The sequence below is a fragment of the Actinomadura sp. 21ATH genome, assembly GCF_041951345.1.
In the GTDB taxonomy this organism is placed as follows: Bacteria; Actinomycetota; Actinomycetes; order Streptosporangiales; family Streptosporangiaceae; genus Spirillospora.
In genome coordinates, this window is the sequence record NZ_JBGNUR010000022.1 from 1 (window position 1) to 57,671 (window position 57,671).

The following is a 57,671-nucleotide window of genomic DNA, read 5'->3' on the forward strand; positions in this document are numbered from 1 at the left end:
TCCCGGCCACGTACTCGGCGGCGACCCGTTCCCCCGGCCCCGAGTGGTCGCCCGGGTTGCTGGTGTCGATCCTGATCAGTTCCTGGCAGAGCTGGACGACCTCGTCCACGATGATCACCTTCGCGCCGACGCTGCGTACCAGACCATCGTGCCCCTCCGGCGACGTCGCCGCGACTCCGGACCTTTGGTAAGGTGAAGCCCGCCGCAGCAGAACTGCGGCATGTCCGGGTGGCGGAATAGGCAGACGCGCTAGCTTGAGGTGCTAGTGCCCTTTACGGGGCATGGGGGTTCAAGTCCCCCCTCGGACACCAGCCAGTGGTACACGTGGAGGCCAGGCACCAGCCGGGCCTCCACTAGTCGTTTCTGGGGGCAGTAGGTCATACGCAGGCCCCGCTGCTTGTAGGCCCCGGCCTTGTCGGCGACGCCAGCGGACAAGGTCGCCTCCGGCGTCGAGTGCGGGCGGGTACTGGGCTATTCGCCGGTCGCAGTCGGCCGGTTGTTCGCGCAGGGACGCAACGGCCCCGCTGGCAAGTCGATGATCTGATCGCTCATCGGCAGAACCTTGACGCCGCATCGTTACCCACCGCTGTCTCCGACACAGCGTTTGCATCGCAGGTCCTTAGCCCCTTGCGCCTCGTTACACTCGCCACAGTGCGGGCAGTATGCGACCGCACTCCTGATCCAGCATCGGGCGCTGAGGGCCTCACTACCGAACCGGTGGTCTAGAACGTCCCCGTCGAACTCCGCATGGTCCCCGCCATCAGCGTCCTGACTCTTCCCGTTGAGAACCGGGAAACGGCGAGCGCACGAACCACAGCGCCTCAATTCCCAACTTGCCTTGCATACGTCGCATCTGCTGCGGAACGTACCGTTGCCTCGTGGCTGGAAGGTCCGGGACGGAGCGCCGGAAGCCGTCCGGCACAGGGGGCACCTTGCGAGCGCCTCCAGGCTTTGTTCCGCGGCCGTCAGTTCGTCCCGCAACCGGTTGATCAGGTCGGCGTTGTCACCGCGCTGCATGAAGTTGGCGGCTCGATGACCGAGTGTTCCAACCCGGCGTTGCACTGCGACCATCTCATGGGGTGCAGGCGGTCTCACCATGGAGAGACCGCCCTCGTTCGCGACGATCCAGTTCGTCCCGTCGGCGATGGCGTCCGCATAACCACTGGGGCACTCGATACGAGCCGGGTAACTCGCGAACAGGTGCTCGGCGAGGGCCCAGCGAAGACTCCGCGCCAAGCGCGTCACGCTGTCGATTTCCATGGGCGACACAGGGAGGAGCGGCAGTGCTCGGCTACCGGAGGGGGCAGGTGCCTCACATCCCTGAAACGCCATAAGGCGGATACGCAGTGGTAGCTTCTCACGCTCTTCGCGTTGCCCGGGGTAGACAAGCAGTGTGCGGGCGGTCGTCGTACTTGCGGAGGCGAGTGCCTCGATCTCCTGCGAGGTCCGCTTCGGCTGCTCAGATGCGGTGAGCGCGTGCGCTATAGGAACAACACGCAGGACGGTGTTGCCGCCACAGTGGAGCACGAAGACGCCCGTCCTCTCCCACTGAAGACCGATGGTCTCGGGATACCAGCCGACACAGCGGGCTTCTCCACCCGGCTCGAAGGAACCCTCGAGGACCAGGCCCAGCTGGGCCAGCGCGTGTATGAGGAGCAGGCCGGTGTAGCTCGTGAACGATTCACACCACTCGTGGGTCCTGTCGTTGGCCGGCCTCCTTCCGCCCTTGGCCGAAGCCCATGCCCGCCATAGTCCGGCGGCTCGCCGGTACCTATCGTCGTTCGTGAACACGTTGGTACTGCGCAGAACGGCACCGACGTCGGCGCGACGGTGGACTCCTGGAAGAATCGTCGGCCCGCGGAGCTCGACCAGGACGTTGCGCAGTCCCTCCAGGTCCTCCCGCAGTTGCCTGGCTCTGATCCGTCGACCGCCGTGCTCGACCAGCCCCTCGATGAGGAAGAACATGTACCGGCTCACTCGCCAAGGGCGTCCGCTCGCGTCCTGGGCGTAGGTGCTCACATCATCGAGCATGGCCTCGATCCGTCCGACCTCGGCCAGCCGTCCCTGCACATGGTCCCAAAGATGATCGACCAGCCTGGCGAGCACCCGGTTCTCGTAGAAATCCAGATCGGTCTCGCGCGCGGGGTCGAGGAGGCGTCCCGGGCGGATGCCGTTGGGACGCAGCGCCGCCCAGTCTTCGCTACGGGCGGTGAGCCGGGTTATGGCGGCCGGAGTGATGCGCCGTGCCTGCGACGCCGGTACCAGCCGGTTGACCGCCCGCAATCTGGTCACGGGAAGATGGCATGCCGCACGCAGGTGCGGGAGGCAGCGTTCAATCGTCTCGTCGATGTGGCGGGCGCGGAGCCGTGCGTCCATGTCGGCCCCGCCCATCAGCGGAGTCTCCGACAGCCACTCCTTCGCGGGGGCGCCCTGCGCGACAAGCGAGTCAAGCCTTCTGCCGATGGCCGTGACGATGTAGGACGTGATGTCGTCGGGCATGGCGTAATGCCCGAAGTCGCCCTCGTAGCGATGGTGGCGGGCCTCGTCCCACAGCGTCCACGAACCGTCCGCGGCAAGGTACCAGCCCGGGTGCACGACCGTCCCGTTCAAGGAGAGAGGGCGGTCTCCAGGCGCGAAGAACAACCTGCCGAGGGACATGTGCCCGTCCGGCGGCCGCTCCACCTCGCGCCCCGCGAGCCGGTCCCAAAGCCGCACCGGCATGTCAGACGCCTCTCCGCAGATGAATCTCCTCGTCAAGCCGCTCCAGTGATTTCTCCGGCTCGGTGCCGAACGGCTTCCAGAGCCGAGGGAGGTCATCTCTGAGCCCCTGAATGAGATCGAACGGAATCTCGAACCGGCCGCGCAGCTTGCGCAGGACGCGGGTCGCGAAAGCATGGTCCGCGGCCATTCCCTCGCTCCCTCCCGCCGCGCACACGACCGGAACGAAAGCCTCCAGGTAATTCACGGTCCGAGATCCGGACGAAAGCCGGAAGTCGCGATCGAGGCGGTCTCGCAACTCACCGTCCAGGAAGGCGAACACGTTCTGCCCGGCCTGCGCATACTCGTCGCGGGCGTGTCGAAAGGCCCTTTCGAGGGCGCTGAGCGACATCGGGGTCGGGAGCGGTGCGGCCGTTGCGGGCTCGAACCTCTCGGGGCGGGCAGGGAGTTCCAGCACGTGCGAACGATCGTAGGTCTTGTCGGCGAACGCCATCGTCGTCTCATCGTGATTGGCGGTGCCGACGAACCACACGTTCGGCGGGATCACGAGCTTGCGGCCGTCCACGAGCCGCCGAGGGGCCGGCTGGACTTCGGTCGTCATGAGCTCCAGAGCGGGCAGGTCGCCGTTCGGTCGCTCCGTCTGCCCGATCTGGTACAGGACCTCGCTGAAGTACTGCTCCGGATGCGACAGGTTCATTTCGTCCAGGACGATGAAGAAGGGACGGTCGGCATAAGCGGGGCAGCCGGCCTGGTAGAGCGCTTGGGTGAAAGGCGTCTCGTAGAACCTGCGTTCGAAGGCGTTGAAGTACCCGACGAGGTCCTGAGGGGTACGCCAGTCGGCGCTCACCGGAACGAGTGCGGCCTCCGCCTGGAGGGCCTTGGCGAAGACGACCGGCAGCTGGGTCTTACCGATGCCGCTGATCCCCTGGAGGAGGTGCAGCCGCGACGCGGCCAGCCCGCCGAGGAACAGGGCGAGATCCTGCTCGGCGTAGAACATGCCGTATTGCTGAGCGACATAGTCTCGAAGCCAACGAACGAAGTCGTGCAGCGACCGAACGGGCCCGAAGAGGTCGTCCCGCTTCTCGTTGTAACGCGTGTCCATCGCTTGGCATTCAGGAAAGGGTGACTCTCCTTCCTTGCGTGCCGTCAGGTCCTGGATGTCCTGGTGCAGTTCCTGGACCCGTACGCGGTAGGCCTCGACCGAGGCCTCCATTGCCTCTTTGGTGACTTTGAGCCGTTCGAGTTCGAGGGCGGTGATGTGATGGCCGGAGAGCTGGCGCTGCAGCTGCTCGTTGTTCGCGATGAGGACCGCGCGCTCCTCCCGCCAGCCGTCCGCCGCTTCCTGCAGCGTGGCAAGCCGCTCGGTCACGTCCTCGGGCACCTGCCGTTGGAGCCGGAGCCGCGCGTTCTGCTCGCGTAGCTCTTCGAGTTCCTTCAGTACCTCGTCGGGCGACCTGTGCCCGAAGGCCCGGTCGATGCGGTTCCGCTCGGCGCGCTCGTGCTCCATGTCAGCGGCGTGGTCCTGCAGGGCCCTGCAGCGCTGTTCCAACTCCTTGCAACGAAGCTCTGCCCGCTCCACGGCTGCGGCGACGGCGTGCTCTATACGCTCGTTCAGCAGCGCACGCGCATCGGCCAGGTCCTCGTCCCGGGCGTCCAGTTCGACCCGGAGTGCCCGCAGGCGTGCCCGTTCCTCGGTCAGACCCGCTGACCGGTCGTCCAGCTCCCGGCGTTGCGCCTCAAGGTCGGCGCTCAACGTGGCCCGGGTGCGCGCATGCTCTTCCGCCAGCTCGCGCTGCCGGGTCTCAACGTCGCGCCGCGCACTCTCCAGCGCACTTCTGGCATCGGCGAGCGCGGTCTCCTTCGCCCGTTCCCTGGCAACGGCGAGCTTGCGCTCCTCATCGAGAAGCCGTTCTTCCCGCTCGTCGAGTTCGCCGCTCCGCTGCTGGACGAGGTCCCGCTGAGCGGCCAACTCCCGGGTGTCCTTCTCGATCTCCAGGAGCCGCTCGGCGGCCTCCTTGGTCTTGCGATCCAGCATGTGCTGCTTTTCCGCCACACGCTCGGCGGCCTGCCGGAACAAGGCCACGGCCTCAGCGGCTTCCTGCCATTGGGCGGTGACCGCCTTCGCATCCGCACCGTCCGCCGGCGGTTCCGCGGGCGCGGGCAGAGCCTCCTCGCCTCCGATCGCTGCCACCGCCTCGGCTCGTCGCGCCGCGGCCTCCTCCGCGGCCGCCTTCTGGTTCACCGGCTTGGCGGTGGGGGGCTTGGTCTGGCGCTGTGGCGTCTGTCTACGCGCCTGGCCGGCGCGCTTCTTCGGCATGGTGAAGTTCTCGCCCTTCCTCGAAGCGGAATGGATCTCGTCAGTGCGGGGTGATGAGTTCCGGCACGGCCAGGGCTGCGATGTCGCGGCACCATTTCGCGTCCTCGGCGGCGGAGGGGTCCCGGCCTCCATGCGAAGCGCGGTTGCGCAGTGTTCCGAGCTCGGCGAGCGCACTCAGCAGATCGGGACGCTCTGCCGCCAGCCGGTACAGGGGATGCTCCGCGTTCCTGTGCGCCGCCACCAGGGCCAGGGCTCCAGCCTCCTGCAAGTACAGTTCCCTTTTCGCCGCTCGGAACTTCAGGGCGGCCTTGTGGAGATTCTGGTCGAAGAGCCGAGGGACCTTCTGGAAACCGACGCCGTGTGCAGCCGTTTCGATGGCGGACCTATTGAGCTGATCGGTCGACGCGGCCGTCTCGACCGAGTCGGCCGACACGGGAAAGCTTCGCGCCATGCGGCGGAAGAGTTCCTCGTGCAGCCGATGCGTCGCGTGCACGACGCGTTCCAGTGCCCCGGGCTGGTCGCCCAGCATGACGGCGAGGTCCACCTCGGTCATCAGGTCGAGAGCGTCCTCGTCACCGCGGATGTCCGTGCCGAACTCGGCGACGAGCAACGCCTCTACATGTGCGCGCGCGTCCGTGTCCGCCTGACGGTAGGCGCGCTCAGCGTTCTCCGCCTTCTCATGGGTCGCGCTGCGGACTCGTGCCGCGAGGGCCTCGTCGCCGCGCACCCACCGGCCCAGAAGCTCGCCGAACATCGCGCTGCTCCCCACACCGAAGGGGTCGTGCGCGACCAGCTCTCCAGCGTCGCCGACCTCGGTGAAACCGACGAGCAGGACGGGCTCGGGGTCATCGATGAAAGCGATCCGTTTCAGATTCGGTGGCACTTCCCCGTCCGGCCCCGGTCGGGCCCCCGCCGTCTCACCCGGCTGCGCCACAGGCGTCAGGCCCTGGCTGCGCTCGAACCGGCGCACCCGCTCGGCCTCCCTCGCGTCGCGGTCCAGCCGGGCGACCTCGATGATCTGTTCGGGGCCGGGCCGACCGGGCACGGCGGCTCCCGGCTCCGCGTCGGCCATGTCGACGATCACGGCCTCGATGTGGTCCGGACGGCCTGTGGTGCCGAGTTGGAGCCCGGCCCTGCCGGGAGCCCGCCAGGTCACGTGCGCGTCGATGAGACGTTCGGCGGTGCGCGGCCACAGGTCCCCGCCGACCTCGGGTGACTGGAAGACGTAGCGCACCGACCAGGTGGTCTCTTCGGCGACGCTGCCCGTGCGAAGGGCCCGCCGGCCCTCCTCGGTCAGCTCCCCTTTCGGGTCGAGCAGCCGGTGGTGAACGGCCTGGTCGATGATGTGCGCGCACAGCCGCACATGCAGGTTGATCCGGGCCGCGATCAGCTCCGGCTCGCGGATGCCGGCATGGCAGAGACCCAGCACGACGCGTTCGAACAGGTCAAGTCCGCGGCGAGGCAGGATGGGTGCGGTCACGCGATGCGCCCACGCCGGAAAGATCACGCAGATGCGCTCGTCGCGGTGGTCCGGCACCGGGCATAGCTGGACGATCCGCGCGCTACGGGGAAAGGACGGTGCCATGCTCACCTCCTGAACGACACAGCCGGAGGAACTCGGCCAGCGGCTCGATCTGTGCGGGTATCGCGGTTCCTTCGAACATCGCCGCATCGCCCACGGTCACGAGCAGGCGTTTCTGCCGGCTCATCGCCACGCAGAGCCGGTTGCGCAGGGTGAGGTGCCCGTAGCGGCGTCGCACCCAGCGGTCGTGGGCCGGAGTGCCTGCGGCCGGCGGATCGGTCGGAGGGGACGACCTCGTCGTGGACAGGAACACCACGTCGAACTCCTTGCCCTGGAAGGCGTCGACGCTTCCGACGTGCAGCCGATCCAGGCGGCGGCCCTCGGCGTCGTACTGGAGTTCCTTGATCGGCTCATAGCCCTGATCGGTACGGCGGGCCAGCTCACGCGCCGCCAGTTCCCGCCAGATCTCGTCCACCTGGTCGGAGTAGAACGAGATGACGCCGAAGGTGCTGTCCGGCGCCGCCGGCAGGAGCCTCTCAAGCTGGTCGGCGATGATCCGCGCCTCGGCCCGCCGCCGTTTACTGCGCTTCCCGGACTCTGTGCCCCGGCCGTGCGGAACGTCGATCCACGCTGCGTGGACGCCCTCGTAGCCAGGCAGAGCGTGTGCGAACTCCTCGTCCGGGCGCGGCGATTCAAGTATCCCGCCATAGAAACAGCGGCTCACAAAGGCCCCGAGAGTCCGGTGCATTCGGAACTGCGTGTTGAGGGTGACCACGCGTTCCACCGGGGCGCCAGGTGCTCTCAGGCTCTCGAACAGGCGCTGGAACAGGCTCTCGCGGAGCTTGCCCTGCGTGCCCGAGCCGAGCTGCTCCACCTGTCGCTCGACCTCGGGCTCCAGCATGTGCGGCAACTGGTTGTGGTCGCCTACGAGGATGATGCGCTTACCCGCGTGGATCAGCGGGATCATGAGATCGAGCGGATTCGCGCGGGCCGCCTCATCGATGATCACAGTGTCGAAGACGACGTCCTCGATCCGCTCCTCCTGCTTGGCCCCCGCCACGCTCGGGGACGCGGCCTGCTGGCAAGTGGTCGCGTAGGAGGCGGTGTAAGCCCGAAGAGTCCACTCAACGGCCACCGGGTCGCCGCGCAGCCCTTCGAGGTAGTCGAGCATGGCCAGTTGGGGCCCGCTCTCACCGGAGTCCCGCACCTGCTCGCCGAGCTCTTCGGCGATCTCGGCGAGCAGGCTCTCCACATCGGGGTCCGCGGCGAGGGGGGCCACCGGCCCGTTCACCGACAGGAGCGTTTCCAGCAACCGGTCACGCGCCGCCGCCAGCTCATCAAGGAACGGGACAGGTTCGTCGGCATCCCACGATGCCGCCCTGGTCAGCAATTCCAGGTCGGCCGAGTGGTTCGTGTCCTGCCCGCGCAGCGGGCGGATCCGGCGCAGCGCCTTGGCCGCCGCCGCGGGCCCGTCGTCGGCGAACGATTCCGCGAGGGTCCGTACGCCGCGCAGCGCCCGGACCGCCAGCTCCCGGTCGTCGTCGAGGTCGAACGGGACGGGCTCGGACGCGCTCTCCAACCGCCACCGTGTGCGCCGCAGCCGGTCACCGAGTTCGGCCGGGAGCACCTCTACCGCGAGGTCCTCGATGTCTTTGAGCAGGCGCGCGGTTTCCACCGGCGAAGTCGGTGTGAGCAGATAGGCGGCCGCCCTGGCGGTCACCGTCCGCAACAGGCTGAGCGCCTGCCCGTAGGAGTCGGCGTTGACCTCCTCGGTGAGCCAGTCGATCGTCTCCTGCAACCATCGGTCCGTCTGCACGGTCGTGCCGCGGCCGGTGCGGTCCACCCTGTTGGCCGGGAGCCCGAAGACCTTCGAGCGCTCGACGAGTTCGTCTACCGCGGCATGTTGGAAACTGGTGAGCAGGATGCTGCCGCGCAGGCGCGCGTACCCGCGGCCCTCCTCGGCGAGGCGAGCCTGCAGGGCGGTGATCACCTGCGTCTTCCCCGTGCCCGGCGGGCCCTGGATCACCGCGATGTCGGGCGTGTTCAACGCCACCTCCAGCGCCCGCTCCTGCATCGGAGTGGGCTCGCCGCCCCGGAAGCACTCGCGGGCCGCAACGGAGAGCGGCTTGATCTTCTTCGCGGGCACGTCCGCGCTGACCGTCTTGCCCTCGAACAGCGCCAGCAGATTCGGAATCCTGGTCCCATCGGAGAGGATGCGGTCGAAGGCATCCTTGCGCCGCTGCATCTGGCGCCGATCACCGCGGAACGATCGGTAGAGAAAGCCATGGGGAGGAGGCGCGGCCATACGGTCTCGCCCCACTCCGGAGACGCGCCGCCGCCCCAGATCCACCAACTTGAGGTCGATCGTGCCCGCGGCGGTGTCGGTCCCGATGACCGTCCCGCTGACCACGCCCTTGCCGAGACTGTCGTTGATCAACGCCCACGCCGACGCATCTTCGTCGTCCGCCGCGGTGAGTGCCCTGGGCAGGTTCTGCGCCGCCTCCAGTTCCAGGGTCTCCCGCGCGTCGAGGCTGCGCCGAGCTCGCTCAGTCAGCGTCAGGTCCTGGTCGTCAAGGTGGGGCGGGTGGTCGAGCCGGAACCGGTACACGCCGTCACCAAGCGACTCGCGCTCGATGTATCGGCCGAACCCGAGATCACGGACCTGCCGCCGGACGAACTGGGTTTCCAGCCGGTTGTACTCATGCCACATGGCCAGGAAGCCCTGGCCGGTGGCCAGCCGGCCGAGCTGATGCTTCATCTCGGCGTGCAGCTCCCCGGCGGCCGATATGTCGGTGAACGTCAGATGACATTCGGTCAGCCGCAGCGGCCCCTGCCCGTCCTTGGCACCGGAGCGCAGCACGCGATGCAGCACGAGCCGGTCCCCGTCCGTCCGGACGTCCCCGACGAACCTTCCTCCGTGAATCCGGTAACCGGTCAGGGCACCGGGTCTGCTCATGCCGATCGACACGACGAGACGAGAGGGCGCCTCCGTCCCCGCGTCCGCCCTCGGGGGCAGCAGCAGGTGGTCGGTGAGCCACCGTAGGATTTCGTCCGGCCTGTCCTTGAGCTTCGGTTCCCACTTCCCGACCGTGTCCATGACCCCGTCGCCCACACCGACGGACTGCGGGGCTATCGGTTCCGCCCGTTCGTAGGTGTACAGCCCCAGGCCGATGCGAGGGCGAAAGCCTCGCCCTCCGTGGCTCCTCTCCCGCGTTGACAGGACGGCGATGCGGGAGCGATTCGACATGGCCCGTGTAAGGCGTTCGCGGTCCTGCTCGCCTTCCGGGGTGACCCTGCCTCGGATGGTCCCGTCGATACTGGCGACCACACCGCCCGCCGGCGTCTTGGTCAGAATGACCTCATGCCAGCCTCCATCAAGGTCGTTGACGGCATCGGGAGCGCCCAGCCACGTCAGCCAGACGAAGTCCGCACTCCCGGGCGGCGGTTCGCGGACGGTACCGTGCTCGGCCCTTGCCGGGGCACGCTCTCGTCTGCGGGACCCGGACGCCCTGTTGCCACGACCTGGCGCGCTCATGTCCGAGCTCCCTTCCCGAGCAGGCGGAACCGCAGCACTCGATGGAGCTGTGACCGGTGACCGAAGTGCAGATCCCATTCCGGGACGGCTTCGTACAGCGGAACGGCCAGGTCGCTACCAGGGTCCACGACACGCGGAGTACCACCGGCGCGCCGCCTGAGCCACAGCGCTTCGCTACTTCTGTTGCGCACCGCCAACCTGTTTCCCGGGTCCCACCACAACCAGGCGACGGGACGGTTCTGGTCGGTGTCGGGTGTCGGCCGGGCGGCGCGTGCGGCCACGCACAGCCACTCGTTCGGCGGAATCGCGAGGCCCTCACGAGCCGGGGTGTACGTCTCCTCTCCGGGGACGGCGATATGCATCCAGCCCAGCAACTGCCGAGGTGCCCCGGCACCGCACCATGGGCAGGTGCCGGCTCCTGCGATGAACGTCTGCCCGCACTGCCCGCATGGGAAGGTGAAGTCCGCGGCGGTCTGGAGCTTGGTACGCCACTCGGCGACCGTCGACCGTTCGACCGGGTCCGATCGCCCGGGGCCGAAGGTCCGCTCCGCCAGCGCTCGAAGCCCGGGAGTGAGAACGGCTCGTCTGGACAGCCCGTAGCTCGACCGGTTGCGTTCGTCGCCGGGGTCGTCGATCCAGGGCAGCTCGCCCGCGAACGCCCGCTCCTCATCCTCCGGCTCGCCGTTCTGCACGTCGTCGCCGAGGAAGGGATGCACCAGCGCCAGTGTCTCGAAGGCGATGACCGCGAAGGCGTAGGCGTCACTGAGGCTCGAGATGCCCATGCGGCCCGTGCTCACCTCGGGCGCGCCGTATCCGGGTGTCGCGTACGACTCGTCAGGGACCACAGACTCGGCCTCGAGATTGTCGACATCGATCAACCAGACCTGCGACTGTTCAGCGGACGCCGAGATCATCATGTTCTCCGGCGACGGATCACCATAGACGATGCCGCGGGCGTGTAGCGCGGCCAGAACGTCCGCCGCCCTTGCCAGCATCCGGAGCCGACGGCGCAGGCCGCCCGTCTCCCCGTACCAGTCCACGAGGTCCGTGCGTGGAGGCGGGTTGGCGAGGGTGCGCAAAGCGATCATGTCGCCGAGGAGCTCCATTGTGTAACCCACGTCCGGCTCGGCGAGCATGGCCAGTGGCCTGGACACCGAGAGCCCTTCGAGGTCGAGCCGTCGCACGGTCCGGAGCCGGTGCTGCAGCCGCTCCGCTGTTCGCCTGGTGCGAGCCTTGAGAATCTTGACCGCGACGCGTTCGCCTGCCGCCCACACTTCGCCCTGGCCACCGGTGCCCAGCAGGCGCGTCAACTGGAGCGGCCGCCCGTGATCGTCCTTCACCACACGCATTGCGCCGACGTCTCCGTCCGTCTCTCAGCCCAGCAGATCCTCAAGTTCGTCGAAGGACATGTGGGAGGTGTCGTTGGGACGGTTGCTGCGGACTCTCGCGGTAACGCTCATGGTGACCCAAGAGAAGTACCGGGACAGCAGGTGGGCCTCGTCTGCACGGACCGGCTGAATCGCGGGGTCGTTGATGAAGGCCCGCAGGACGCCGAACGCGTCCTCGTCCATGTCCTGCCCGACGCCGACCGCCAGCCGCACGGTCTTGCCTCCGCGCGGCGAAGCCAGCAGCCGCTCCAAAGGGCCCTGCCACTCGTCGTTGGGCAGCCCGTCGGACACCAGCACCAGGGTCGGGGTGAACGCCCGCCGGGAGATCACGTTCTCGTCCGCCAGCAGGCCGTTCACCAGGTCGAGCGCCTCACCCAGCGGAGTGCGCCCGCAGGGGAGCATGTCCTTCCAGACGACCTCAGTGGCCGGAGTGGGTGCTTGGTGGAGATTCACTCCGCCACCGAAGGTGACCACGCCGACCGTGATCTCCCCGCGAACGGTGTCCTCGTCGGCGAACGACCTGATCATTGTGGCTATGCTGCGGTTGAGGACGTCGATCTTTCCCGCCTCCGCCATGCTTCCGCTGACGTCGGCCAGGACGAGCACGGGCAGGGGGCGAGGCGGAGGTGCGGAAGGCCGCGGCATGGAGGGGTCGGGCATGACACTTCCTCTCTGGATCGCATGAGCGAAACGTTCCAGGATCGGGGGTATCGCGCCTTCCGTCAAGGGATATCGAGAGAAGTACAGCTCTGCGGCAAGCGGTAGCGCAGATGAAAAAGACTCCATCGGGAGGGTGTTGGGCACACTCTGGCAACGGCCCACTCCCTGGATGCCCGGATTAATCAGCTCATCCGGCAGCTATTCCGTGCCCGCCGATCAATGCGCGAAGGCAGGAAACTCTAGCAGAAAATGGGCACCTCTCCGGGCTCTCCAAGAGACAAGGACACTCCCGCTACCGCACCATCCAGCCCTGTGCAGCACGCTCGGTGACCGCATTCCACGGCATCCGCACCACATACTTACCGGCTCTACGCTCATGCCGAGCGCTCCCGCCAAGGATTCACAAGTACGATTCATCGGATTCAATCCAAAGGCGGCCACAGAAAGCAAAGCAGCCGCAGGGTGTTAACTCGTTCCACACGGCACTGGCGCTCCACACCAACTTTTCGGCACCGCTGCCATCTGGCGCCGATCACGTTCGCTTGCCCCCGCGGAGTCGGTCGAGGGCGTTGAGCCAGCACATGGGTGCGGGCCATGTGGTGTCGGGGCATGTCGTCCCTCGACCCCAAGACCATGTAAGGCGCCGGGTATCCGACGCTGCGCTTTGCTGTTTCCCGACCATGAGCATGCGGCGGTCCCTTCATGGCCGCTGGTCAGACCATGGTCTGACCAGCTCCCCTCCGAGTTGTGCCCTTGCTCAACCGGTGAACCCTGTCGCCCTCGCAGGCAGGTCGGGTTTATAGAGCTTCGCGGAAGGTGGCGAGTTTGCGCTGGTCGTCTTCGGGGGGCGCGGCGCGTCCGGGGGTGCCCGGGTAGGTGTCGAGGAGCAGGTGGGTGGCGCCCAGCGCGGCGAACTCCTCGGCCTGCCGCAGCGCCTCGTCCACGCCGTCCAGCCGGATGCGGGGCGCCAGCGCCGGTACCGGGCGCCCCGCCTCGTCCGCGGCCCTGCGCAGGGCGGGGAGCCCTTCGGTACGGAGCCGTTCCGGGGTGACGTTGATCGGATGCCAGGCGTCGCCGAACCGGGCCACCCGCCGCAGCGCCCCGGGCGCCTGCCCGCCGATCCACAGGGGCGGGTGCGGCCTCTGGACGGGGTGCGGCCGCGGGTCGATCGTCTCGCCGCCGTAGGAGACCGCGTCCTGCGTCCAGGAGCGCAGGATCACGTCCAGGTACTCGTCGGCCAGCGCGCCGCGCCGCTCGTACGGGACGTCCAGCGCCGCGTACTCCCGCCTCGCCCAGCCGACGCCCACTCCGAAGATCAGCCGTCCGCCGCTGAGCCGGTCGAGGTTGGCGGTCACCCGCGCGAGCTGCAGCGGATGTCGGTACGGCAGGACGGCGACCGTCGTGCCCAGCGCGATCCGCTCCGTCTTCGCGGCCAGCCACGCCAGCGCGGTGAACGGGTCGTAGAACGGCGCCGGGTACTGCTCGGCGACATCGGGCGTGACCGCGACATGGTCGGAGATCATCGCGAAGTCGAACCCCGCCTCTTCGGCGAACCGGGCCCAGCCGGCCAGCGCTTCCGGGGTCGCGTGCGCGCCGAAGTTGAGGATGTTGACACCGAGCTTCATGGTCGGTTTCAACGTCCCGGTGACCGCGCGTAGTTCCTAGCGGAAGGCTCCGGCGTTCTCGCGCGCCCATTCCGCGAACGTCCGGGCGGGGCGGCCGAGGAGGCGTTCGACGGCGGGCGACACCGTGTACGCCTCCTGGGGCGGGTCGGCGTACCAGCCGACGACGTGGTCGATGGCCTCCTGCGACGCGCCCGCCCGGCGCATCCGCTCGCGCGCCTGCTCCTCGGTCAGTTCCTCGAAGCGGATGGCGCGGCCGAGGGCTTCGCTCAGGACCGCCAGCTTCCCCGGCATGTCCAGGATCTCGGGGCCGGTCAGGACGTACTCGCGGCCGGCGTGGCCGTCACCCGTCAGCGTCCTGGCGGCCACGGCGCCGATGTCGGCCTCATGGATCATGGCGCTGCGGGTGGCGCCGAACGGCTCGCGCACCACGCCCTCGTCCCGGACGGAATCGGCCCACAGGAGGGCGTTGGACATGAACTCCTGCGGCTGGAGGGTCGTCCACGGCAGCCCCTCGGCCGCCACGGCCTCCTCGACCGGGCCCGGCTCGCCGCTCCACAGCATCGTCACCCGCCGGACGCCCGCCTTGGCCGCCAGCCGCGCGATCTCCGGGCCGGTGCGCAACGCGGCCCCGTTCCCGCCGTCAAAGGTGATCAGGTGGACGGCCGTCACACCGTCCAGCGCGGCCGCCAGGCTGTCGGGCACCGCGAGATCACCGGCCGCGATCTGCACGCCCTCGGGCAGGCGGGCGCGCGCAGGATCGCGGGTCAGCGCGCGCACCTTGTGGCCGTCGCTGAGCAGTTCCCTGACCACATGGCGTCCGACGTTCCCGGTGGCTCCGGTGACAAGGATGGTCATGGCGTTCCTTCCGCAGTGGGGTAACGCCATGACGCTAGGACCTCAAGATTACTTGAGGTCAACGCCCGTCCGCGCGGCGCGGAGCGCGCGAGGCCCGCGCCGTGCGGCGCGGGCCTCGGCGTCTCGGCGTCTCGGCGTGTGGGATCAGACCCGCTTGGACGGGTCCCCGCCGCCTCCGCCGGCGGGCGGGTCGGCGTCGAGCTTGTTGAGCTTGCCGGGCCCGGGGTCGGGCGCGGGGCCCGCACCGCTGGGCGGCCCGCCGCTGCCGGGGGCGGGGTTGCCGGACGGAGCGCCGCCGCCGCTGGGCACGGGAGCCGGCGGCCCGCCGCTCGGCGCGCCGCCGGGCGAACCGCCGCCCGAAGGGCCGCCGTCGTTGTGCGAGTCGTAATCTCCGTTGTCGCGGTTGCGCTGCTGCTTCCTGGACTGCGACTCGCGGCCGCTGTTGCCGTAGTCCTGGTCGACGGTGTTGGAACTGGTGCCCTGCCGGCCGTACGACTTGGGCTCGTCGTCGTCGAGGAGGCTGCCCACCTTGCCCTTGGTGACCTTGCCCGACTTGATCCGCGACCGCGGCTCTCTCTTGCCGTCGTCCTCGTCGCGTTCCTGCTTCGGTGCGGTCCTGGGAGCCGAGGCCGGCGGCCGGTCGCGCAGCAGGAGATCCAGGTTCCCGCCCTCCTCGCCGATCCGGTAGCTGTAGAGCGCGTACCGGTCGTCGGGGTTCATTCCGACCTCCGGCTCGGGCCAGTGGAGATCCATGAGGTACTTCCTCAACTCGGGGTTGAAGTAGTCGTTGAGGAACTCCTTGTCCTCGACCCCGAAGAAGTCCCTGACGTCCCGGCTGAGGCGCCCCGCCCAGTCCATGCCCTCGAACCGCTCGTACTCGGCGAGGTACCGGCCCGCGGCAGCCTTGTCGTGCGTCAGCCGGTCGACCAGCCAGGCCATGTTCTTGGCGAGCAACTGCCTGTAGAGGACGTCCAGGCCCTGGGCGGCGACGTCCGTGGCGATGTTGCCCTTGCTGAGGGGACCGCGGCCACCCGGCGTCGCCCCGGGCACGTTGCCGGGCGTGAACCTGGGCTGCTGCGGGACGACCGAAGGCCGCCCCGTCGCCCAGGCGCCGTCCGGCGGTGCCGACCGCGGCGCGGCAGGCGGACTCCCGGGCCCGGAACCAGGACCGGGGACCGGCGCCCGGCCGGGGCCGTTCGGCGCGACCTGCGGACGGCCGGGCCCCTGCTGTCCGGCGGGCGGACGCTCCGCCGCCCCACCAGACGGCCCCGGTCGCACGGGCGGAGGCCCGCTCGGCCTGGCCGGCCCCGGCGCCGCCCCGCCCGACCCGCCGGCCTGGCCACCCCATCCGCCGTTCGGGCCCCGCCCGCCAGGCGCAAGCCCGGCCCGGCCGGGCGCACTGCTCGCGTTCCCCCCGTACCCGGCCCGCCAATCAGGCGCGACACCGGCACGGCCAGGTGCGCTGCGCGGGTTGCTCCCCTGCCCCGTCCGACCGTCAGGCACGACACCGGCGCGGCCGGGGACGCCGCGCGCGTTACCCCCTTGACCGGTCTGGCCGCTTGGCGCGGCACCGGCGCGGCCGCGGGCGCTGCGTGCGTTATCCCCTTGACCGGTCTGGCTGGTCGGCGCGACGCCGGCGCGGCCTGGGGCGCTGCGCGGGTTGCTCCCCTGGCCCGTCCGACCGTCAGGCGCGGCACCGGCGCGGGCGGGGGCGCTGCGTGCGTTGTCCCCGTATCCGGCTCGGCCGGTCGGTGTGGTGGGGGCGTTGCTTGCGTTGCCGCGCCGGCCGTCCGTCGCCGAGCCGGTCGGCCTCGCGCCGGTACGGCCGGGGGTGGGGCGCGCGTCGCCGCGCCAGCCGTACCTGGTGCGGTCGGTCGGGGAGGCGCCGTTGCGGCCGGTCGTGGGGGCGGTGCCGCGCGCGTTGCCGCGCCATCCGTCGTCCGCGAAGGGCTGCCGGACGTTGCCGGGGCGCGGCACCATCGGGACGGGACGGTCCGGGCCCGCCGCGACGGGGGTGGTGCCGAGCCGGGGCCACGCGCCGCGGCCGCCGCCGGGGAGCGGCCCGCCCCGGACGGAACCGAGCCCGCCGCGGCGTCCCTCACCGGCCTGCCAGCCGTAGCCCCGCGACCACGAGGACCGGTCGAGCTTGTCCGCCTTGTCGACGGTCTTGAGGACGTTCAGGTTGGCCTGGGTCAGGCGGGCGTTCGCCACGCTGCGCGCGGCCGGGTTCCCGGCGCGGTCCACCGCCGCTTGGGCTGCGTCCAGGCGTGCCCAGGCCCTGGGCAGCGCCGACCTGATCCGGGCGATGTGCGCTCGGCGGGCCTGGTCGAGGGCGCGGTTGGCCGCGACCAGTTCGCGCTGCGCCATCTGCCTGGCCCACGGGCTCCTGTCCTGCGCTCGGATCACCTCTCGCCGGGCGTCGGCGACGCGCGTCTCGGCCCGCGCCAGGGCGGTCTTCCAACTCGTCTCCGTCATGGATTTGTAGAGCTCCCCGGACGCCGCGGCGACCCTCGCCGCGTTCCCGGCGTTGGGGTTGAGCGTGTAGGCGCGCAGCGCCGCTTCCAGGGCGGCGGCCTTGTCACCGGCCACGAACACCGGGTTCGACGCCGCCCGGAGCTGGAGCAGGTGCCACCACTGCTTCATCGGGCCGAGCGTTCTCGGTGCGCGGCTCAGCGGCGGGGGCGGGGGCAGCGAGGGCCGGCTCCCGGCCGGCGGGGACCGGCGCAGCAGCGGCTCGGTGGCCTGCGCGGGGCGGGCGAGGGGGCCGGGGTTCCGCGGCGCACCGGACGCGCGGGCGTCGCCGTTGCCGGGGCCGGACGGGCTCGTCCGGCCCGGGCCGGGGACCACGGGCACGCCGGCGATCGGGAGGACCGGGGGCGCCGGGGTGGTCGGGGCCACGGGACGGCGAACGGGAGGCACGAGAGGTACCGGATTGTCGGGTCTGTCTGTCTCCGGGCCCTTCCGCTCGGTGGGTTCGGGAGCGCGCCGTTCAGGGGCGGGACGTTCGGGGGCGGGCCGCCGGGGGCGCGTTCGTTCCTGGGTGCGCGGCGCCGGGCGGCTCTCCGGCGCCGAACGGGAGCCGGGCGGCGAGGAGTCGCGCTCCGGTGACCGGCCGCGCGGCGCGGCCGGACGCTCGGCCCGGGGCCGGGCCGGCGGTTTCAGCTTCTTCGGGAGCCAGTGATGCGGGTCGCAGTACTCCGCCGGGAACCAGGGTTGTCCCTGGCAGCCGGGCTTCGGGGCGGCATGCGCGTCCTCGGCGGTGAACGCGTCATGGACCAAGCCGCCGAAAACGGCGAACGACAGGCCCCCCACGGAGGTGAGCCCCACTCGGACGAGTCTGACCATGGCGCCCACAATAAGACAGCAGTGTCTATATGATAGGGGCCGCGGGATGTCCTCTCTCCCGAGCCGTCGAATGTTCGAGCGGCGTTAACGACCGCGTCACCGCCCGACGGCCTGCCACCGGAACGGCCGGCGCGGGCGCCCGTCTCCAGCCCGTGTACGTTCGTGAGGGGCCGAACGGAGCGGGCGCGAATGGCAGGTGCCGTTTGATGTACATGACAGAGCCGGCGGAAGCCCGCATCGAGGACGCGGACAACGTCCTTGTCGCACCCTCCGCGTTGCGGGACGACGACCTGGTCAGGGACTTCTTCGGGGCCACGATCACGCCGGAGGACCTCACCTCCGGATCGCCGGACCTCGCGCGGAAGACCGTCTACCTGTGCGGCGACGTGTCCGGGTTCGGCGGGCGCCGATTGGACGCGTTGGACGCGGCGGCCCGGGTATTCGCCGTCCGGGAGTTGTCACACGGTTCCCACGAGGACGCCGGTGCCCCATGGACTTTCGTCGGAGCCGGCCGCGTTCCCCTCCGCGTGCACGGTGCCGGTGTTTACTACCGCCGCTTTTTCGAGCCCGGCGCCGATCACTTCGGCCGGATCCGGGCGGAGCACGCGTTCCAGTCCTTGACGGAGTCCACCAAACCCGGAACGGCCCATCGCAGCGGGATCTATCTGACGCCCGTCACGCGGAACGGCGACGAACTGCATTTCCGCCTGCTCCGGTGCTCCACGAACCTCTCCGGGCCGACCGAGGGCTTCCGGCCGACCGACACGCGCATCGTCGAGGAGCTGAACCGCGAGGCCGCCGCCGTCTTCCGGAACCAGGCGCCGCTGAACCACGTCCTCGCGCAGATCTACCACAACACGCCCGCGTCGGCCGAGCGCAGGCAGTCCAAGGCCAGAATCTCGGCCCATGCCGACAAGACCAAGGACATGCCCGCCAACGGCATCATGGCCTTCTGCACCTTCTACGACGGGCTCGACCGGCTGCGCCCCATGGCCGGGGACCCGTTCGACCTCGGCGTGAAGGGCACCAGCGGGCTGACCAGGCTCCACTTCCGCCTCAAGGAACCGGCCGGAGAAGGCGCCGGGGCGGGGCTCGCTCCGCAGTTCGGTCTCACGCTCTATCCCGGTTCCGTCTTCTTCATGCCGCTGTCCACGAACCGCCTCTACACGCACGAGATCCGGCCCTCGGCGCTGGACGCCGAGTCGCTCCCGACACGCCTGGGATATGTGGTGCGCTGTTCGAGCACCGAAGCCGTTCACAAGAACGGCGAAACGTTCCTCAAGCGGGACGGGAAATTGGTGCGGATGGAGCCGCCCACACCGGAGGGCATGGACGAGCTGCGCAGGCTGTACGCCGAGGAGAACAGGACCTCGTCCTTCATCGACTACGGCGACGAGTTCCTCTTCAGCATGAACACGGGAGACTACATTGCCCCCCGAGCATGAGTTTTCCGATGAGGTGCTCTCGTACGATCTGCCGGCCGGACCGGCCGGCGAGGACCTTTTCGCGGAACTGTCCGCGTCGGCCCGCCTGGAGGACGTGGGAAAGGGCCGGCGCGGCGCCGTGCTCACCAGGGTCGACGAGGCGGGCGGGGTTCCTCTCGTGCGCACCACCACGCGATACCGCAGCCCGGCGCAGCGTTTCCGGGCGGTGCACGAACGGCTCGCGCAGCGCATCCAGGAACGCGCGGCACTTCCCGTCGCCTTCAACAACGCCCTCATCGAGACCTACACGAACGCGTACAAGACCATGGGCGCCCATTCCGACCAGGCCCTCGATCTGGCCGACGGGTCGTTCATCGCCGTCTTCTCCTGCTACCGGCACCCCGCGGCGACCCCGCCGAGGAAGCTGATCTTCGAGCCGAAGGACGGGTCCGGCGGCGGGAGGTTCGAGGTCCCGCTCGCCCACAACGGCGTCGTCGCGTTCTCCGTCGACGCGAACCGGCGGCTCAAGCACAGGATCGTGCTGGACGCGCCGGCCCCGGCCGCGGACGACCAGTGGCTGGGCGTGACCTTCCGGACGTCCAAGACCGTCCTCCGGTTCCGCGACGGGCACGCCCACCTTCCGCAGGGTGCCCGCCTCACACCGGCCGACGAGGAGCAGCAGCGCGAGTTCTACCGGCTGCGGCGCCGCGAGAACGACGAGACGGACTTCCTCTACCCCGCGCTGACGTACACCGTCAGCGAGAGCGACCTGATGCCCCTCCCGCCGTGATCGCCGCTCACGCGGTGGCGGTCGGCCGGGCGTGCCCGTTGCCCTCCGGACGGGCGGTGGCGGCGCCGTCGTCCGTGCGGTAGGCCGCGGCCTGCAACTCGTACAACTCGGCGTACAGGCCGCCGAGGTCCATCAGGGCCCGATGGTCGCCGTGCTCGATGACGCGGCCGCCGTCCAGGACGTAGATGCGGTCGGCGTGCCGGACGCTCGCGAGCCGGTGGGTGATCAGCAGGACGGTACGGCCGCGGGCGGCGGCGTGCCGGCGGATCTCCTCGAACAGGTGGTGCTCGGCGCGGGCGTCCAGCGCGGCGGTCGGCTCGTCGCAGATCAGCAGCGGCGCGTCCCGGTAGAACCCGCGTGCCGCCGCCAGCCGCTGCCACTGGCCGCCCGACAGCTCCCGGCCGCCGGCGAACCGCTTGTCGAGCAGGGTGTCCAGCCCCTGCGGCAGCGTGGCGATCACCCGGTCCGCGCCGGCCGCGGCGGCGGCCTCCCGGACGGCCGCCCGCATGTCGGGAACGGCCTGGTCGTCGCCCATGGCGATGTTGTCGGCGGCGGTCATCGGCCAGTGCGTGTGGTCCTGGGCGACGACGGCGATCGCGCGCCGCAGGACGTCGGGCTCCAGGTCGGACACGCGCGTGTCGTCCCAGCGGACCTGCCCGTGCTGCGGCTCGTACAGGCCCGCGAGGATCTTGGCGAGGGTGGTCTTGCCCGAGCCGTTCTCGCCGACCAGCGCGACGATCTCGCCGCGCCGCAGCCGTACGGACACCTGGTCGAGGGACGGGCTCTCGCCGCCGGGATAGGTGAACGTGACGCCGGTGGCGCTGATCTCCTGGAATCGCCGCAGCGTCCCGGTCCGCTCCGGCTCGCCGCGCGGAGGCATTCCGGCGGGGGATTCGATGCGGGAACGGTGCAGGCGCTGCTCGGCCGTCCGGCAGAAGCTCGAATAGTCGCTGAAGTACAGGCCGTCCTCGTAGCAGCGGTTCAGCGAGTAGACCAGCTTGATCAGCGAGTTCTGGCCGGCGCGGATCGCCAGCACCGCGGTCCCGGCGACCGCCAGTGGCATGATCCCGCGCCAGAGGAGGAGCCCGAGCGCGGTGTACATCAGCGCCGTCGCCGCGCCCTTGAGGACGTCCCCGTACACCTGCGCCATCGTCTGGCGGCGTGCCAGGTCCAGCATCACGGCGCGGATGTGCTCGGCGAGCGTGGCGTACCGCCTCAGCAGGAAGTCCCGCACGGTGAACGACCGGATCTCCGCGGCGTGCCGCCGCTCGGTCATCAGATCCGACATGATCCAGCCGCGCCGCCGCACCTCCACCAGGTCCAGCTGGGTCAGGTAGCCCAGCCGGGCCGCGCGGATCGCCGCCCACCCCTCCGGGAGCGCGGTCAGCAGGAGCAGCGGCAGCAGGACCGGATGGAGGACGCCCAGCGCGCCGGCCGCCGCCATGACCCCGACGAACGCGGTGAACAGGTCCACGGCGTTGTCGACCATCGACGGGGCCGAGTCGACCCCACGCAGCCGGGCCCGGTGCAGATGGTCCTGGAACTCGGCGTCGTCGAACGCCGCGAGGTCGATCCCGGTCGTCACCTCGAAGAGGTGCTCCTGGACGATCCGCTCGACCTGGGGACGCAGCCGCGCCTGCGCCCACTGCGCCGCCGCGGCGCACGCGGCGCGGACGGTGACGGCCGCCCCCACCAGCAGCAGCGCCGGGGCCGCGGCCCGTACCCGGTCCGGGGTCGGGCCGGCCGCGAACAGCGCGGTCAGCACCCCGGTGGTGGCCAGCAGCCCGAACGCGGTGAAGACCCCGGCGACGACGTTGAGCGTCACCGTGACGGCCAGGTCGCGCCGGTTGGCCCGCCACGCCAGCCGCATCACCTGGACGATCAGCTCGGGCAGCCGCCGCGCCATCGTCAGCATGCCCGTCTCCGACAGCTCCGCGGCCCTGGCGTACCACCGGTGCTCGGACAGCTCGGGCCCCATGGGCACCGCCGCCGCCGGAGCCCGCCGCCGCCGCTTCCGGGCCCGCGCGAACGGGAACGCGCCCCGCGGCCTCATCGCGCCGCCTCCGCGCCCGCCGCCCCGTTCCGACTCCGCGTGACGACCCGTCCAGCACCGACGCCGACCATCGAAGCAGCCTCCAGCAGCCCGGGGAACCGTGGACCACCCTCGGCGCTCGGCCACGACCGGGGGAAGAGGTCCGGCCGCCTCTGGCCCGGCACCGGACGGCACACTCCTCCACCCACCAGGTAAGCACGCCGCGGCGCGCGGTCGACGAAATGGGCGGCGGAAGAGGTTGCCGATCCGGGCGGCGGCCGCACTGTCATATCCGACGTTCCAGGAGGTGACCCGTGCCCGAAGAGCCGTCCACATCCCGCCGGGCGATGAACCCCGGGTCATGAGCGTCCCCGCGCTCTCGGCGCCGGGGGCGGTCACCGCAGGCCGGGAGAGAGACGCCGGGGCCGCGGCGCCCAATGGCACCTCGACGCCGAAGATGGGGGAAGCGTGAAGAAACTGGCCTTCATCAAGGTGGCCATCGGCCTCTTTGGCTGCGGCGGCACCTTGCTGGTGTCGTTGCTGGTGTTCGCGGGGCTCGTCATCATCTCGACTCGCGGTACCGGAGTCCTGATGGCCTGCGCCCCGAACGACCCTTCCGGGGGGGCGGGCGGCGTGGTCCAGGCCAACGCGAAGAAGAACCCGGAAGATCTTCCCGAAAACTACCGGAGACTGTACGAGAAGACGGGCCGCGTACGGAACATTCCGTGGCACGTGCTCGCCGGCATCGGCAAGATCGAGACCAACCACGGCCAGGCCACCCATCTTCCCGGCGTCAGCAACGGCGAGAACTACGCGGGCGCGGGCGGCCCGATGCAGTTTCTGCAGGCATCCTGGAATCGCTACGGGGATGACTGGGACCTCTATTGGGAGGAGCAGCGCACGCGCAAGAACGACCCAGATGGAGACGGCAGGAAGGACCGCTACGACCCGGCGGACGCCATCCTCGGCGCGTCCAACCACCTCAGGGGAAGCATCGGCAAGATGGACTCGTCGATCAATCTCTCTTCCGCGGACATCCTGAACGCCATCCATCGCTACAATCCCGGAAACTATACGCCGCAGAGCAATCCGTACGTGCGAGACGTCCTGGCGGCGGCGAAGAAGTACGACAACGGCGACTACAAGGTCGGGGACCCGAACTACGCGGGCGCGTCCGCCTGCTCGGGTTCCATGAACCTGGGATCCGGCTCCTTCGGCCAGAAGATCGCCTACGCGGCCGCGTTCTGGGCGGAGAAGAAGCCGGGTACTCCGACGCCACCGAGCCAGAACAGCAAGCCGACCCCCTATTCGTGGGGCGGTGGGACCGTCGAAGGTCCCGGCTACGGCATCGAACAGGGCGCCGGGATCAGGGGTTTCGACTGCTCGTCCCTCGCCCAGTACGCCGTGTTCAAGGCGTCCGGAGGGAAGATCAAGATACCGCGGACCACCCATGCCCAGTGGGCCAGCAACATGGGGTCCAAGATAGTATCCCGCGACCAACTGGCCCCAGGGGACCTGGTCTTCTTCCGCGGGGTCGCGCACATGGGCATCTATTATGGCGAGGTCAATAATGTGCGCTGGATGGTCGAGGCCCCGCGGACCGGCCTGAACGTCAAATTCAGCAAGTTCGACAGCAGCGGAAGTTACGTGGGGGCCATTCGCGTCAAACCGCCGGCCGGGATGGAGAACGCTCCGCCGAGCGTCTTCCCCGCGATGATCCCGCTCGGAAACCTCGTCGGCGCAGGTGCGAAGTGAGCGGCGGATCGGCCGCCGGGCTCCGTTCGGTGACCTGCGCCGTCGCGGCCGCCGCTCTCGTCGCAGGTTGCGGTCTCGGTGAACGGGCGCGCCCGGACGTACCGACGCGCAGCCCCGGGGCGGCGACCGACCTTCCCGAGGTGCCGGCGGCCGGCGGCTCTCCGACACCCACGGCCACCCGCCTACCCGACGACCTCCCGACGCCCCGCCAGGTCGATCAGAAGGACGCCACGGCACTGTCGAAGGCGGCGCTGACGGTCATGTACACGGTCGACAGCACCGTGGACACGGGGCTGCGCGACGCCAAGCTGCGCGCGGCGCGCTATCTCACCCCCGAGTACACGGCGAAGGTCAGGGCGGAGCCCGGCCAGTACGCCCCCGCCGACTGGCAGCGGCACCGGGCTTACCTGGCCGTGCGGCTCAAGCCGCTCAAGCCGGAGGCGGGCGCCCCTGCCGATGCGCCGACCACCGCTCACCGGCAGTGGGAGATGACCACGACCCCCACGGGCCGGGACGACTGGCGCGGTGCCTCCAGCGTGTTCGTGGTCTTCATGGCGCTTTCCAGGCCGTCCAGAGACGCCCCCTGGCGGGTCTCCGACATGGTCGTCACCGGGAGGTAGGTCCCGCCGTGTCCGGAGCAATCGACTTGAGGAGTCTTCGTGAGCAGTTCTGATGACGACGACGTTTTCGTCTACCTTTTCGGCCTCGCTTTTTTCGCCATGCTGATCGGTGGCGGATTCAGCTTCCTGGTCTGGCTGGCGGGCCAGCTGTCCGGCCTGCTCGGCGGCGGCGGCTGGCCCGACTCGGGTCCGCAGGACGCTCTCAGGATCGCCTTCGACTTCGTACGGAACCCCGGTGATCCGGGCAGCGCGTGGCCTCCGGCGGCCGCGGCCGCGGTGGGATCCGCTCCGCTGTTCTTCTTCCTGCTGATCATCCTGCTCGTCGGCGCGTCGGTGGTGCTCTACTTCGCGGTACGGCTGTACCTGAACTTCCGGCGGCACCGGCCGGTCCGGCGGCTGCGGCTGGGCTTCGCCTCCGGCTGGGAGGTCCGCAAGCTGCTCAGCGCGCGGACCGTGCTCAGCAAGGCGGAGCAGGTCCGGCCGTCCACCGCCGCCGTGCCCGCGCGCGACGTGAAGCCCGAGGACGTGGGGTTCTACCTCGGGCGGGACATCAGGTCCCGGCGGAAGCTGTACGCCTCGATCGAGGACACGGCGGTCGTCGTCGCGGCGCCGAGGCAGGGCAAGGACGTGCACTTCGTCACGCCGTTCACCATCGACGCGCCCGGTCCGTGCATCGTCACCTCGACCCGGCGGGAGACGTTCGTCAACACCGCGATGGTGCGGGCGCAGTTCGGCGAGGTGTACGTGTTCGACCCGTTCAACTGGACGGGCTGGCCGAACCGGATGCGCTGGTCGCCGTTGCAGGGGTGCGAGGATCCGAACGTCTGCGCGGTCCGGTCGGCGACGCTCGTCCAGTCCAGCCAGTACAGCATCCAGGAGGAGGGCACCCACCTCACCGGGGTGCTCACCATCATCCGCTGCCTGCTGCACGCCGGCGCGATCGGCAAGGTCAACTTCCGGGAGGTGATGCGCTGGGTCTACGAGGCCAACGCCGAAGAGGCGCTGACCATCCTGCGCGAGAACGCCGACCGGGCCGCCCCGGGGTACGTCCCGCAGCTCGAGTTCCACCGGAGCAGCAGGAGGGCCTGGTCCACCGTCATCCAGGTCATGCACTGCTTCTCGCACCCGAACGTGCTGGAGGACTGCTCGCCGCCTCCCGGCGAGGAGTTCGACTTCGTCAACTTCCTCAAGGGCCGCAACACCCTGTATTTCGTCGGTAAGCAGCAGCCCGACTGGGGCGGTATCGCGCCGGTCGTCACAACGATCATCGAGCAGTACTTCAGGACCGCGCGCGGCACGGCGATGAAGAACCCCACCGGGCGGCTCGACCCGCCGCTGACCTTCGAGCTGAACCAGGTGACCGACATCTGCCCGCTGGGCGGCCTTCCGGTCTACATGGGCGAATCCGGCGGCTACTCCATCGCGGTGCACGTCTACCTGACGTCGCTGGCGGACGCGCGGGCCCGGTGGGGCGCGGACGGCGCCACGCGCCTGTGGGAGAACTCGTCGATCAAGATCGTCTCCGGGGGCACCGGATCCGCCAAGGACCTCGACGAGCTGTCCAGCCTCGTGGGCAAGGAGCACGGGAAGCAGATCCTGCGTCCCGAAGAACTCAGGACCATGCCGTTCGGCCGTGCGGCCGTCGTCGCGGGCACTGCCCGTCCGGTCGAGATGTGGCTCACCCCGTGGTGGAAGCGCAAGGACGGGCACCTCATCGCCCGCGGCAAGGAGACGACCGAGAAGATGCTCCAGAAGTACATCGCGGAGCAGGCGGCGGGCGCGTCCGCCGCGCCCGATCCGATCGCCGCGGAGGACTGAGAACGCCGGGTGAAGCGGGGCGCCCCCGCCTCACCCGGCGTCCGTGAACGCCGACCGCGCCGCCCGCGGGCCACGCGGTCAGACGGCGCCGGCGGGCCGTTGCGTGGTGGAGTGGGTCCAGCGCTTGTTGGTGTCGTTGACGTTCTGTTCGGCGGCGGTGAGCTCCACCCGGAACGGGATGCCGGGACGGCCGCCCACCTTGACGAGGAATCTGCCGCGCCCCGGGGGTTCGCTGTCCCGGTTGAGGTCGGGGTTCCAGGACGGCGGCGTCGACCAGTCGACGATCATGCGCTGCTCGGTCGCCGACATCCGCACGACCTCGTTCACCAGGACCATCTCCGCCTGCGGGAGTCCGCCGCAGATGACCATGCCCGCGCGCTCGGCGAACCCCTTGGCCTTGAGCCGGTCGGCCTCGTCCTGCAGCGCCAGCAGGTCGGCCATGGTGTGCGTGATCATCACCTGGCCCGCACCGCGCTGCCGGTTGAGCCGGGTCAGGGCGTCGACCCGGTCCACCAGGCCGCGCCCCGAGCGCAGCACCCGCCACAGCTCGTCCAGGACGACGAAGAAGTGGCGCCGGGGTGCGAGTCCCTCGTCGGCCAGCGCGTGCGCCGCCTCCACCGCGCCGAACCCGTCCGACCAGCACGCCAGCAGGACCGCCGCCTGGAGTTCGGCGTCGGCGTCGTCGATCCCGCTGATGTCGATGCAGACCCCGCCCGGGTTGTCCAGATCGATCGCGGTGGTGGTGTGGCGGGCGAACGTCTCCCCCATGGGGCCGTCCATGATCCCCAGTAGCGAGGCGTGCAGCGGGTCCACGGCCGCGCGGTACTTCGCCTCGTCGCCGCGGGCCAGGGTCACCGCCCGCAGCCGCTCCGGCCCCTCGTCGATCACCCTGATGAGATCGGGCAGCAGGGGCACACCGGGGTGCCGCTCGTCCAGCACCCGCAGCGCCGCGTTCAGCACGGTGCGCTCGGTGTCGGCGATCGGCCCCCCGCGCAGCACCGTGAGCAGCGCGCCGACCATGTTCAGCCGGCGGCCGTGCGCGTCGGCCACCAGCTTCGCCCGCGCCTCGCCCTGGAGCTTGGCCGCCGCGGCGGCCGTCGCGCCGGGGTCGAGCACGTTGAGCGACCCGAGCCCCCGACCGAGCTTGATGATCTGCCCGCCCATCGCCCGGACCAGGTCGACGTAGTCGGGCTTGAGGTCGCCGAGCACCATGGGGAACACGCCCTGCCCGACCAGCCCCAGCACCATGCGGCGGATCAGGGTCGACTTCCCCAGCCCCGGCTTCCCCAGGACCAGGGCCGACGGGTTGTGGATCAGGTTGGCCCGCTGGAACCACGAGATCGGATCGCAGCACAGCGCCGAGCCGGTGGTCAGCTCCCGGCCGAGCGGCACGCCCACCATGGGCGTACCCGACCCGGCCGCGAACGGCCACAGCCCGCACACCTGAACCGTGGTGCCCCGCCACTCCGCGGGCACCTCCACGTAGGAGGCCCGGCCACCGCCGCGGCGGGCGAACCCCCTGAATCCGGGCTTGAGTTCGACCGGGCCGGCCTTCTTCTTGCTCTTCTTCCCGCCCACCTCGCTCTGTGCGGCGGGAGGCCCGCCGCGGCCGGGGGCCTGGATCGATTCCGGCGGACTGCTCACAGCGATTCCCTCACCAGCGCAGGAACGTTCAGATGATCAGGAAGGACGATGCCGAGGGGGAGCCCGGCCGCGAACGCCGTCGCCTGCGACCCGTACATCCGCCGCAGCCGCAGGCGGGCGGGCGCCGAGATCGTGTCGACGGCGGCCGCCGCCATCGGGAGCTGCTCGGCCTCGTGGACGGTGGCGGTGACGAGGATGGTGAACCGGGTCACGCCCGCCCCTCTGGCCTCCTCGATGGCCGACTGGTCGCTCTTCATGACGTCGATCTCGTTCCGGGCCCGGCCGGTGCCGCCGTCGAGCCGGAAACGCGTGTCCTTGCGGTCCCGCTCCACGATCCTCGCGGCGGACGCCGGGTCGTGCGGCCGGTAGAGGAAGGTGACGCGCTTGCGGGCGATGTCGTGATGCGGCGCGACCAGCCCGCTCATCACACTGGACAGCACCTCGCCGCGGGGTGCCTCCGACATGCCCCAGGTGATCGAACGGCCGCTGTCGTGGACGTAGTGGTCCCACGCCTCCTGCGTGGCGACCGGCCCGGCATCGTCCCAGAGCAGGTCCTGGTCGCCGGCGTGCTCCATGCCGGACTCCGAGTTCGGGTCGTAGGCGACGCGCACGGCACGGGCGAGCTGCCCGGCCGTCATCGGGCGGGCGGCTCCGGCGCCGGTCATCTCCAGCCCGGCGATCAGCCCGGGGATCCGCATCCCGATCTCGCGCACCATCGCGGCCTCGTCCCGGCGCTTGCCCCCGGGATGCGGCAGGGCCGCATAGGTGACCGCGATACGGGTGGAGACCTTGGCGCTGCCCACCGGGTAGTTCCAGACGATCTCCTCCAGAGCCGCCAGAGCCAGCGCCGGAGCGTTCGGGTCGGTGTTGGCCGTGACCTCCTCCCGGAGACGGTGTCCGAGATCGGGGGCCGTCTCGATGGTCACGCTCGCGGCGACCAGCCCAGGTTCGAAGCCGAGCGAGGCCAGCCAATGCCCCCAGTGGGCGACCCAGGTGTCGACCTGCTCCTGATCGACCAGCGCGGCCCCGTCGGCGTTGCACTCGAAGACCACGGTGTAGTGCTTCGTGGCCGGAATCACGACCAGGGCGAACGGGCGTCCGTAGGAGTCCCGCCCCTCGACCAGCCGCGACGCGGCGAGCAGCCCGGGGAGCCGGTGCTTGCCGCGCGGGATGATGCTCAACGGTCCCGAACGGTAGAGATGCCACCCCTGGGAACGGCCCCACCACCAGTTCACGCGGGCCGTGATCGCCTGCAGCGCGGTCCGCCCGTGCTGGTCCTGAATGACCAGCGGCAGCATCACCAGCCCCAGGACCGCGGCAGTGATCAGGCTGGCCAGCGGTGACACCATCGCGACCATGGTGACGACGATCAGCCCGACCATAAGGATCAGGGTGCCGGCCAATCCCAGCCGCCCGATCCCCGGAGAAACCGGTTTACGCCAGTTCCCGTACGTGGGCTCGCGATAGTCCGACGCCACTCCAGCTCACCTCATTTCCTTAGATCTGAACTTTTCAGCCGGGGTTACCACTCGGGCCACTGTTGTTTGGGGAGTTCCCAGAGTTCCTGGGCGGGGGGTTCGTACCGGAGGGAAGGTCCGGCGGCGGAACGGTGAATTCCGCGATATGGGGCGCTTCGGGCACCTGGTAGTCGGGGATCGACGGCGCGGCGGGAACCTGGTAGTCGGGAATCGGCGGCGCGGCGGGAACCTGGTAATCGGGAATCGGCGGCGCGGCCGGAACCTGGTAGCCGGAGACCGAACTGCCGCCCGAGGCGGTTCCCGAGCCCGAGGGACCGCCGAGCTGCAGGCCGCTCAGCCCCCTGGAGGAACCGCCGCCGGAGGAACCGCCGCCCGCGGGCCGGCCCGGAGCGCTGGAGCCGGAAGCGCCCGCGCTCGAGGCACCACCCGGGGTGACGCCGCTCCCCGGGACACCAGTCCCCAGGACACCGCTGCCCGGCACACCACTGCCCGCGGGCCGGCCCGGAGCGCCGGACCCCGAAGCACCGCTCGCGGAGCCGGGAACCGGGCTGACGCCACCGGTGCCGCCCCGGGTGCCGCCGCCTCCGCTGGGACCGCCGCCTCCGCTCGGGGACCCACCGCTCGGGGACCCACCGCTCGGGGACCCGCCGCTCGGCGCTCCCCCACTGGGGGTTCCGCCACCTCCCGAACCGCCACGGGAGCCGCCACCACCGAAGATGCCCCAGATACCGCTGCCGGAGCCGTCTCCGCTGGTGCCGCCCCCGGAAGATGATCGGGCACCGTTCATAGCCGCGGGACGAGCCGTGGTGGTCGTGGTCGTCGTCGACCCGCCGCCAAGGGCGCCGAGCACCCTGCCCGCTCCGTGCTTCGCACCCGAGAGAGCGTTGATGCCCTTGCCGGAGTTCACCGCGGTGCTTCCGAAGACGAAGTGGCCGACCTGGCGCACGCCGAACTGGCTGTTGTCCGCCGCGACCGCGGGCTGCACGATCCGCAAGATCGCGGGCAGGGCGAAGATGGAGGCACCGAGGAGGGCCATGCCGAAGAGCTTGTCAGTCTCGTACTTCGACTGCATCAGCCCCAGGCTCGCCATGTCGATCGTGGCGACGACCGGCTCGAAGAGGATGAAGGAGATTATCCAGCCCTTCATCACCCGGTAGGCGTTCTCTCCATATGTGGTGAACCTTGAGGCGGCGACCGCGGGCATGATGCCGATCAGTACGATCAGGGCACCGTTCCGGAACAGCATCAGAACGAACTGCGCGGCCGATGAGATCAGCGCGCCGACCGTGAAGACCACGAACAGGAAGGCCGTGGCGGACTTGGACCCCCCGAGAATTTCAAGCCCATCATTGAACGGACCGTACCAACCGTCCTTCGGCTTCACACTCTCGATCGCCCATTTCGAGTACTCATGGCCGGCGATGTTCGCCAGGTTCACCAGAGTGGCCAGAGTGAAAACGATGATGGCCAGTTCGACGAACTGTGACATCAGCGCCTTGAGAGGCTCGCCTTTGCGCTGTACGGCGACTCGGGCGGCTGCGAGGACGAAGCCCGCGAACGCCATCAGGGCGGTCAGCCAGTTGATGTTCATACGCAGGTCGGCGAGCACACCGCCCGCACCGGCGCCATCGTCCAGGTTCACCGTGTAGGAGCCGTCGGTCAGCCACCAGGTCATCAGCGTCGTGATGGTACCGAGCGTCCAGGCGACCAGTTTGGCAACCAGCCAGTCCCAGGCCTCGTTCAGGAAGATGTCAGTCATGACGAAAGCGCCTGCCTAGAAGGAAGTGAACAGCGCGAGATGGCATGCGGCACGTATCACCAGAGGGGATCGACCACCATGACGATGAATGCCATGGCCACTCCGCCCCCTGTCACGACGATCGCGACCATCACCCAGCCCAGATCGGCGATATGCGCACCCGCCTCACCCCTCTTGTGCCTGAGCGCCATATTGCCGCAGACCAGGAAGACTCCCGCGATGCACGCACCGAAAGCGGTCCAGACAAGCCATCTGAGTATCACGCCCACCGGTTCGGCGGCTTTGCCGGCTCCTGCCGAATGGTAACGCGGCAATGAGAGGTCGGGACGATCGCCGATTTTCGGAGGGGGCGCCGCGTTGGGAGCCTTAGGGATCTTCGTGGACTCCGTTCCGCTATGTTCCGGGCCCTCCCCAGAGCCCCCGTTTCCTTCCAGGCAGTACTCTTTGGCCGGCCCGTCGATCCTGGCGCAGGCCTCCTCAGGTCCTCCGATGCAGTCGATTCGCTTGTCGCCGTCCAGGGTGTCGCAGTGGTCCTCTTTGCGGTCCACCTCGGGCCACTTCTTACTGGTACTCGTGTTGCAGTAACCCGTCCCGTGCTCGGTGCCCAGGCAGACTTTGAATTCGTATACCTTGTCTTTGGAGTAGCCAGGGATGGAAGCCACGTCGTCGGCGCCTTTTCCGCCCGCTCGAACGGTGGCCACCTGCGCCCCGTCGAGGGTGACCTCGCCGGTCACGTAATGGCCGTCCTCTTCGAGGTCGTACACCCTGATCTTGGCTGTCTTGTCCGCCCCCTTAGGGGGCTTCCATCGCAATTCGCCGCCGGGATCACCGTCGACGGTCTTCATGATGCTCGTGCCCTCGAACTCAGGGGGAAGGGAGCTCTTGAACTCAGGCGGGGGGAAGGGGTCCGCCGGGAAAGCCGCCGGGGCGGCCCGCCCCGGCGCCTGAACGGCCGGAACGACGTCGACCGCGGACCGCGCCGGGACGGCTGGACTCCAGCCGGCCGCCTGGACCCGGTCCGCCGGGACGAACCCGCCCGCGGCGGGCACCCAGGAGACTCCGGTCACGACCATGATCACGCCCAGCGCAAGGAACGCGGCCATCCGGACACGTTCCTTGCGCCGGTGCGGCAACGCCCGGTTCCGCCGGGGTGGCACGCGAGCCGCCGGCACTTTCTCGGACGTCATCCGCCGACGCTCGAGGCGAGGTTGGTGACGAGCGTGTACACGCCTCCAGTGAGGCCGGTCGCGGTGCCCACGATGAACAGGCTCGACCCGTGACCGCTCGCCTCGCCCCTCTTGTGGTTGACCCCCATGCGGGCAAAGATCCCCAGGAAGCCGATTATGCAGGCGCAGAAGGTAAGGAACATCCCCCACCGGATCATCTTGAGGATCGGCGCCTGGAACGGCGGCGCTTCGCCATCGCCGGGGTTCGGGATTACCGGAGCCAGAGCGATCGCGTGGTGGATCAGGTCGGTCGTCCAGGTGATCATCGCGTCAAGCATGAGCGTCCTCCGAGATGATGCGGGTGAGGTCTTGGGCCAGCCGCGCGTACGCGGACGGCAGGCGGGCCTGGTCCGGCGGGTCACCGAGGCGGAGGGCCTCGACCCACGGGAGTTCCCAGGTCTGGGGCACGCCTCCGGAAATGAGGCGCAGCAGGTCTCTCAGCGGTTTGGGGAGCTTTCCCGGGGCGTCGGCGACCACCACCAGCCCCAGCAGCCGTACGTTCGGGAGCCCGCCCGCGGCCCACTGGTGGGCGGCGGCCTGGGCCGCGCAGAGGCCGGCGGCGTGGCTGCGCGCCACGAGGAGCACCCGGGCCTGCCCGGGAGGTTCGGGCGTCGGCCAGTACCGCCCGGCGCTCTTGCCATAGGGGATGAGCGTGGTCAGCGTGGAAGCGCCCGCTCCTCCATGGCACGAGGAGAACCAGAGGGCGGGGCCTGGACCGCTGTAACCGGCCAGCCCCAGCGGGCTGATGGGCGGCGGCGCCTGGCGCGCCGGTACGACCGCCCGGGCACGGAACCAGTTCGGGGGCACGTTGCCCTGGGCAGGGGCGGCCCCTCCCTGGGCGGGGCCGGCCTGCCCCTGGGCAGGAGCGGCCGGCCCCGCGACCCGCGTATCCGGCGGGGCTCCAGGAGCGGATGCCCACTGTGGGCGGGTGACGTCCGCTGCTTGCATTGTTTACGCCCCCTCTCCGGCGGGCCGCCCGCCGGTCGGCACGACCGGCGGTGAGACGCCTCCCGAGTACAGCTATGCCACTACGGGCTGGACCGTCCGTGAGAGGTGGCGATCGTCAACCAGAGGCGGGGAAAGTCACGTCACGAATCGGAAACGACCGGCGAAACGTGTCGTCGGCGCGCGGGCGCGCGCTCATCTGGGCAGGGCGCAGAGCCGCGTCGGGTCGACGCAGACGAGGATGCGGTCGCGCCACACCTGGGCGTGCGCGCCGGTCTGGCGTCCCAGCGGATGGCTCCAGCGCAGCCGGCCGCTCAGCGTCTCGATCGCGTAGAGGCGGTCGTGCTCCGCGGCGGCGTAGACGGTGCCCGCGGTCGCCGGGGCGGCGGCCGACAGCGGCCCGCCGGTGCCGAACCGCCAGCGCACCCGTCCCGTCCCGGCGTCCAGGGCGTGCAGGCGGCCGGACTCGTCGCCGGCGAACACCAGCCCGTCGGCGACCGTCACCCCGCCGGTGACGCGGCCGCCGATGTCGCGGCTCCAGCGCACCGCGCCGGTGGCCGCGTCCAGCGCGTGGACGTGCCGCGCGCCCGCGGTGTACACGAGCCCGGCGTGGACGACCGGAACGGTGTCGGCCGCGCGGAACCGCCATTCCACGGCGCGGGCCGCGGGGTCGACCGCGACCAGGCCGCCGGCGGCGACGTACAGGAGTTCGTTTCCGGCGACCGGGTCGAGGCCGCCCTGGCGGGCCGGCCCGCCGGCTGCACCGGGGCGGGGCAGCGCCAGTCTCCAGCGGCGCGCGCCCGTGCGGCCGTCATAGGCGGCCAGGTCACCGCCGCCGTCGTACAGGTAGACCTGCTCGCCCAGCACGACCGGGGCGCCGGTGCCGCCGACGGCGGGCTCCCGCCACCCCGCGACGGGCGAGCCGTCGGATGCCCGTACCGCGCGCAGCCGCTCGTCACCGAACAGGACGGTGCCCGCCGTCACCGCCGCGCCCGGGCGGACCGGCTCGCCGCCCCCGGCCGTCCACAGCGTGTCGCCGCGCGCGCAGCCCAGCGCGTGCAGCCCCCGGGTCGAACCGACGTAGACGACGTCTCTCGCCACGGTCAGGCCGTCGAACCGGTGGCCTTCGTCGGCACCGCGGTACGTCCACAGGGGCGTCCGGCCGTCCGGGCGGGGCCGCCGCCGCGCCGCCTCCTCCTGGGGCCGGCCGTGCGCCGACGACTTGAGGACCATGAGGAAGGTCGTGGACAGGCCGAACGTGGCGAAGCTCCGCCGCCCGAACGCCGCTATCTGCGCGCCGCATCCCCTGGGGGACGTCCTGCCGGCGTCGCCGGCGGCCGCGCCGCGCAGCCGCCGTTTCCGCGAGGAGACGGGCGCCGCGCCGAACCTCCGGACCAGTTCCTCGGCCGAGGGGCGCCGCCCGGGTTCGAGCGCGAGGCAGCTCGCGATGATGTCGTGGAGTTCGGGGTCGCCTTCGAGGACGGCGCGCAGCTCGTCCAGCCGCGGCCGCTCGAACTGCGTGCGGTACAGCAGCACCTGCGTGGAACCGCTCCCGAAAGGGCTTTCACCCGTGGCCGCGTAATAGAGCAGGGCGCCGAACGCGAACACGTCGCCCGCGCGGTCGGAGACCCGCTCGCGGATCCGCTCGGGCGGGAGGTAGCCGGGGCTGCCGACCAGCGTGCCGGACGCGGTGTCGGCGGCGGCCCCTTCGGGACGGGAGATGCCGAAGTCCACCACCCGCGGCCCGTCGGGCGTGAGCATCACGTTCGACGGCTTCAGGTCCCGGTGCAGCGTCCCGGTCCGGTGGATGGCGCTCAGCACCCGGGACAGGGCCTTTCCCAGGGCGCGCACCGACGTCGCCGGGGCGGGGCCGCGCGTCTCCACCGCCTGCCGCAGGTTCAGGCCGGGCAGGTAGACGGTGGCGAGCCAGGGTTCGTCCGCGTCCAGGTCGTGGTCGACCACCGGCGCGATGAACGCGGGGTCGACGCCGCGGGCGGCGGCGATCTCCCGGGCGAGGCGCTCGCGGTGGTCCTGGCGCTGCGCCAGGCGCGCGTGGACGACCTTCACCGCGACGAGGTCCCCGGACGGCCCGCGCCCCAGGAACACCCGGCCCGTTCCGCCCGCCCCCAGCCGCCCGATCAGCCGGTACTCGGCGACGCGTACCGGATCGTCCGGGCGTAGTGGCTGCATTGCGCTCCCTGTCACGGCGCCATGATCTTGGATGATAGGTGACGAACGGCTCGGACACGACGCCGCGGCCCCGCCGATCCGGCGGGGCCGCGGGCGGCCGGCGGACGGTCAGGGGCCGCCGGTGCGGGACGGGCGGCGGGCGGGCAGCAGGGCGAGGTGCTCCTCCCGGACCAGCCCGAAGCGCAGGGCCGTGTCCACCACCGCCGTGCGCTTGCCGTCCAGCCTCTCCTCCTCGAAGGGCTGCTTGATCCGCAGCTTCTGCTCCGCGAGGTAGTCGATGTGGAAGTTGACCGCACGGACCGAGAGCTTGCGGCCGGGCAGCTCGCTCAGGCGCTCCATGACCTGGCGCGAGGGCGGGACGGCCGTGAAGGACTCGCCGCGCAGGCGCGGTTCGCACAGGGCGACCAGGACGAGGAAGTAGGTGGCCTCCTGGTCGAGCGAGAAGGCCGAGACGGTCGTCGAGCCGTCCAGCTGCTCGGCCAATTCCATCCCGGACGATTCGACATAGAGGTGCTGCGGCGCGTAGACCTGGAACGAGGTGTCCATTCCCTGGGCCGCGAACACCACTCTTGAAAATTCAAACGGAATGGGACAGGACGCGCGGCGCGGCGTCACCCGCAGGTATTCTCCGCCACCCTCGGGATTCTCCACCACGACGGTGATGCTGTCACTGAAATTGCTCAGCCTCCAGTGGTCCTCGACCGCGAGGATCTCTCCCGCCAGGCGCGGCACCGAGGGATTGTCCAGGCGCAGGTCCACCGGTACGCCCGGGGCGCCGCGCCCGAAATTGAGACTCTCTCCGGGGGCAAGTTTCCTGCGCACCGCGTCATGTCTCTTATTCGACGGCAAGTACACTAGGACGCTCGACATTTACCACCTCGTGGAATTTTTCCGCTTCGAGGGTTAAACTCCTCTATGACTCTACAATGAACCCGTCCGCGGTATTCCGTCGCCCCTGACGCTCGCCCCCGGCCCGGCGCATCGTCCCGCCCATGCCCATATCCAGCGGATCCTACGGGAGGAAGATCGACATGGCAGCAGGCAACGCCTCCGGCGAGGCGACGGACTTCTGGGCGAGCCTCGACGCGGGCCCGGCCCTCGAGGACGCGCCGGGCGAAGCCGCCGACCAGGACAAACTCGTCGCCGGGCGCCGTACCCCGCCGCCCCCGCCTCCCTCGCCGCCCGCGTCCGCCGCGCCTCCCGCGCCCCCTGCGCCTCCCGCCCCGCCCGCTCCCGAGCCGCCTTCCGCACGCGAGCCGGCCCCCGCGCCCGCCGAGCCGGAGACGGCGCCCGAGCCAGAGCCAGAGTCGGCGCCGGAGCCGGAACGGGCTTCGGCGGCGGAGGCGCCCGGCCGGTCCGTGCGGCGGACGCCCGACGGGCCCTCGCCGCGCGTGGCCCGCACCACTCCGGAACGCTCCCCGGAGCCGTCCCGCACGCAGCAGGACGCCTCGCCCGACCAGGTGTGGCGCGCCGCGGAGGAGATCGCCCGTTCGGTCGCGCCGCGGCTTCCCGAGCTGCTCGCCGAAGTCCTCACCCGGTTCACCGGCGGCGACGAGGCGATGGCGCGCCGCGTGTACGACGTGCTCGGCGGCTGCCACCTGCTCGGCGAGCTGTGGCGGGACGAGAGCGTCGAGGAGGTGCACGTCCGCGGCACCGAGGTGACCGTCTGCGGGCGGACCGGCACGCGTCCGGCCGCCGGATTCCCCGATCTCGCCACGGCCCGGCGCGCCGTCGCGGCGTTCGAGGCGGGGCCCGGGAAGCGGGAGGCCACCGTCACCAGGATCGGGGACGCCGTGGTCCTGAGCCGCGTCCCGGCGGCGGGCCCGGACGCGACGTGGCTCCTCACCGAGGGCGTCATGACCGAGGACCAGCTCTCGCAGGTCAGGATGGCGCTGCAGCACATGCGCGCGGTGAGCGTGGTCGGCCCCGCCGCGCGGATCGTGGTGCGCGCGCTCGCCGCCCTCGTCCCGGCGGGGAGCCGGGTCTTCCTGGGCTCGTACGCGACGCTGCCCGCGGGCTGCGTCACCGCCGCCAGCCCGATGGAGGCCGACTACGTGATCGGCGTCCGTCCCGGCGCGCTGGCCGAGGAGATGGCGGCCGAGGGCCAGGTCGGCGCGCTCATCGCCAACCCCGAGACGCAGGTGCGCGGGGCGCTGCGGTTCGCCGTCCCCGGCCCGTCCGCGCACCCGGGCAGGCTCAGCCAGATGCCGTGACCGCCGGGCCGCCGGTCACGTTCCAAGGACGTCGCTCACCGGGTGGCCCGCGGCGGGCGGGGAGTCGTACCACCCCTCGCCGGACCGGCCGGGGTTCGGGCGAGCCAGGTGAGAGGCGTGGCTCGGATGCGGCTGCTCGCGTATCTGCAGGACGCCCGCCCGCGCCACCGCCTGCAGCAGCGGCTCGGCGAGGGCGGTCAGCGGGACCCGCCGCGCCTGGCCGGGCCATCCGGCCAGGCGCGTGACGCGGCGCGTGCCCGCCGCCCCGCGCACCTCGTACCCGCGGATCGAGGACGCCCAGAGCGTGCCTTCGGGGGTGTCCAGCACCCGTTCCGGGCGGTCGCCGGGGGCGACGGCCACCTCGCCGAGCGCCCAGCCCGTGCAGCGGGCCGCGTCCGCGAAGGCGACGACCTGGTCCAGCTCGCGCCGCAGCCGCGCGAGCCCGGCGCTCTCGAACGAGGCGGGCAGCCGGCCGAGCGCGGCGGCGCCGTCGCATCCCAGCCGGCCGGCGATCTCGGCCACCCGCTCCAGCACGCTGCGGTGGACGAGGGCGAAGCCCTGCCCGTTCACGGTCATCAGCGCCATCTTCGCGCGATCCTGCGCTCCAGCCATCATTCCCCTCTCGCAGGGCGTCCGTCCGGGGTCAGCGGCGCTCTCGGCGGTCCCATCGAGGAAGCCTCCGTCCGAGCGGTGCCGGGGCCGGCCACGCGGTCGGGGTCGGGGAGATCCGAGGAGATCCGCGTCCATCCGAGGTCACCACGGCACGACGGCGGCCTGACGAACAGGGCCGGTATTCCCGGTATCACCGCGATGACACGGGGTCCGGCCGCCCTTCCGGGCATCGGCGGGCCGGCGCGTACGGCCGGCGGGTGATCGGTCAACGCCGCGCGCTCTCCTTCGCCGTCTCCTCTTCGGTAGGCCGCCTACCATGTCACGGTCGACTGTCCTCTCCAATCGGCGATCCGCACGAAATTCGCGCGAATCCGTTGCAGTACTTGCCGATTCCGGCCACCACGCGAATAAAGAATTCTTTACTTTCGCGGAAGGGGCGCCCGGAACGGCGCGCGCGGGTTCCACCACCAGGACAGGCGGCGCGGCAGCGGGGACGATCTCCGCAGCCCGGTGGACAGCGAGCGGACCTGCCCGGACGCGAACGCGGCGTCGTCCGGCGTGACCTGGCCTCCGAAGCCCGCCGCGTTCACCAGCACGCCCAGGCGGCGCAGCGGGCCGGGATCGGTGTCCGGCGAGCGCGCCGCGAGCAGGCCGACCACGTCCGCGGGCGTGGCGGAGGCGGGCACGGCGACGCCCGCGAGCCGCATCGATGCCAGCAGCTCCGTCCAGGCGGCCAGGACCCGCCGCGGTGCCGTGCCCCGCCGGGACGCGCGCATCCCGCGCAGCCGCAGCAGCGGCATCACCAGCAGGAAGAGGAGGAGCAGGACGAGCGGGGGAACGGCCAGCCAGCCGTACCCGCCGCCGCCCGACGACGGCCCGGCGCCGTCCGCGCCGCCGCCGGCCGCCGCGTCGCGGGCCTGGTCGTCGCGGGCCTTGGCGTCGCCCGCCGCCTGCTCCCGCGGCCGCGGGGGCACCTTGGAGCGCCGCCGCGGGTTGGGGTCGTAGGGGACCCAGCCGACGTTCTCGTAGTAGACCTCGCCCCAGGCGACCGCGTCGCCGGTACGGATCACGCGCCGGTCGCCGGCGCCGCCCGCCCCGAACCCGACGACCACCCGGCTCGGCAGCCCGGCCGCGCGGGCGAGGACCGCGAACGCGCTGGCGAACTGCTCGGACGTGGCGCCGCCGCCCTTGCGGCCCGGCGCGACCAGCAGCCTGCCGAGCTCGGCGTAGCCGTGCCCGCCGCTGGAGCCCGGCTGGAACGTGTAGGAGTCGCGCAGGTACTCGGCGATCCGGGACGCGCGCTGGTGCGCGCTGCCGTCGCCGGCGGCCGTGCGGGCGATGTCGTCGAGCCGCGCGGGGGCGCCCGGCGGCAGGCGCAGGTAGCGCTCGTACCCGGTGCCGGAGGCGGCCGCGACGTCCGTGCCCTTCCAGCCCCTCCAGTCCGGGACGGTCCCGGCCGCGGTGTACGAGCGTCCGGTCACCGCGCCGTCCAGGGAGAGGAGCGTGCCGGAGACCGCGTCGTGGCCGACCGCGATCCCGTCCACCCGGGTGGCGATGCCCGGGACCGGCACCCAGTCGCCGGGCAGGTTCCCGACCGAGACCCGTACCGTGGCCGGCTGCGCGCGCGGCGGGTCGGTCTCGGCGGGCGGCAGCACCGGCCCCGCGGGACGGTAGCTGCTGTCGGGCAGCCACACCGGCCCGGTGAACTCCGCGAGCGTGACCCAGCGGAGGTCGGTCCGCGCGCCCGACACCGTCATCAGGGGCACCTCGGGGTGGCTCGCCCACGCCGACAGGTAGGCCAGCGGGTTGCGCACCTCGCGCGGCTTCTCCGGCGCGTCGGCCTGCCGGCGCGGGTCGTCCGCCCGTACCGGCCACCCTTCCAGCACGCCCGGCGCCGCGACCGCCGTCGCGACACCGGGGAGGGTCACCGCGCACGCCACCGCCGCGCCCGCGGCCACCACCCGGGGAAGCGAGCTCCGCCGCGAGCCCGCCGCCGGGGGCGGGTCGAGCAGCCGCAGCGCGAACCCGGCCCGCTCGGTGTCGGGCGCGGCGCGCGGCGCCGACGCCAGCGCGAGCGCGCCGGCGCCGGCGAGCAGCGCCGCCGACCAGTAGCCCGGCCCGGTCGCCTCCGGGTTGAGCGCGGCGGCACCGCACAGGAGCACCGTGCCGGGCAGCAGCGCGGGCAGCACCCGGCCGTCGCGGCGCAGCACGGTCGCGATCGCCCCGGCGAGCCAGACCGCGAGTACGGGGAACGCCAGCAGGTCCACGGTCGCCGGCGGGTGCGGCGCCGTGGTCAGGATGCGGGCACCGGAGTGCAGCACGGCGTCCACCGCCGCGGGCAGCGGCTCCTTGACCGGCCCCGGGAACCGGACGGCGAGCACGACCAGCGCGAGCATGGCCACGGGCAGCCCCGCCGGTACGGCGAGCGGCCCGAGCCCGCGCAGCAGCCGGTGCGCCGCCGAGGTGACGGCCACCGCCGCGAACGCCGTACCGGCCAGCACGGCCAGCACCGGCCCCGGCCGCTCGTACCCGGCGGCCAGCAGCGGCGCCGACGCGGCCGCGGCCATGGCCACCGTGCCGGCGGCGAGCACCGTCCGCCCCCGGCTCACCGCGTCCACCAGCGGCTCTGGTTCCAGCCGGCGGCGAAGTCCTCCGGTGTCTCGGCGCGCAGCAGCCGCACGCCGGGGGGCGGCGGCGGGGGCTCCGCGCCGGAGCCGGTGCCGATCAGGGCGGCCAGCGACAGGACGCGCCGCGCGGCGAGGGCCTCCAGCGCCAGAGCGACGTCCTGCGGATCCGTCGCGGCCGGCAGCAGGACGATCGCGCGGCCGGCCGGGCCGGAGCGCAGCCGCGCGCAGGCGGCCGGGAAGTCCGCGTCAGGGCGGGCCACCGCCTCGGCGAGCAGGTCCAGGTGCGCGGTCGGCCCGGCGGCCGCGGGCGAGTGCCCGCCGCCGGCCAGGCGCAGGTCCACCGGCAGGTCCGGGCCGGACAGCACGATCGAGGCGGCCGCCTCGGCGAGGTCGTCGAGCTCCGCCGGGCCGAGTCGGTCGTCCACGAGAACGGTGACGCCGGGCCGGGCGGAGTCGGCGTGCTCGCGCACCATCAGCCGGCCGCGCCGCGCCGAGGTGCGCCAGTGGATCTGGCGGACGTCGTCGCCGGGCGCGTGCTCGCGCAGCCCCGCGAACGCGCCCTCGGTCGCCCGGGTCGCCGCCGCGGAGGTGTCCCGGCCGCCGGCACCGGCCGCGGGCAGCAGGGCCAGCTCGTGGTGGCGGGGATGCACCAGCAGCCGCACGGTCTCGTCCTGCGCGGGCCGGACGGCCCTGGCCAGCCCCAGCGGATCGGTGCGGACCAGGCTGAGCGGGCCGACCTCCAGCGCGCCCCGCCGCTCCGCGGTCAGCTCGTACCGCATCTCGGCGCGCGCGGGGCCCAGCGGCAGCACGAACGTGCCCGCGGCCGCGGTCACGCGCTCGGCGGCGGTCACCCGGCCCATGCCCGCCCCGCCCGCCGCGACGATGACGGTGACGGACTCGCCGGCGCGCACCCGGGCGTTCGTGACGCGGCGGTGCGCCCGGATCTCGCGGGGCGGCCGGGCGAGGGCCATGGCCAGCCCGACGGTGGGGAACGCCAGCGCGCCCAGCGCGCCCGGCGCCAGGTAGCCCAGGCCGAGCCCGCCGCCGGCCAGGACGGCCCCGGCCGCGAGCAGCCCCCAGCCCCGGCGGGTGGGACGCGTCGTGCCACCTGCCACGCGCTAGCGCCGGTTCTCGTGCGGCCCCGGAACCGGGACCTCGGCGAGGACCTCGTCCAGCAGGACGGCGGCCTCCTCCGCGGTGGCGGCGCCCGACAGCGGCACCAGCCGGTGCCCCCAGACCGGCCCGGCCAGGGCCTTGACGTCCTCGGGGGTGACGTACACGCGGCCGTCGGCGAGCGCGTACATGCGCGCGGCCCGGCACAGCGCGATGGACGCGCGCATCGACACCCCGGCCCGCAGCCGCGGATGCCGGCGGGTCCGCTGCGCCAGCCGCAGCACGTACTCGTACACCGGGTCGGCGAAGATGACCCGGTCGGCGATCGCGGCGAGCCGCGCCATCTCCGTGCCGTCCAGGACGGCGGACAGGTTCTCGGGCGTGGTCTGGAGCGCGCCGCGCATCAGCGCCAGCTCGGCCTCCTCGCCCGGGTAGCCCAGCGACAGCCGCATCAGGAACCGGTCGAGCTGCGCCTCGGGCAGCGGGAACGTGCCCTCCAGGTCGATCGGGTTCTGCGTCGCCACCACCAGGAACGGGCTCGGCACCGGGTGCGGCGACCCGTCGACCGTGACCTGCTCCTCCTGCATGACCTCCAGCAGCGCCGACTGCGTCTTGGGCGAGGTCCGGTTGATCTCGTCCACGATCACGACGTTGGCGAAGACGGGGCCGGGGTGGAACTCGAACTCCCGGCTCCGGTCGTTGAAGATCGTCACCCCGGTGATGTCGGACGGCAGCAGGTCGGGCGTGCACTGCACGCGCCGCGACGTGCCGCCGGTCACCGCCGCCAGCGCGCGGGCCAGCGTCGTCTTGCCCATGCCGGGCAGGTCCTCCAGCAGCACGTGCCCGCCCGTGGCGAACGCGGTGAGGACCAGCCGCACCGTCGCGGGAGCGCAGCGGGCCGCCGACTCGATGCCCGCCGCCATCCGGTCGAACGTGTCGGCCGCCAGCACCGCCTCCTCGCCCGTGATCGCGGCGTACCCGGCCGTAGTCGTGCTCAAAGTGGTCCTTCCGATATCAGCCGCAGTTGCCCCAGCCGGACGACGTGCTCGCGCCGCCCCCGCCGCCGGAGAAGCGGACGCAGATGCCGGGCGCGTGCACGTACACCGGTCCGGCGTAGTACTTGAACGAGCCGCTGTCGTAGCCGACCTCGCCGCCCTTCTGCTCCTGGAGCCGGACCCACACGCTGGTGCTCCTGCCGACGTTCGTGCTCTTCATCGTGACCGCGCAGTTCTTCTTGGAGGCGGCGCTGTAGAGCTGGTAGACCGTCCCGCCGGAGAACTTCAGGGAACGCTGGACGACGAAGCCGCCGCCCCCGCCGCCGCTGTTGCACACCTGCGCCGCCGTGTACGGGTTCTTCGTGGCCGTGGGCTTCGGCTTCGGCTTGGGCGTGGTGGGCTTGGGCGTGGGCTTCGGCGTCGTCGGCTTCGGCGTCGTCGGCCTGGGCGTGGTGGGCCGCGGCGTCGTGGGCCGCGGGTCCGGCGTGGACGGCGCCCGCGTCGTGGGGGCGGGCGTCGACGGCGCGCGGGTCGTGGGCGCCGGCGCCGACGGCGTGGACGGGGTGGCGGACGGCGTCTCGGCCCGCCCCGGCGGGCTCACGGGCGGCGCGGGGTTCACCGGCTCCGTCCCCGGCCGGGGATCGGGCTCGGGCTCGTCACGGTCACGGTCGCGGTCGTCCGGGCGGCCCCGGTCGTCCGGGATCGAGGGGACGACCGGCAGCGCCGGGTCCGGGAACCGCGGCTCCTCCTGCGGGGCCTCCACTTGCGGCGGGCCGTTGTGCCCGGGAACCGTCTCCTCCTGGCGCCCCTCGCCGTCGCCGGTGCCGTCGGGGTACTTGCCGACCGGGCGCGCCCGGCCGTCGGCGCCGACGACCTGCGCGTCCGAGGTGCCCGGCGCGTTCACGAACAGGTTGCCCTCGCGGACCTGGAGCTCCAGCTCCCCGCGGCCCTTGGGCATGGTCAGCACGCTCGTCTGCCGGCCGGCCGGGTCGTACACCCGGACCTGGCCGGTCTCCCGCACGGGCACGTACACCTTGCCGGCGAACGGCACCGCGGCCTCCTGCACCGGGTCCTGCAGCGGGAACTTCAGGAGCGGGCCGCCCTTGGTCACGTCGCCCAGCGTCACCACCGAACCGGCGGCGGGAACGGTGACCGCGGCCAGCGTCCCGTGCGTGCGCTCGGGGACGAGCGCGCCGGCGAGCGGGATCGGCGCCGTGACCCGGCGGGTGTCGTCGCCGGTCGCGACCACCAGGTCGCGGCCGCCGCGGTCGACCACCAGCGCGCCCTTGTCCAGCACGCTCAGCGCGAGATCGCGGCCGGGCTCGGCGACCTCCGCGGTACGGGTGACGGAGGCGCCCTGCGCGGACACCTTCAGCGCCGCGACCGTGCCCTGCCGGGGCACCGCGACCCACAGCGTCCCGGTGGCGTCGAACCCGCCGCCGACCACCGGCCCCGGCAGCTGCAGGACCGCCCCCACCGGGCGCAGCGTGGCGGGGTCGAGCGCGCGCACCGCTCCGCTGGTGCGCTCGATGACGGCGGCGGCGTTGCGGCCCATCGCCAGGTGCGGGTCGCCGCGGGTGCCGACGTCCAGCCGTCCCGACAGGCCGAGGCCGCTCAGGTCGAGCGAGGACACGCGGCCGCTGTCGAGGTCGTGGATGAGCAGGTGCCGGTCGTTCTGGGTGACCTGCACGCGGTGGCCGCGCGCGTCGGTCACCTGACGGCGCTGCTCCACCCGCCCGTTGTCGGGGTTGACCTTCGCCACCTCGCCCTGCGTCCGGCTCCACAGCCAGGCGCTTCCGTCGGACGCCTCGGTGGCGTGCCCGATCCGGCCGCCGCCGAGCAGCGTCGCGACCAGGGCCAGGGTGATGAGCACGGCCGCGCTCCAGCCGCCGATGCGTGCCCGTGCGTTCGCCGCGGTTCTTCCCCGGGTCATCAGAGGCACCCCTTCGTCGTCCCCGCACGGCTCCGCCGCGCGAGCGTCACACCCGCACCAAAAGGTGCCAGAACCGGTCGTCCGGAACAACCCGAACTGTGCATCTAAAAAGCGGCGAACGGCCCGCGGCCCTCACCCGCGCCGCCCGGCACGGCGAGCGCCCTGGCCGTCCGCCCTTCTCAGGAGACCCCTGACGACATGTCCGCGATCGTCTCGCCGAGCTTGGCCAGCGCCTTCCGCTCGATGAGCCGGACGCCCTCGCGGGACAGCCCGAGCCGCTGGCCGATGACGCGGAGCGACTGCTCCGGCTCGCCGTCGAGCCCGAACCGCCGCGCCAGTACGTACTGTTCGCGGGGATCGAGGTTCGGCAAGTCGTCACCGATGGCGCTCAGGTCGAGGCGGAGCAGCACCCGGTCCTCGGTGGACGGCGAGGTGTCGGCGAGCCAGTCCTCCCACGACATGACCTCCTCGCCCGGGTCCCCGCCGGTCGCGTGCAGCGTCTCCAGGCGCGGCGGGTTCAGCACCCGGCGCACCTGCGCCTCCGTCACGCCCGCGCGCTTGGCGACGGCGGCGTGGTCCACCGGCGCGTCCGGCCCGGCCTCCTCCAGGCAGGCCCGCTCGGCGGCCAGGATCGCGGGCCGCTTCTCGAAGTCGCCGGGGACGAGGTTGGGGTGGTCGGCGTCGCGGACCGCGCGCAGCACCTCCCGCTGGATCGGCTTGAACGCCCAGTGGGCGAAGGACCCGCGGGCCGGGTCGTACGAGGAGATCGCCCAGAGCAGGCCCACCTTGCCCGCGCTCTCGAAGTCCTCGACGTGCTCGCTGGACGCGGAGGTGAACATGGCGACGTACCTGCGGACGAGTCCGAGGTTCGTCTGGACGATCTCGTGTGTGACGTCCTCCAGGGCATGCTCGGCCCGGCGCAGGGCCGGTTCCAGGCGGGCGTCCGGGTCACCGGCGTCCAGGAGGTCGCGCAGCGCGGTGATCTGCTCGAGAAGCTCTTTGCGGCGCGCGAAGAGCTCACCGTTGCGAGCGCGGAAGTCCTCAGGCGCCGGATGCCCGGCACTGATCGACTGCACGGGGTTCATCCGTCTCCCTCGCCACGTTGCGAGTGGTGGATAATCGCGGGGGCAGCGCCGCCGCCGATTCCTCGGCGGCGACCTGGTGGACGAGAATGGCACGCGAGCACCCGCCGCCACCCCTGGAAGGTTCCAGGAGTGCACGATGACCTCGTGTTTTAGCGCGCGGGCATGGGGGGCGCGGTGCTGAGAAGCGGGCGGACCCCATCCCCGATTTCCGCGCCGGACGCGGTCCGCCCTTCCGCCCGGCCCGTGCGGTCCCCGCGGACGCCGTTGGCCGCCGGCCCCGCACGGGCCAAGGTCGCCTTTGACTGTGCGCGCCGATCCCGGACCGTCAACCATGAACGGCGATCCGAGGCCGGCGGATTTCGCCACCACGGGTGGAACGGTGGTTCCCTGTGGTGCCGGGAATGGCGGTGACGCCGCTCGCCTGCACTGTCCATTCGAGAGGAAACCGGATCGAAACCGGATCGAGCCACGGTCCGGCCGACCACCACAGCGCTGAGGACTACGTGTGATGACTACTGCGCCCAACCTCGTCGTGGCGGGAGACAGGGGCCTGTCACAGAAGCTGCGCGGCACCGGACGGTTCCCGGCCGTTTTCGAGGCCGCGTCCGCCACCGAGCTCCGGGAGCTGTCCAAGAGCGGCAGCGTGCGCGCTCCGGCGGCGTTCATGTTCGCGCCGGGCTTCGACGAGGACATCCCGGGCACCGGCGTCGTCCAGCTGGCCAACGGGCTGGCGGCCGGGGGCTTCACCGTGCTCGTCCACAGCCACTTCACCGAGCGCGGCGACCGCTTCGACCCGCGGGTCATCGCGGCCACGCGGCCGATGAGCGTGTCCGACCTGCTCGCGGCGCTCGGCGCCGCCGCGCCCGCCGCCACCGCGCCGGCGGGCTACGCGGAGCAGGACCTTCACCCCGCGCCGCCGCCGGAACCCTGGGACCCGCCCCAGGCGACGCCCGCACCGCCCGCGCCGCCCGCCGCCGCGCCCCCGCCGGCGGCGCCGCCCGCCGCGCCCCAGGGGCCGCCGGAGCAGACGATCGGCGACCGGCCGCTTCCCGAGCCGGCGGCCCCCCAGGCCGTCCCCGCCGAGACCGCCGAGACCGGCGAACCCGGTGACGAGCGGGTGGCGCCGGACATCCCGCCGGAGTACCGCGAGCCGTCGGTCCTCCACCGCGGTTCCGGCTCGGTCACCTACCGTGCCGTTCACGAGGAGTCCGGCATCGCGGTCGCGCTCCGCGTGCGGCACGACGGCGCGGAGATCCCGCCGGACGAGCTCGCCGCCCTCGAACGGGCCTCCCGCGACGACCACGCCGTCACCCTGCTCGACGCCGGCCGCACCCCGGCCGGGCACCCGTACACGGCGTCGGTGTACTGCCCCTCGGGCGCGTACGCGCCCGCACCTCCGCTGCCCCTCCACGACGCGGTCGGGATCGCCGTGGCGGCGGGCAGGGGCCTGCACGCGCTGCACGAGGAGGGCCTCGTCCACGGCGACGTCCGGCCCGGCAGGATCATGCGCGGCGCCGAGGGGCCGCTGCTGACCGGGGCGGCCACGCTCCGGGGCCTCGCGCCGCACCCCGCGCCCGGTCTCCTCGAACCGGTCGACCCGGACCGCGTCGCCACCGCGTTCGCCGCGCCCGAGGTGCTGCGCGGGTCCGCGACCGTGGCCTCCGACGTGTACGGCCTGGGCGCCACCCTGTGGGGCCTGCTGGCGGGGCACGGCCCGTTCGTCGCCGCCGACCGGACGGCCGTGCGGGAAGGGGCGGCGGACGAGGCGGTGCCGCCGGTGCCGCGCGGCGACGTGCCGGAGTGGCTCGCGAACGTCATCGCGAGGGCGATGGCGAGCGAGCCCGGCGACCGGTACCCGTCGGCGCAGGACCTCGTCGGGGCTCTCGAAGAGGGGCTGCGGGACGCCCCGGCGCCGTTCGCCGAGGCCACCCGGGTGGACGCGCCGCCGGCCGCACCGGCACCGCCCATCGAGGTGTTCGAGGCCCCGGTGCCGCACGCCGAGACGACGACGCAGCTGAGCCCGCCGGGCGTCCCGGCGCCGCCCACCGACTGGGAGGGGCTGACGGGCTGGTCCTGGGACGACACGGCACCGGACCCCGGCGACACCCGCGGCCCCGGCGAGGCGGCGTTCCCCGCCACGGCGCCCTCCATGGCGCCGCGGCCGCGCGGCGGCGGCCTCCGCAAGCCGCTGCTGGCCGCCCTGGCGGTGCTCGTGATCGGCGGGGTGGGGGTCGGCGGGGCCGCGCTGCTGGCCGGCGGGGGCGAACCGGCCGATCCGCGGCCGCAGGCGAGGGCCTCGTCCCCGGCCCCGGCCGCGTCCCCGGAACGGACGGCGCGGCCGGCGTCCCCGCAGGCCAAGCCCACGCGCAAGCCCTCGTCCCCGCCGACGGCGGTGCGCCCGGCCAAGCAGTACGTGCCCGGCCAGGTCCGCATCGTCGACGGCCGGGTCTCGATCGAGGTCACCTGGGCGGACCGGAGCGGGGGACGGGCCGCGTACTATGTGGTAGGCGGACCCGCCGGACACACCCCCTCCACTCTGGCCAGCGCGCCGCCGGGAACGGCGAAGGTCATGGTCACCGCACTGAATCCGAGCGTTGACTACTGCCTGACCGTCGTCGCCGTCGTGGACGTCGACCGGGTCGCCCATGCCGAGCCCGTCTGCACTCATCGCGTGAAGCGGGGCGGCTGACCCGATAAACCGCGCGGGCGTCCGCCGCGCGCCCGCTTGCCGTTCGAGGAGGGCTCCGGACTGTAGCCAGTTGAGTCACGGCCCAACTTCGATCAACGTCAAGCCGGCCACCTGCGCCAACGGTCCCGATTCGTCCACTGTCCGCCATGCGGCCGCCTCCGGGCGCACTTCCGCCGATTTCAAGGAGATCCAACACGTGACACTGGTGAACGACGCGGCTCCCGCAGTGCGATCTGCTGGTCGCAAGTTCCGCGCCTTCACGGCGAAGCATCTGGACGAGCTGACCCGGCGGGCCGGGCTGGGCCCGGCCGAGCGGCTGGCGACGCGGGCGGTGGCCACGGTGCTGCCGTTCCGGACCAACTCCTACGTGCTGGAGGAGTTGATCGACTGGTCGGCGGCGCCCGATGACCCGATCTACCGGCTGGTGTTCCCGCTGCCCGACATGCTGCCCGCCGACGATGTCGCGCGGTTGTCGGACCTGCTGAGCCGCCAGGCGCCCAAGGCCGAGATCGAGGCGGCCGCGCACGCGGTGCGGATGCGGCTCAACCCGCACCCGGCCGGGCAGATGGAGCTGAACATCCCCAGCTTCGGTGACGGGAAGATCCCCGGGCTGCAGCACAAGTACGACGAGACCGTGCTGTACTTCCCCAAGCAGGGCCAGACCTGCCACGCCTACTGCACCTACTGCTTCAGGTGGGCGCAGTTCGTGGGCGAGCCGGATCTGAAGATGGCCGGTGACGACACCGCCCAGCTGCGCGACTACATCCTGGCCCACCCCGAGGTCACCAGCATCCTGTTCACCGGCGGCGACGCGATGATCATGGGTGAGCCGGTGCTGCGCCGCTACATCGAGCCGCTGCTGGAGCTGGAGCAGCTGGAATCGATCCGGATCGGCACCAAGTCGCTGGCCTACTGGCCGCAGAAGTTCGTCACCGACCCCGACGCCGAGGCGATGCTGCGGCTGTTCGAGCAGGTCGGTGAGGCGGGCAAGAACCTGGCGTTCATGGCCCACTTCACCCACCCCCGCGAGCTGGAGCCGCTGGTGGTCACCGAGGCCGTGCGCCGCATCCGTGACACCGGCGCGATCATCCGCACCCAGGCGCCGCTGATCCGCACCATCAACGACGACCCGGCCGTGTGGAACTCGATGTGGCGGACCCAGACCCGGCTGGGCATGGTCCCCTACTACATGTTCGTCGAGCGTGACACCGGCCCGCAGGACTACTTCGCCGTCCCCCTCGCCCAGGCCTACGAGGTGTTCCGGACCGCCTACAAGGACGTGGCGGGGCTGTCGCGCACGGTGCGGGGCCCGTCGATGTCGGCCACTCCCGGCAAGGTCTGCGTGGACGGGGTGCTGGAGCTGCACGGCCAGAAGGTGTTCGTGCTGCACTTCATCCAGTGCCGCGACTCCGACCTGGTCGGCAAGCCCTTCTTCGCCAAGTACGACCCCGAGGCCGTCTGGCTCGACGACCTCAAACCCGCCTTCACCGACACCTTCCCCTGGCAGAACTGAGCCACCGACCCCTCGGTACCACCCCTGGACGGCCGGCCGGGCCCTCCCCCGGCCGGCCCGCTCCCCACAAATCGACATTCCATCGCATTACCGGCACATAACCGACATGAATCCTCGCCGGTGGCATTTTCGGGTCCCCCGGCGCGGTTGCCGAATGGCGCATTCCCCGGACAGGTCTTAAGCATCACCAGCATCGGCCTGCGACGGCACACCGGAGACGCTCATGAGCCTGTTGGAACTCGGGAAACTCGGAAACGCGCCGATGGAGGCGACCCGCGACCACGGCACCGGACTGCCGAACGAACGCGCTCTGAACCGGTTCCTCGCCTCCGGACGCGACGGCCACTGGGCCCTGCTGACCGTCGGCGTCAAGGGCCTCGCGAGCGCGGACGATGAGCGTCGCACCGCGGTGCTGCGCGCCCTCGCCGCCCACCTCGGCGAGATCCTCAACGACACCGTGGCGGTCTACCGGGCCGGCGGCGGGCTCGCGATCCTCGTCGGCCCGGGCGAGGACCTGTACGAGACGCGGCACGGCACCCTGCTGCTGGAAAAGGCGATCACCCGCAAGCTGGCCGAGCCTTTCCCGCCGTACACCGCCGTCACACTGCCGGCCTTTTCGATCCGCTCCTCCACGGACCTCCTGTCACGCCTGCGCCCCGCAACCGCCGAGCAGTACGCCGCCCGAAACGCCTGAACCGCATTTCGCGTAACCATTTCCCCCGGCTCTCCGAGCGGTTGACTCGTGGCGTGTCGCCCCCGCGCGGGCGCCCCTACGGGGACACCCGCCACGAGTCGACCTCATGGGCGGCGGGCGGGTAGGCGGCCGGGAAGATCTCGGGGGGAGGAACGCGGGTCGCGTAGGGCGCGTCCGACTTCGCAATATTCGTGAGTTTCGCGACGTCGGAGGCCGGAGAATGAGCGAAGAGCTGCCCGCGTTCCTGGTGGATCCGCCCTGGGAACGGGAGGCCCGCGAGCACCGCGCGGCCGTCGAGGCCGAGCGGGCGAAGGAGGTGCCGCTCGTTCCCGGGCTGGAGCCGCCCGCCGCGCAGAGCGTGGAGTGGGAGCCGGGCGAGCGGGAGGAGTGGCGGGCGGCGCGCCGCTGGTCCTTCACCTCCCGGAGGGAGAAGGACCTCTTCGAGGCGGGCGGCTGGGAGGGGATCGTCCGGGCGTACCGGGACGGCGAGCTGACCTACCCGCCGAGCCAGGCCGGCATGTTCGCGGGCGCGCCCGAGGAGCTCGTCCGGCCGCTGCTGCCCGGCTGGCGGCCGGCTTTCAGCGGCCGTTCCGCCACGGGTCTCAAGGTCCTGGCGGCCCGGTTCGAACTCGACGTCCTCCCCGTGGTGGTCGCGAACGCCAGGTCCAGCGCGTACGACGCCGGACCGGCGCTGATGCCGTTCCTGGACGCCGAGGTCGCCCGGATGATGGCCGACTGGTTCGTCCGGCTGAAGTCGGCGCGGCGGATCTCCCGCGCGTGGTTCGCGCGGCACGGGACGGCGGCCGTGCCGTTCCTGGTGCCGGACGCGCTCGGCAAGCGGCGCGTCCCTCGCGAGAAGGCCACGGCGGCGCTCGCGCTCATCGCGTCCGAGCACGGCGCGGAGAGCGTGGTGGAGGCCGCCCGGGCGTACGGCGAGCCCGCCGCCGCGGCCGTCGAGCGGCTCCTCGGCGGTACGGCGCCGGAGGCGGTGACCAAGGGGCCGGTGTCCAAGCCGGCCAGGCCGCTGCCCACGACGTGGCTGGACCGGGCCGGGCTGCCGGCGGTGCGCCTCCGGAACGGCCGGACGCTGCCGCCCGCGGCCGTGGAGAACCTCATCGGCGCGCTCACCCTCTGCCCCGGCGTCCGGTGGAACGGCCCGGCGCTCATCTACCCGGGGCTGCGCGAGGTCCTGGACGAGTGCGACCCCGCCTCGCTGGCCGCGTTCGGCTGGGCGGTCGTGGAGGGCTGGATCGCGGCGGGCCGGCCGAAGCGCAACCGCTGGGTCGCCGACCAGCTCGTCTGGCTGGCCGACGACGAGGTCGCCCTGCGGCTGGGCGCCCACGTCCGCAAGCGGCCGAACGACTTCGGCGCCCACGCCGTCGGCGTCCTCGCCGACATCGGCACCGACACGGCGCTGATCCAGCTGCACCGCATCGCCCGGCGGGCGACGCCTGGCATGCGCCGTACCGCCGAGCAGCGGCTGGCCTGGGCGGCCGAGCAGCGCGGCCTGACGGCGCACGAGCTGGCCGACCGGCTCGTCCCCGATCTGGGGCTGGACGGCGACGGGACGCTCGTCCTCGACTACGGCCCGCGGCGCTTCACGGTCGGGTTCGACGAGCAGCTGAAGCCGTTCGTGGTGGACGAGGCGGGCAAGCGCCGCAAGTCCCTCCCCAAACCGGGCGTCAAGGACGACGCCGAGCTGGCGCCCGCCGCGTACGGCCGCTTCGCCGAGCTCGGGAAGGAGGCGCGCGCCGTCACCGCCGACCAGGTCACGCGGCTGGAGCGGGCGATGGTGTACGCGCGCGAGTGGAGCCTGGACGATTTCCGGCGCTACGTCGTCGAACATCCGCTGCAGCGGCACATCGCCCGCAGGCTGGTGTGGGCGACCGAGGGCCTCCCGTTCCGGATCGCCGAGGACCTGACGCTCGCCGACATCGACGACGAGGCGGTGACGCTGCCGGAGGGCGCCCGGGTCTGGATCGCGCATCCGATGGAGCTGGGCCACGAGGAGTTCGGCGACCTGGTCCCGGAGTGGGCGAAGGTGTTCGCCGACTACGAGATCGTCCAGCCGTTCTCGCAGCTCGCGCGGCCGATCCACCTGCTGACCGATGACGAGCGGCGGACCGGCCGCCTCGACCGCTTCGCGGGCACGACCGTCTCCACCGGCGCGCTGCTCGGGCTGGCCCGGAACGGCTGGGAGCGCGGCCCGGCCGAGGACGGCGGCGTCCAGACGACGATGGTCCGCCGCGCCGGGGACCTCTTCACGCTGGTGATCGACCTGGATCCGGGCATCGCGGCCGGCGCGGTCGACCTCTTCCCCGAGCAGACGATCCGCGGGGTGAGCTTCAGCGAGCCGCCCGGCGACCTGAACGCCCCGGTCGTCTTCTCCGAGTTGCTTCTCGATCTCTACAACCTGGCCTGAAGCCGCAGGTCATGACGGGGGTATCGGGTTCCGGGCCGGGTAGGGGGTCCGATATGAGCCGAAATGAGAAGCATGCACGCGAGGTCGCCGAGGAACTCGCCGAGCACCCCGAGGACCCGCGGTTCCGGAACCGGAGGCCCGGGGTGCGGGCACCCCGGACGATCTCGCGCGAGGACGCCGACGCCGACACCGCCGGGCTGATCGGCGGCACCGGCACCAGCGGCGGCGGGGGCCCGCACGCCGGATCCGACTTCGGCCGTACGGAGGGCCGCCCGCTGGTCGACGTGCCGCCCGACGACGATCTCGACGACACCGTCCTGGGCGCCGAGCCCCGCCCGGCCGACGACGACGAGAGGTGACGGGAGAGGACTTCCCGGAACGGTCCGGACCTTCTAGTCTCCTTCTCCAGGAACACGCTTCGTGAGCGGTGCCATCCGCGGAGTGGAGGGCGGGTGGAGGCGCTTCGGGCGGGCGATCCGGACCGGATCGGCCCCTACCGGGTACTGGCCCGGCTGGGCGCGGGCGGGATGGGCGTGGTGTACCTGGGCCGGTCGCGCGGCGGCCGGACGGTCGCGGTCAAGGTCATCCGCACCGGCTTCGGCGATGACGCGCGCTACCGCGCCCGGTTCCGGCGCGAGGTCGACGCCGCCCGCAAGGTCACCGGCGCGTTCACCGCGCCGGTCCTGGACGCCGACCCGGACGCCGCCGAGCCCTGGCTGGCCACCGCGTACCTGCCCGGGCCGACGCTGCGCGAGGCGATCGGCGCGCACGGCCCGATGCCGCCGGACGCGGTGCGCGCCTTGGGCGCCGGGCTCGCCGAGGCGCTGGTGGCCGTGCACGGCGCGGGCGTCGTGCACCGCGACCTGAAGCCGGCGAACGTGCTGCTGACCGCCGGCGGCCCCAGGGTCATCGACTTCGGGATCGCGCGGCCGGAGGACGCGACCGCCATCACGCGGGCCGGGGCGCCGATCGGCACGCCCGGTTTCATGTCGCCGGAGCAGGTCACCGGCGAGGAGGTCGGCCCTCCGAGCGACGTCTTCACGCTCGGCGCGGTGCTCGCGTACGCCGCGTCCGGCAGGGAGCCGTTCGGCAGGGGCCCGGCGCGCTCCCGGCTGTACCGGGTGATGACCGTCCAGGCGGATCTGGACGGCCTGGACGGCCTGGACGGCGCGGGCCACGCGGAGCTGCGCGACCTGATCGGGGCCTGCCTGCGGCGCGCGCCCGGGGAGAGGCCCTCGGCCGCCGAGGTGCTGGACCGGCTCGGCGGCACCGGCGACCTGTCCTTGCAGGGCACGGCGTGGCTGCCGCCCCCGGTCGCGGCCGACGTCGACCGGCGCACGGCCCTTCCCGTACCGGACATGGCGGGCGCGGAGCCGCCGGACGCCGCCGGGCCGCACGCTCCGGCCCCGGCACGGCGGATCCCCCGCCGTGCGGTCATCGCCGGGATCGGCGGGGGCGCGCTGGCGGTCGCGGCGGGCGGCGCGATCGTGCGGGGGGTCGGCCGCGGCCCTGGCGCGTCCCCGGAATCCCCAGAGTCCCCGCGCGCTTCGGCGACCCCACCGCCGCGGGCCGTCGCGCGCTGGAAGGTGAAGGTCGGCGACTACTACCCGGACCTCTACGCCGCCGCGGGCGTCCTGCTGGCGCGGACCGACGACGAGACCTTCCACGCGCTGGACCCGCGTACGGGCGAGGTCCTGTGGAAGCGGCGCGCGGCCGGGATGTCGACGGTCGCCGGGGACATGGCCTACCTGGTCGACGAGGACCTGGACCTGCACGCGGTGCGGCCCGCCTCGGGGAAGGCGCGCTGGACGTTCTCCGCGCCGTTCGGGAACTTCCCGATGCCGGGCCCCGCCGTCACCGGGCGGGTCGCCTGCATCGGCAACTACCGGAAGAAGCAGGTCAGGGCACTGGGGCTGGACGACGGGCGGCTCCGCTGGACGGCGGACGCGGCCGCCGAGGAGGGCATCGCGGCGGGGGACGGCGTCGTCGCGGCGATCGGCACCAAGGTGACCGGCCTGGACGCCGGCACCGGCCGCGAGAAGTGGACGTACGAGATCGACCAGGGGCGCCACCCGCGCTTCGCCCACGGCCTGTTCCTCGTCGCCGACAGGAGCTCGACGGTGCACGCGATCCGCGCGGCCGACGGGAGGCCCGCCTGGCGGCGCCCCGGGGGCGGGCAGGGCTTCCTCCTCCAGGCGGGCGGCGGCCTGGTGTTCAGCGACGCGGGCGGCGGCCACCTGCTCGCCCTCCGGGCCGCCACCGGGGAGGTCGCCTGGACCCGCCGGCTCGGCACGGGCGAGGGGTCGGACTACGGCCGCGGGAACGCCCTCGGCCTGTCCGGCGGCACCCTCTACGTGGGCTGCACCGACCGTAACGTCTACGCCCTCGACGCGGCGACCGGCCGGATCCTGTGGACGTACGGCGCGGACATGACGCTCACGTCCGGGCCGGTCGGCATCGGCGGGCTGGCGTTCACCGCCACCCGGGACGGCCACGTCCACGCCCTCGCCCCGCCCGCCGGGAGCGGGGGCCCGCATGCGGCCCCTTGAGCCCGGCGACCCGCGCTCGCTGGGGAGCCACCGGGTGCTGGCCCGGATCGGCTCCGGCGGCATGGGGACGGTCTACCTCGGCCGCTCGCCCGGCGGCCGCGCGGTGGCGGTCAAGCTGGTGCACGCCGAGCTGGCCGCGGACGCCGACTTCCGGGAGCGCTTCCGGCGCGAGGCGGCCGCCGCCCGTACCGTCGGGGGCGGGTTCACCGCGGCCGTCATCGACGCCGATCCGGACGCCGCGGTGCCGTGGCTGGCGACCGAGTTCCTGGCGGCCGTACCGCTGGACGAGGCGGTACGGATCGCCGGCGCGCTGCCGGACGCCGCGGTGTGGACGCTGGCCGCCGGGATCGCCGAGGCGCTGCGCGCGATCCACCGCGCCGGAATCGTGCACCGCGACCTGAAGCCGGCGAACGTGCTGCTGACCGCCGACGGCCCGCGCGTGATCGACTTCGGGATCGCCCGCGCGCTCGACGCCGCCACGATCACCCGTCCGGGCGAGCGGGCGGGCTCTCCCGGCTTCATGTCGCCGGAGCAGGTCGCGGGCGCCCCGGCCGGGCCGCCGGCCGACGTGTTCTCGCTGGGGTCGACGCTGGCGTTCGCCTCCACCGGTGCGGAGCCGTTCGGCGCGGGCCCGTGGCACGCGAAGATGTTCCGCATCGAGTCGGCGGCGCCGCGCCTGGACGGCATCGCCGACGGCGACCTGCGGGCGCTGATCGCGTCCTGCATGGACCGCGATCCCGCCCGCCGCCCGTCCGCGGAGGACCTGGCCGGGCGGCTCGCCACGCCGCCGGCGCCCGGCCCGCTCCCGCCGCCGGTCGTGGCCGAGATCCAGCGGCGGGCCCGTGAGGCCGAGAACCCTCCGCCGCCCCGCGCGCCGCGCCGCCTCCGCCGGCCTCCGCCGCTTCCCGCGGCCGCCGCGGCGGCGATCGTGCTGGCCCTCGGAGCCGGTGGCGCGATCATCGCCTGGCCCTCGCCCGGGAAGGACGCGGCGGGCGCCCGTCCCCCGGCGGCACCGGCGACCGCGACCGTCCGGACGACCGGCGCGAGCACCCGCACGCTGGAGCTCTACCTGACCGGTGACACCAGGCTCACCTCCCTGACGTTCACGGTGGACGGCCGCGCCACCACGCTGGAGAACGTGCGGCTGCCGTGGCGGCGGACCTTCCGGATCCCGGCCCTGCCGCGGCGGACCGCATGGCGGCTGCGGTACAGGTTCCCGCCCGGCGAGGTCAGGTGGCGCGTGCTCGTCGACGGCTTCCAGGCCGCGAGCGGCGGCAGCTCCGCCACCGGCCGTCCCGGCAGCGGGGAGGGCGACGGCACCCACTGACGCGCCCGCGCGTCACTCGCCCGGCGCATGCGGCTCGCGGGGCCGGTGGACGCCGTTGGGGCGGGTGGCCAGGTGGTGGGTGGCGCGGTTGATGGCGGTCTCGACGGCGGTGACGCGGTCGGCGAGGTGGCCGAGGGCGCCGACGGCGCGGGTGACGGGGTCGCCGGGCTCGCCGGTGTCACCGGTGCCGCCGCCGAGGGCGAGCGCGCGGGCGTGCGCGGCCTTGACCTCGGACCAGCGGGCGGCCTGCTCC

Annotated in this window: 38 protein-coding genes and 1 tRNA gene (1 of these 39 running past the window's edge); 14 read left to right on the forward strand and 25 right to left on the reverse strand. The window is 72.3% G+C overall.

Annotation, left to right across the window (positions count from 1 at the left end; all coding sequences use genetic code 11):
* Positions 1-222: 222 nt before the first annotated feature.
* A tRNA-Leu gene (locus tag ACA361_RS37385) sits at positions 223-311 on the forward strand.
* Positions 312-576: 265 nt separating this feature from the next.
* Here the strand turns inward: ACA361_RS37385 and ACA361_RS37390 are convergent.
* The 9 genes from ACA361_RS37390 to ACA361_RS37430 all read right to left on the reverse strand — a co-directional run bounded on the left by ACA361_RS37390 (position 577) and on the right by ACA361_RS37430 (position 17,518).
* On the reverse strand, positions 577-2,721 hold the full coding sequence (locus tag ACA361_RS37390; RefSeq protein WP_375019852.1) for a hypothetical protein: 2,145 nt from the start codon (positions 2,719-2,721) through the stop codon (positions 577-579).
* 1 nt (position 2,722) lies between these two features.
* On the reverse strand, positions 2,723-5,035 hold the full coding sequence (locus ACA361_RS37395; RefSeq protein ID WP_375019853.1) for a hypothetical protein: 2,313 nt from the start codon (positions 5,033-5,035) through the stop codon (positions 2,723-2,725).
* A 40-nt stretch (positions 5,036-5,075) separates the two neighbouring features.
* Positions 5,076-6,620 (reverse strand): hypothetical protein, encoded by a 1,545-nt coding sequence (locus ACA361_RS37400; protein ID WP_375019854.1) that lies wholly within the window; start codon positions 6,618-6,620, stop codon positions 5,076-5,078.
* Positions 6,598-10,092, reverse strand: coding sequence for a DEAD/DEAH box helicase (locus ACA361_RS37405; protein WP_375019855.1), 3,495 nt, complete (start codon positions 10,090-10,092; stop codon positions 6,598-6,600). The genes ACA361_RS37400 and ACA361_RS37405 overlap by 23 nt, the downstream gene beginning before the upstream one ends.
* A complete protein-coding gene (locus tag ACA361_RS37410) occupies positions 10,089-11,441 on the reverse strand; it encodes a hypothetical protein (RefSeq protein ID WP_375019856.1) in 1,353 nt (450 codons plus the stop codon). The genes ACA361_RS37405 and ACA361_RS37410 overlap by 4 nt, the downstream gene beginning before the upstream one ends.
* Before the next feature lie 24 nt (positions 11,442-11,465).
* The gene (locus tag ACA361_RS37415) at positions 11,466-12,086 is read right to left on the reverse strand and encodes a VWA domain-containing protein (protein WP_375019857.1); all 621 of its coding nucleotides are present in this window, start codon (positions 12,084-12,086) and stop codon (positions 11,466-11,468) included.
* Positions 12,087-12,937: 851 nt separating this feature from the next.
* The gene (locus ACA361_RS37420) at positions 12,938-13,765 is read right to left on the reverse strand and encodes a TIGR03619 family F420-dependent LLM class oxidoreductase (RefSeq protein WP_375019858.1); all 828 of its coding nucleotides are present in this window, start codon (positions 13,763-13,765) and stop codon (positions 12,938-12,940) included.
* Between the two features lie 36 nt (positions 13,766-13,801).
* Positions 13,802-14,620, reverse strand: coding sequence for an NmrA family NAD(P)-binding protein (locus ACA361_RS37425; protein ID WP_375019859.1), 819 nt, complete (start codon positions 14,618-14,620; stop codon positions 13,802-13,804).
* 144 nt (positions 14,621-14,764) lie between these two features.
* Positions 14,765-17,518 carry a hypothetical protein gene (locus tag ACA361_RS37430; protein WP_375019860.1) on the reverse strand — a complete coding sequence of 918 codons (2,754 nt, stop codon included), beginning with the start codon at positions 17,516-17,518 and terminating at the stop codon, positions 14,765-14,767.
* Between the two features lie 653 nt (positions 17,519-18,171).
* On the opposite strand from ACA361_RS37430, the gene ACA361_RS37435 reads away from it, so the two are divergent.
* Together ACA361_RS37435 and ACA361_RS37440 are read left to right on the forward strand one after the other, a co-directional pair.
* Entirely contained in the window at positions 18,172-19,410 is a 1,239-nt protein-coding gene (locus tag ACA361_RS37435) for a hypothetical protein (protein ID WP_375019861.1), read from the forward strand.
* Between the two features lie 13 nt (positions 19,411-19,423).
* Complete coding sequence (locus ACA361_RS37440) at positions 19,424-20,179, forward strand: hypothetical protein (protein WP_375019862.1); 756 nt, start codon at positions 19,424-19,426, stop codon at positions 20,177-20,179.
* Between the two features lie 7 nt (positions 20,180-20,186).
* On the opposite strand, the gene ACA361_RS37445 is transcribed toward ACA361_RS37440, so the two are convergent.
* Positions 20,187-22,232, reverse strand: coding sequence for an ABC transporter ATP-binding protein (locus tag ACA361_RS37445; protein WP_375019863.1), 2,046 nt, complete (start codon positions 22,230-22,232; stop codon positions 20,187-20,189).
* A gap of 447 nt (positions 22,233-22,679) precedes the next feature.
* Here ACA361_RS37445 and ACA361_RS37450 point away from each other — a divergent pair, with 447 nt between their 5' ends.
* The 3 genes from ACA361_RS37450 to ACA361_RS37460 are packed head-to-tail and all read left to right on the forward strand — an operon-like array spanning position 22,680 to position 26,404.
* A complete protein-coding gene (locus ACA361_RS37450) occupies positions 22,680-23,966 on the forward strand; it encodes an NlpC/P60 family protein (protein WP_375019864.1) in 1,287 nt (428 codons plus the stop codon).
* Positions 23,963-24,586: a hypothetical protein gene (locus tag ACA361_RS37455; RefSeq protein WP_375019865.1), complete on the forward strand. Its 624-nt coding sequence runs from the start codon at positions 23,963-23,965 to the stop codon at positions 24,584-24,586. The genes ACA361_RS37450 and ACA361_RS37455 overlap by 4 nt, the downstream gene beginning before the upstream one ends.
* 39 nt (positions 24,587-24,625) lie before the next feature.
* Complete coding sequence (locus ACA361_RS37460; RefSeq protein WP_375019866.1) at positions 24,626-26,404, forward strand: type IV secretory system conjugative DNA transfer family protein; 1,779 nt, start codon at positions 24,626-24,628, stop codon at positions 26,402-26,404.
* A 78-nt stretch (positions 26,405-26,482) separates the two neighbouring features.
* Here the strand turns inward: ACA361_RS37460 and ACA361_RS37465 are convergent, their stop codons facing one another.
* The 8 genes from ACA361_RS37465 to ACA361_RS37500 form a co-directional block, all read right to left on the reverse strand.
* Positions 26,483-28,048: an ATP/GTP-binding protein gene (locus ACA361_RS37465; RefSeq protein ID WP_375019867.1), complete on the reverse strand. Its 1,566-nt coding sequence runs from the start codon at positions 28,046-28,048 to the stop codon at positions 26,483-26,485.
* Positions 28,045-29,526: an SCO6880 family protein gene (locus ACA361_RS37470; RefSeq protein ID WP_375019868.1), complete on the reverse strand. Its 1,482-nt coding sequence runs from the start codon at positions 29,524-29,526 to the stop codon at positions 28,045-28,047. Before ACA361_RS37470 ends, ACA361_RS37465 begins: the two co-directional genes overlap by 4 nt.
* Positions 29,527-29,560: 34 nt before the next feature.
* Positions 29,561-31,285, reverse strand: a complete 1,725-nt coding sequence (locus ACA361_RS37475) for a hypothetical protein (protein WP_375019869.1) — start codon at positions 31,283-31,285, stop codon at positions 29,561-29,563.
* 56 nt (positions 31,286-31,341) lie between these two features.
* Entirely contained in the window at positions 31,342-32,388 is a 1,047-nt protein-coding gene (locus ACA361_RS37480) for a hypothetical protein (protein WP_375019870.1), read from the reverse strand.
* An 80-nt stretch (positions 32,389-32,468) separates the two neighbouring features.
* Complete coding sequence (locus ACA361_RS37485; protein ID WP_375019871.1) at positions 32,469-32,789, reverse strand: hypothetical protein; 321 nt, start codon at positions 32,787-32,789, stop codon at positions 32,469-32,471.
* Positions 32,782-33,318 (reverse strand): DUF6668 family protein, encoded by a 537-nt coding sequence (locus ACA361_RS37490; protein ID WP_375019872.1) that lies wholly within the window; start codon positions 33,316-33,318, stop codon positions 32,782-32,784. The genes ACA361_RS37485 and ACA361_RS37490 overlap by 8 nt, the downstream gene beginning before the upstream one ends.
* 333 nt (positions 33,319-33,651) lie before the next feature.
* Positions 33,652-35,646 carry a PQQ-binding-like beta-propeller repeat protein gene (locus ACA361_RS37495; protein ID WP_375019873.1) on the reverse strand — a complete coding sequence of 665 codons (1,995 nt, stop codon included), beginning with the start codon at positions 35,644-35,646 and terminating at the stop codon, positions 33,652-33,654.
* 108 nt (positions 35,647-35,754) lie between these two features.
* Complete coding sequence (locus tag ACA361_RS37500; RefSeq protein ID WP_375019874.1) at positions 35,755-36,405, reverse strand: hypothetical protein; 651 nt, start codon at positions 36,403-36,405, stop codon at positions 35,755-35,757.
* A 272-nt stretch (positions 36,406-36,677) separates the two neighbouring features.
* On the opposite strand from ACA361_RS37500, the gene ACA361_RS37505 reads away from it, so the two are divergent.
* Positions 36,678-37,859 (forward strand): hypothetical protein, encoded by a 1,182-nt coding sequence (locus ACA361_RS37505; protein ID WP_375019875.1) that lies wholly within the window; start codon positions 36,678-36,680, stop codon positions 37,857-37,859.
* A gap of 15 nt (positions 37,860-37,874) precedes the next feature.
* Here the strand turns inward: ACA361_RS37505 and ACA361_RS37510 are convergent, their stop codons facing one another.
* From ACA361_RS37510 to ACA361_RS37535, 6 genes are all read right to left on the reverse strand, one after another.
* On the reverse strand, positions 37,875-38,444 hold the full coding sequence (locus ACA361_RS37510) for a hypothetical protein (RefSeq protein WP_375019876.1): 570 nt from the start codon (positions 38,442-38,444) through the stop codon (positions 37,875-37,877).
* Positions 38,445-38,890: 446 nt separating this feature from the next.
* Complete coding sequence (locus tag ACA361_RS37515; RefSeq protein WP_375019877.1) at positions 38,891-41,080, reverse strand: transglutaminaseTgpA domain-containing protein; 2,190 nt, start codon at positions 41,078-41,080, stop codon at positions 38,891-38,893.
* Positions 41,077-42,213: a DUF58 domain-containing protein gene (locus ACA361_RS37520; protein WP_375019878.1), complete on the reverse strand. Its 1,137-nt coding sequence runs from the start codon at positions 42,211-42,213 to the stop codon at positions 41,077-41,079. Before ACA361_RS37520 ends, ACA361_RS37515 begins: the two co-directional genes overlap by 4 nt.
* Before the next feature lie 3 nt (positions 42,214-42,216).
* Positions 42,217-43,209 carry an AAA family ATPase gene (locus tag ACA361_RS37525; protein ID WP_375019879.1) on the reverse strand — a complete coding sequence of 331 codons (993 nt, stop codon included), beginning with the start codon at positions 43,207-43,209 and terminating at the stop codon, positions 42,217-42,219.
* 16 nt (positions 43,210-43,225) lie between these two features.
* Positions 43,226-45,139 carry a hypothetical protein gene (locus ACA361_RS37530; protein WP_375019880.1) on the reverse strand — a complete coding sequence of 638 codons (1,914 nt, stop codon included), beginning with the start codon at positions 45,137-45,139 and terminating at the stop codon, positions 43,226-43,228.
* Positions 45,140-45,318: 179 nt separating this feature from the next.
* Positions 45,319-46,224, reverse strand: coding sequence for a sigma-70 family RNA polymerase sigma factor (locus tag ACA361_RS37535; RefSeq protein WP_375019881.1), 906 nt, complete (start codon positions 46,222-46,224; stop codon positions 45,319-45,321).
* Positions 46,225-46,732: 508 nt separating this feature from the next.
* Between ACA361_RS37535 and ACA361_RS37540 the strand changes: the two genes are divergently transcribed.
* The 7 genes from ACA361_RS37540 to ACA361_RS37570 all read left to right on the forward strand — a co-directional run bounded on the left by ACA361_RS37540 (position 46,733) and on the right by ACA361_RS37570 (position 57,418).
* On the forward strand, positions 46,733-48,913 hold the full coding sequence (locus ACA361_RS37540; protein WP_375019882.1) for a serine/threonine protein kinase: 2,181 nt from the start codon (positions 46,733-46,735) through the stop codon (positions 48,911-48,913).
* Positions 48,914-49,109: 196 nt separating this feature from the next.
* Positions 49,110-50,426, forward strand: a complete 1,317-nt coding sequence (locus ACA361_RS37545) for a KamA family radical SAM protein (RefSeq protein WP_375019883.1) — start codon at positions 49,110-49,112, stop codon at positions 50,424-50,426.
* 223 nt (positions 50,427-50,649) lie between these two features.
* Complete coding sequence (locus ACA361_RS37550) at positions 50,650-51,120, forward strand: hypothetical protein (protein ID WP_375019884.1); 471 nt, start codon at positions 50,650-50,652, stop codon at positions 51,118-51,120.
* Between the two features lie 220 nt (positions 51,121-51,340).
* Positions 51,341-53,542, forward strand: coding sequence for a DUF4132 domain-containing protein (locus ACA361_RS37555; RefSeq protein WP_375019885.1), 2,202 nt, complete (start codon positions 51,341-51,343; stop codon positions 53,540-53,542).
* Between the two features lie 53 nt (positions 53,543-53,595).
* A complete protein-coding gene (locus ACA361_RS37560; protein ID WP_375019886.1) occupies positions 53,596-53,901 on the forward strand; it encodes a hypothetical protein in 306 nt (101 codons plus the stop codon).
* Positions 53,902-53,994: 93 nt separating this feature from the next.
* Positions 53,995-56,091 (forward strand): serine/threonine-protein kinase, encoded by a 2,097-nt coding sequence (locus ACA361_RS37565; RefSeq protein WP_375019887.1) that lies wholly within the window; start codon positions 53,995-53,997, stop codon positions 56,089-56,091.
* Positions 56,078-57,418, forward strand: coding sequence for a serine/threonine-protein kinase (locus ACA361_RS37570; RefSeq protein ID WP_375019888.1), 1,341 nt, complete (start codon positions 56,078-56,080; stop codon positions 57,416-57,418). The genes ACA361_RS37565 and ACA361_RS37570 overlap by 14 nt, the downstream gene beginning before the upstream one ends.
* A 12-nt stretch (positions 57,419-57,430) precedes the next feature.
* On the opposite strand, the gene ACA361_RS37575 is transcribed toward ACA361_RS37570, so the two are convergent.
* Positions 57,431-57,671: the end of a DNA repair ATPase gene (locus ACA361_RS37575; RefSeq protein ID WP_375019889.1), read on the reverse strand. Its footprint extends 4,844 nt past the window's final position; only the last 241 of its 5,085 coding nucleotides appear in the window; its start codon lies beyond the right edge, outside the window — the gene reads right to left on this strand; the stop codon is at positions 57,431-57,433.

Coding starts and splice junctions, on each gene's coding strand:
- ACA361_RS37530 (WP_375019880.1), bottom strand. CDS start 45,139: ATGACCCGGGGAAGAACCGCGGCGAACGCACGGGCACGCATCGGCGGC.
- ACA361_RS37390 (WP_375019852.1), bottom strand. CDS start 2,721: ATGCCGGTGCGGCTTTGGGACCGGCTCGCGGGGCGCGAGGTGGAGCGG.
- ACA361_RS37555 (WP_375019885.1), top strand. CDS start 51,341: ATGAGCGAAGAGCTGCCCGCGTTCCTGGTGGATCCGCCCTGGGAACGG.
- ACA361_RS37410 (WP_375019856.1), bottom strand. CDS start 11,441: ATGCGTGTGGTGAAGGACGATCACGGGCGGCCGCTCCAGTTGACGCGC.
- ACA361_RS37495 (WP_375019873.1), bottom strand. CDS start 35,646: ATGCAGCCACTACGCCCGGACGATCCGGTACGCGTCGCCGAGTACCGG.
- ACA361_RS37420 (WP_375019858.1), bottom strand. CDS start 13,765: ATGAAGCTCGGTGTCAACATCCTCAACTTCGGCGCGCACGCGACCCCG.
- ACA361_RS37560 (WP_375019886.1), top strand. CDS start 53,596: ATGAGCCGAAATGAGAAGCATGCACGCGAGGTCGCCGAGGAACTCGCC.
- ACA361_RS37510 (WP_375019876.1), bottom strand. CDS start 38,444: ATGGCGCTGATGACCGTGAACGGGCAGGGCTTCGCCCTCGTCCACCGC.
- ACA361_RS37395 (WP_375019853.1), bottom strand. CDS start 5,035: ATGCCGAAGAAGCGCGCCGGCCAGGCGCGTAGACAGACGCCACAGCGC.
- ACA361_RS37405 (WP_375019855.1), bottom strand. CDS start 10,092: ATGAGCGCGCCAGGTCGTGGCAACAGGGCGTCCGGGTCCCGCAGACGA.
- ACA361_RS37505 (WP_375019875.1), top strand. CDS start 36,678: ATGGCAGCAGGCAACGCCTCCGGCGAGGCGACGGACTTCTGGGCGAGC.
- ACA361_RS37480 (WP_375019870.1), bottom strand. CDS start 32,388: ATGGCCGCGTTCCTTGCGCTGGGCGTGATCATGGTCGTGACCGGAGTC.
- ACA361_RS37535 (WP_375019881.1), bottom strand. CDS start 46,224: ATGAACCCCGTGCAGTCGATCAGTGCCGGGCATCCGGCGCCTGAGGAC.
- ACA361_RS37540 (WP_375019882.1), top strand. CDS start 46,733: ATGACTACTGCGCCCAACCTCGTCGTGGCGGGAGACAGGGGCCTGTCA.
- ACA361_RS37435 (WP_375019861.1), top strand. CDS start 18,172: ATGTACATGACAGAGCCGGCGGAAGCCCGCATCGAGGACGCGGACAAC.
- ACA361_RS37445 (WP_375019863.1), bottom strand. CDS start 22,232: ATGAGGCCGCGGGGCGCGTTCCCGTTCGCGCGGGCCCGGAAGCGGCGG.
- ACA361_RS37550 (WP_375019884.1), top strand. CDS start 50,650: ATGAGCCTGTTGGAACTCGGGAAACTCGGAAACGCGCCGATGGAGGCG.
- ACA361_RS37485 (WP_375019871.1), bottom strand. CDS start 32,789: ATGCTTGACGCGATGATCACCTGGACGACCGACCTGATCCACCACGCG.
- ACA361_RS37400 (WP_375019854.1), bottom strand. CDS start 6,620: ATGGCACCGTCCTTTCCCCGTAGCGCGCGGATCGTCCAGCTATGCCCG.
- ACA361_RS37475 (WP_375019869.1), bottom strand. CDS start 31,285: ATGACTGACATCTTCCTGAACGAGGCCTGGGACTGGCTGGTTGCCAAA.
- ACA361_RS37425 (WP_375019859.1), bottom strand. CDS start 14,620: ATGACCATCCTTGTCACCGGAGCCACCGGGAACGTCGGACGCCATGTG.
- ACA361_RS37570 (WP_375019888.1), top strand. CDS start 56,078: ATGCGGCCCCTTGAGCCCGGCGACCCGCGCTCGCTGGGGAGCCACCGG.